Source organism: Micromonospora sp. NBRC 101691 (assembly GCF_030269285.1).
Classification (GTDB): domain Bacteria; phylum Actinomycetota; class Actinomycetes; order Mycobacteriales; family Micromonosporaceae; genus Micromonospora; species Micromonospora echinospora.
The window spans coordinates 112,778-167,151 of sequence record NZ_BSTB01000005.1 but is presented as its reverse complement, the minus strand read 5'-3'; the positions used below and the strand labels follow the sequence as shown (position 1 = coordinate 167,151).

The window sequence follows — 54,374 nt, the reverse complement described above, 5'->3', positions numbered from 1 at the left end:
TGCTCGCCCATCCCGACCCGGGGCTGCGTGCCGGGGCGGCGTACGCCCTCGCCTGGTTCCCGGAGGAGGCGGCCGGCAGCCTGCCGGCGTTGGGTGCGGCCGTCTCCACGGCGCTGGCGGCCGACGACAGGACCCCCGCGCAGGCGACGGGCGGCCCGACAACGGACGGCCCGGCGGCGGGCGGGCCGATGACGGGCGGCCCGATGACGGACGGCCCGGCGGTGGACGGCCCGGCAACGGACGGATCGGCGGGCGGGGCGACCGCCGGCCAGCCGACGGGTGTCCGGGAGGCGGAGGTGGCGGCGACCGCGCTGGTGGCCGCCGGGTTGCTCGGGTCCGCGCCGGACCGGGCGCTGCTGACCGACCCGCGTCCGGTGGTCCGTTGGGCCGCCGCCGTGGCACGGGCCCGGGTGCTCGGGCCGGACGCCGACGACGCGACCGTCGAGGAACTGCTGGGCTGGACGACCGCCGCCCCGCGCGGTCGACGGCGGTCGGCCGACGACGTCCCGGTGCCGTTCCTGAACGGCGACCTGGCCGGGTACGCCGCACTGGCGCTCCGGCAGGTCGGGCCCCGACACGCCGACCGGGCGTTCGACGCGCTGCTCGACCGGCTGCCCGCCGTCGAGGGCGTCGAGGCGCTGCCGGTGGCGACCGAAGCGCTCCGCCTGGCCTTCCCCGACGGCCCGCTGGCGGCGGGGACGTCGCCGGAGGCGCTGACCGGCCGGCAGCGACGGCTGGTCGAGGTGCTGGCCACCTCGCCGTTGCCGTGGTCGGTCGACGGCCACCGGTTCGCGAACTTCTCGCTGCTGCTGGACGAGTACGGGCTACCCCGCAGCCACGACGAGATGGTCGCCTACCTCCGCTGACCGCCGCCACCCCGCCCCGAAGGCCGGGGCCGGCGAGGCCGGCCGCTTGTCCTCGGCGGTGGGGCCGTGCGAGGTGAGCACCACCGGAGCGGCCAACGCCTCCTCGACCGCCGTCACCCAGTCGGCCGGCGGGGCGTCGTAGACCGGGCGGGCGGCCAGCAGGCGTTCGGTGAGCGCGGCCTGCCGGTCCAGATCGCCGGGGGGACCGACCGGCAGCCGGTCCACGGTGTCGTAGCGGCGGCAGATCCGCAGCGGCCGGTCGGTGAGGTCCAGGTGGGTGAGCGCCAGCCCGTCCACCCCACCGGCCACCTCCAGGGCGTACCGGTGGGCGACCGCGTCGAAGTGGCCGAACCGGAAGCGGCCCTGCCACGGGTTGGTCGGGTTGCGCGGGTCGGTCAGCGGCAGCGCCCGGTCCTCGGTGACCAGCGGACCCGGCCCGTGCCGGGTGGTCACGGTGCGCAGCACGCCCAGCCGCCGGGCGGTGCCGGCCAGCCCCGCCTCGGCGAGCAGCTCCTCCGCGTTGGCGAAGGTGGTGGTGCTCCACGTCGTGTACGGGTGGAAGCCGTGCCACTCGTCCAGCAGCACCCCCTGCGCGCCCTCGAAGACGCAGGTGCCCGCCCGCAGCACCCCGGCCAGGTACGACCCGTCCACGATCGCCACCCGGGCGGCGAACCCGGTGAACGCGGGCAGGCAGTCCTCGACCGGCGGCGCGTCCAGCGGACCCAGTTCGGTGGTCAGCCGGTCCCGCAGCCGGGTCAGCCGGTCCCGCAGCAACCCCGGGTGGCGGCAGTCAGCCACCCGGGGCGCCTCGTCGGGGTGGGCGAGACCGTACGCGACGGTCTCACCCACCCCCAGCCCGCAGGAGCCGTGCCGGTCGGCTCCCCGGGCCAGTTCCCGGGCCCGGTTGGCGGCCCGGTGGTACGGCGTGGCGAGCAGCGCCCCGCCGTCGACGGTGAGCCGGTCGAGGGCGTCGGGCACCCCGACCGAGGTGAGGTGGTCGGCCTCGGCGGCCAGGGCCAACGGGTCCACCACCACGTGCCGGGACAGGTGGGTCCGCACGCCGGGGCGGAACGTACCCGCCCCGAACTGCGCGAACGTGTGCTGCCGGCCGTCGGCGAGCACGACGTTGTGCGCCGCCTGCGCACCCCCGTTGAACCGGACCACCGTGTGCACCGGGCGGGTCGCGCAGAGCCAGTCCACCACGGTGCCCTTGCCGGCGTCGCCGTAGCCGAGGTCGACCACCATCACGTGGTTCACAGTCGGGTGACCCCTCCGGTCGCGCCGCTGCCCGGGGCCGGCAGGGTCGAGCCACCACGCTGGGCGGGCAGGGTCGAGCCGCCGCGCGGGGCGGGCAGCGTCGAGGTGGCCGGGGGCAGCGACGACACCACCGTGCGCCGGCCGCCGCCGATCCGGGCCAGCGCCTTCGACACCGTGCCGGTGGCCGTCGACCCGTGCCGGTTCAGGTCCCGCAGGCCCTCGTCGAGGTCGATGGCCTCCTCGCCGAGTCCGACCGTGAGCGCGATGGTCTCGCAGACCGCGTCCAGGTCGTCCAGCTCGATGGCGTTCTGCCCGAGCAGGTCGCGCCAGAAGTCGAGCACCTTCCGGTTGCCCGAGTAGTGGCTGCCGGCCGGGAGGAGGTAGTACGTGTCCCAGCGGCGGGTCACCTCGTCGACGACCTGCCGCACCGGCACGTCCTCGCCCAGGCCGTCGCCGATCAGGCGGGCCACCTCACGCTGCTTGACCTTCCCGTAGGCCAGCTCGTCGCCGATGATGAAGAGGTAGCCGCGCCGGCCGCGCTTCTCCCAGGAGTCGGTGACCGTGTGCCGGGCCATGAAGTACATCGCCAGCTCGTACGACTCCATCATCTGGCCGCCACCGCCGCCCTCCAGCACGATCTTGCCGAGGTCGTCGTCCATCCGGTTGTCCGACTCGAACTGGCCGACCTGCAACGGCACCCGGTCGCAGGTGGCGTCGCCGATCGCACCGAACATGACCTGCGGGTCGCGGGCGTAGCCCTGGCGCAGCAGCAGCCCGAGCAGCTGCGGCAGTTTGGCCTGGAGGGTGCGCGGCACGTGCCCCATCGAGCCGGTCACGTCGAACAGCACCGCGATCGGGGTCGACTGCGGGTGCTCGGCGGAGTCGCGGCTCTCCCGGGTGGCTCCGCGCGGGTCGAGGTCGGGGTGCACGGTGCGGGCCCCGCTGTCGCTGTACGAGAAGGCGCTCTTCCCGGTGGCCTTGCGGTAGCGGTCGGCGGCGTCGTACACGTTGGTGGACCAGATTCCACTGCCCATGGCAGCCTCCCTAGGGGTTGAGGGTGAAGGGTCGGAAGGTGCGCGGCCCGTAGAGCCGCTCCAGCACCTCGTCGAGTTCGCCGAGCAGTCGCCAGGCGTCGTCGGGTCGGGCGTGCAGCGTCGGCAGACGGCACCCGTCGGCGAAGGCCCGCAGCTCACGCGGGGCACGGTCGCCCATCAGCCAGGTCATGCAGCGGGCGGCCATCGCGAGATCCGTGCCCGGCCCGCAGGGCCGCTTCGCGGTGACCTCGGCCGGATACCAGTCCTCGTGGCCGGGCACCGTCGCCGGGACGGTGCCGTCGCCGACCACCGCGAAGCACCAGTCGACCAGCACCACGCCGTGCGCGTCCGGCTCGATCAGCACGTGCCGGGGCAGCACCGCGCCGTGCACCACACCGGCCCGGTGGGCCAGGCCGAGGGCGACCAGCAGCCGCCGCCACATCCAGGCCGCGTCCCGGGCGTCCAATCCGTCCGGGTACGCCCGGCGCACCTCGTCCAGGCTGTGCAGGTTCGGTACGGCGGCCAGCACGTTGACCCGCCGCTCCGCGCCGGTGGCCGCGTCCCGGTGCCGGAACGAGTCGACCAGCCGGGGCACGTACGGCAGGTGACGCGGGTCGCCCCGCTCCTCGATGGTGCGCAGGGCGTGCGCCTCGCGGGCCATCAGGTCGTTGTCGCCGGGCTGACGGGGCAGCTTGAGCAGCCGGTCCGCCCCGACGTCGTACAGGTCGGCCAGGTCGCCTGCGTACGACAGCCGGCCGAGCCGGTAGTCGCCGAGCAGGATTCCCGGGCCGTGGGTCTTCGCCCGCCAGCGGGTGGTGACCTCGACGAACGCCTCGGTGGCGGCGGCGCGGACCCGGTCGTCGGCCCGGCCGAGCCGGTCCGGGTGCAGGGCCGCGACCAGTTGCCGGTACCGCTGGGCCGGCGCGTCGACGCCGAACAGGTCGTCGTCGGTGCGGGCCGCCGCGACCAGGCGGATCGCCTCCTCCGTCCTCACCGGATCTCCTCCTCCCGGGCGGGGCGCAGCAGCGCCGGGTGGAGCAGCCGGGCGTCGCCGGCCCGGTAGAGCTTCGCGCGCGGGCCGCCCCGGGCCCCGCCGCGTTCGGTGGTCGCGCCGGTGCTCTCCACGAAGCCCGGTACGGAGAGCACCTTGCGGTGGAAGTTGCCCGCGTGCAGCGGGTGCCCCCAGACCGTCTCGTAGACGCCGCGCAGCTCGCTGATGGTGAACTCGGCGTCGAGGAAGCGGGTGGCCAGCGGGGTGTACTCCAGCTTGGCGCGGGCCCGCTCCAGCCCCTCGTCGACGATCCGGGCGTGGTCGAAGGCGAGTTGCCGGTTGCCGAGCGCGTCCACCGGCAGCCAGGCCGCCTCGGCGGCGTCGCTGGCGGCGACCGGGTCGGGCAGGTCGGGGGCGAAGGCCAGGTGGGCGATGGAGACGATCCGCATCCGCGGGTCGCGGCCCGGGTCGCCGTAGCTGCCGAGTTGTTCGAGGTGGACGCGGCGCATGCGCTCGTCGCCGAGGCCGGTCTCCTCGGCCAGCTCCCGGCGTGCGCCGGTGGCGAGGTCCTCGTCGGGTTGGACGAACCCGCCGGGCAGCGCCCAGTGCCCCGCGTACGGCGGTTGGCCGCGCCGGACCAGCAGCAGGTGCAACGCACCCTCGCGGATGGTCAACGCGACCACGTCGGTGGTGACCGCGACCGCCGGGTACGCCGAGGGGTCGTACCCCGCCAGGAATTCCTGCTCGTCCAGCACGTTCATCTCTCTCACCTTGAGAACAACTCAATCTGAGAACAACTTAGCGCAGGCGGTGACGTCCGTCCACCCCCGATGTGGCAGAACCTCAGGTGACGTGGCCCACCAGGTGGGGGCGGCCGGAACGGGCGTCGTTCAGGGCGAGGCCCCCGTCGGGTGTGGTGCTGAAGACGACCGTCGAGGGCAGCGGAACCGGCAGCTTGAACGCCACCTCCACCGTGTACGCCGCCGGCAGGCGGGGTGCCAGGGCGGCCAGGCAGCGGGCCTTGCTCCACATGCCGTGGGCGATCGGACGCGGGTAGCCGAGCAGTCGCGCCCCCAGCCGCGAGGTGTGGATCGGATTGTGGTCACCGGAGACCCGGGCGTAGTCCCGGCCCACCCGCGGGCCAACCCGCCACCGCGTCGGCCCGGTCGGCGCGGGCGACCACTCGCCCTGCTTCCGCTGGCCGCCGGCTGCCGACCGCTCCCGTCCGAGGTACGTCGACACGCCCCGCCAGACCTCCTCGCCGTCGACCGAGGCGACCAGCACCACGTCGAGTTGCCGGCCACGTGCATGTGGACGCAGGTTCTCCGCGTACGTGGTGAAGTCCAGGGACTCGCCCGCGTCGACCGGCCGGTGCACGGTGATCCGGTTGCCCACGTGCACGACGCCGGCCAGCGGGATCGGGAAGTCCGGGGCGCTGATCAGCCGCAATGCCAGCGGGAACCCCAGGACGTGCGGGTAGGTCCCGGGCAGCGCGTCGGTCAGTCGGAACCCGCAGACCCGGTCGTAGTCCGCCAGGTGCGTCCGGTCCACGGTGACGCCCCGGACGGTCAGGGCGGTGTCCGGCAGTTGCCCGGAGCGCCGGCCGCCGCCCACCCCGGGCAGCGAGCCGAGCACCGCCCGCCGGTAGAGCGGCCCGGAGGCCGGCATCCGGGGCAGCTCGATCTCCTGCCGGCCCATCACGCCCCCAGCAGGCTCTGGCCGCAGACCCGGACCACGTTGCCGCTGACCGCGCCGGAGGCGGGCCAGGCCAGCCAGCCGATGGTCTCCGCGACGTCCACCGGCAGGCCGCCCTGGGACATGCTGTTCATCCGGCGGCCCGCCTCACGCAGCGCCAGCGGGATCCGGGCGGTCAGCCGGGTCTCGATGAACCCGGGAGCCACCGCGTTGACGCTGATCCCCTGGTCGGCCAGCGCCGGGGCGAGCGAGTCGACCAGCCCGATCACGCCGGCCTTGCTGGTGGCGTAGTTGGTCTGGCCCCGGTTGCCGGCGATCCCGGCGATCGACGACACCGAGACGATCCGCCCGCCGCGCGGGATCAGCTCCCGTTCCAGCAGCACGTCGTTGATCCGCTCCTGGCTGGAGAGGTTCACGTCGATCACCTGGTCCCACCGGTCGGCGTTCATCCGGGCGATGGTCCTGTCCCGGGTGATGCCGGCGTTGTGCACGACCACGTCCACCCGGCCGTGCCGGGCGACCAGGTGGTCGGCGAGGCGGGTGGCGGCGTTCGGCGCGGTCAGGTCGAGCTGCACGGCACTACCGCCGATCCCGTTGGCCACGGCGGCCAGTTCGTCCCCGGCCTCGGGGATGTCCAGCACGACCACCTGCGCGCCGTCGCGGGCCAGCACCCGGGCCAGGGCCGCGCCGATGCCCCGGGCCGCCCCGGTGACCAGGACGACCTGTCCGTCCAGCGGGCGGTCCCAGTCGGCCGGCGCGGCGGCCGGGCCGGTGCCGACCCGGATCACCTGCCCCGAGACGTACGCGGACCGCCCGGAGAGCAGGAACCGCAGGGTGGACTCCAGACTGGTTCCCGTGCCGGCGTCCCCCTCGGCGGTGACGTACACGAGCTGGGCGGTGACGCCCCGGCCGAACTCCTTGCCGATGCTGCGGGTCAGCCCTTCCAGGGCCCGCTGGGCGGTCGCCTCACGTGGGGTGGCGCACTGCTCGGGCGGGGTGCCGAGCACCACCACCCGCCCGCTGGCGTGCAGCGACCGGGCGTACGGGTGGAAGAAGTCGTAGAGCTGCCGCAGGCCGGTCGAGTCGGTGATCCCGGTGGCGTCGTACAGCAGGGCCCCGAAGCGGGTGTCGGCGGACGCGGCGGCCACGTCGCCCCCGGCGGCCGGGCCGTCGGTGGTCAGCTCGACCCCGGCGGCGCGGAGGATCCGGCGGGCCGGCTCGGCGAGTCGGCCCCCGGTCGCGGCGCCCACCAGGGCGGGGCCGGGCAGCAGCGGGTCACCGGGGCGGTGCCGGCGCAGGCGTGGCGGGTCGGGCAGCCCGAGGCGCTTGACCAGCGCGCGACCGGCCCCCGATTGGACGAAGCTCGCGTACCTGTCGGTCATAGGCGTAGCCTACTGGCGAGTAGGGTGGGGGCAAGAGTTTCGAGGAGGCGGGATCGTGCAGAGCATCCGACGGGTCGCGGTGATCGGCGGGAACCGGATCCCCTTCGCCCGGTCCAACTCGCGGTACGCGAACGCGTCCAACGCCGACATGCTCGGCGCGGCGCTCGACGGGCTGGTCGCCCGGTTCGGCCTGGCCGGGCAGCGGCTCGGCGAGGTGGTCGCCGGGGCGGTGCTCAAGCACTCCCGGGACTTCAACCTGACCCGCGAGGTGGTCCTCGGCTCGAAGCTCGACCCGCACACCCCCGCTTACGACATCCAGCAGGCCTGCGGCACCGGGTTGGAGGCCGCGATCCTGGTCGCCAACAAGATCGCCCTCGGGCAGATCGACGCCGGTGTGGCCGGGGGTGTGGACACCACCTCGGACGCCCCGCTCGCCGTCAACGAGGACATGCGGCGCACCCTGCTCCAGCTCAACTCCGCCCGCACCCTCGGCCAGCGACTGAGGATCGCCGCGAAGCTCCGCCCGCACCAGCCCTTCAAGCCGGAGATCCCGCGTAACGCGGAGCCGCGTACCGGGCTGTCGATGGGAGAGCACGCCGCCCGCACGGCGTTGAGCTGGAGCGTGGGCCGGCAGGCCCAGGACGAGTTGGCGCTCCGCTCGCACCAGCGGCTCGCCGCCGCGTACGACCGGGGGTTCTTCGACGACCTGGTCACGCCGTACCTGGGGCTGACCCGCGACCAGAACCTCCGCCCGGACACCACCCTGGAGAAGCTCGGTGGCCTGAAGCCGGTCTTCGGCACCAGGGGCCCGGACGCCGGGCTGGCCACCATGACCGCCGGGAACTCCTCCCCGCTCACCGACGGCGCGTCCACCGTGCTGCTGGCCAGCGAGGAGTGGGCGCGCGAGCGGAGCCTGCCGGTGCTCGCCTGGTTCACCTGGTCCGAGACGGCGGCGGTGGACTTCGTGCACGGTGACGAGGGGTTGCTGATGGCCCCTGCGTACGCGGTGCCCCGGATGCTCGCCCGCGCCGGGCTGACCTTGCAGGACTTCGACTACTACGAGATCCACGAGGCGTTCGCCTCGCAGGTGCTGGCCACGCTCGCCGCCTGGGAGTCGCCGGAGTTCTGCAAGGAGCGCCTCGGCCTGGACGCGCCGCTCGGCACGGTCGACCGGGAGAGGCTCAACGTCAACGGCTCGTCGCTGGCGGCCGGGCACCCGTTCGCCGCGACCGGCGGCCGGATCGTCGCCACCCTGGCGAAACTGCTCGCCGAGCGGGGCGGTGGCCGGGGGCTGATCTCGATCTGTGCGGCCGGCGGCCAGGGCGTCACGGCGATCCTGGAGCGCTGATCCGGACCGAGCAGACTCGGACAAAAGTCATTATGCGAGCATCTTCCTCCTTTCAGGTGTGAAAGGTACAGTTGCTCACATTCACGTACAAACCTCTTGATGATGAGGGTCTCTGACCCATCGTCTTCAGGAGGTTTCCATGGCGATCGACCGTCGTCGACTACTGGCGCTACTGGCCGGCGTCGCCTTCGTCCTGCTTCCGCTGCCCGCACAGCCGGTGGGCGCGGTCACCGGGCAACCGCTCACCGCACCCGTCACACCCACACCCACACCCACACCCAGCGTCGGGCAGAGTCCAACGCCCTCGCCCTCGCCCTCGGGCACCCAGGCCGGCGGACAGCAGCCCGACTCACGCGGCGGCCAGCAGCAGGACGACCGGGCAGCCGCCTCACCGTGCCGTCCGGGTACGCCCCCGAACGCGCCGCCGACCACCGCGTACGACAACAACCAGCTCCTCGGCCCGGCCCAGGCGCTGACCGCCGACCCGGTCGGGCCGCTGCTCGGCGACTACAAGCGTTTCGGCGCGCTCACCCAGCAGGAGTTCCTCGACCAGTACACGAACGCGGCGCAGAAGGCGTACGTGTACCCGCCGGCAGGCGGGTTCGTCGTCGGTTCGGACGGCAGCCCGGTCAAGACGGCGCAGACCCTGCTCCCCGGCTACCGGCTCGACCGGTTCGGCTTCCCCGGCGGCGCCTACCTCGCACCGCTCGGCACGCCGTTCGGCTCCCGGTCGCTGCCGCCCGCCAACCTGAGCACCCCGGCGACCGCGCCCCTGGCCAACTACCACGTCTACTGCGTGCTCAAGCCGTTCACCGTCGACTCCGGGCCGGTCGCGCCCTGGTTCGCCCAGCCCGGCATGGGCACCCAGTTCAAACTGGAGCAGCGGTACCTGCCCGAGGCCGGCGGGCAGCTCAGCATCACCTGGTTGATCGAGAACGGGTACCTGGTCGAGGAGGATCTCACCGCCACGCCACGGGGACAGTGCGGGACCACGGCCGGTGTCACCATCTGTTGAGCGGTGGTGGATCGAGGACAGGAGTCGGCGGGTGGACCGGCACGAGTTGCGTAACGTCCTGCTGCACACCGGGCTCTCCCCGGAGGCCTTCGAACTGGAGGGCGTCCACGAACACGTGCCGCTCCCGCCGGACTTCTGGTTCCTGCGCCGGGCGTCCGACGGCCGGTGGGAGATCGGCCTCTACGAGCGCGGCGTCCACGACGTACGGGAGACCCACGACACCGAGGACGCCGCCTGCCGGGCCCTCCACCAGGCCCTGACCGGACGACCTGCCCCGTCCTGACCTGCGGTTCACTGGATCGTGGTGGCGAAGGGCCCCACCTGGGGTCCGGTTGCCACCACGATCCAGGCAACCCACCTCGGGCGGGACTCCGTCACCTGGGTATGACGGTAGTTACGGGTTCCGCGCGGTGAGGCGCGCGGACGAGGAGGAGTACCGGCAGTTCGTGGCCGCCCGGCTGGAGCCGCTGCGCCGGACGGCGTACCTGCTCTGCCGGGACTGGCACACCGCCGACGACCTGGTCTCGATCACCATCGGCAAGCTCTACCGGCACTGGCGACGGGTACGCGAGGCGGAGAACCTCGACGCGTACGTGCGCGGCATGCTGACCAACGCCTGGCTGGACGAGCGCCGACGGCCGTGGCGACGCGAACGCAGCGTCGACGAACTTCCCGAAGAGGTGGACCTGCACCGGGTCGAACCCGTGCTGGCCGACCGGGAGATGCTGCTCGACCTGCTCGGTCAGCTCCCCGCCCGGCGTAGGGCGGTGGTGGTCCTGCGCTTCTACTGCGACATGTCGGTGGAGGAGACCGCCGGGATCCTCGGCATCAGCAACGGCACGGTCAAGAGCCAGGCCGCACGTGGCCTCGACGCGCTGCGTGCCCTCGCCACCAATCCGTCGGGACGATCCAGTGAGGAGTGGGCATGAGCTACCGGCAGGCACTGGACGAGGCGATCGGACACTCGCCGGTCTCGACGGTCGACGTCGACCGGGTCATCTTCAGGCAGCGGCGGGCCAGGAGGCTGCGGATGTGGGGAGCCGGCGGAGCCGGAGCGGCGGCTGTCCTGGCGGTGACCCTCACGGCGGGCCTGCTGTGGGGGCCACAGCCGTCGCCCGCCCCACCGGCCATTCCGCCGTCCCCGTCGGTCCCGCCGATTCCGTCACACCCCCCGGCTCCGAGGATCACCACCGTGGCCGGCAGCGAGGCGGACTGGCAGCGCCTGGAGGCCGCCGTCGAGGCGTCCCTCAAGCGGACCGCGCCGAGCATAAAATGGCCGAACTCGACCGCCCCCGGTCTGGACCGGCCGGGTTGGCAGTCGGACGGCCGGAGTGGCTGGACCACCAAGGACCAGTTCTCGGTCAAGGGCGAGATTGCCGCCGACGGCAAGCGCGGTTACCTGCTTCTCGTGGTCAGGCGGCAGGGACTGGTGGGCTTCCACTCGTCCCGCTGCGAGCGGCAGTCGAAGATGACGATCGACTGCGTGGAGGCGGCCGGCCCGGACGGCTCGCGGATCAGGACCAGCACCATGGACATGGGAAGCCGGTCCACCCCGCCACTCACTGTGCAGATGCTGCGGGCCGACAACTCCGCGGTGACCCTGACGTTGAGTGGCCACACGTCGCCGGGACCACTCCCGCTCACCGTCGAACAACTGATCACCATCGCCACCGATCCGACACTGAACCTCGGCCCGCTGCCGCCCGGCGTCGAGGTGCCGGTGCAGACGTTGCCGCCGAGCGCCCCGGCCGACCCGGCACAGCAGGAACGGCTCGACAAGGCGGTCATCGCCGCGCTGCGCGCCCAGCTCCCCGGCGTGACGTCGAGCGCCGCCCTGGAGGAGGCGTGGACGGGCTCCGGCGGCGACAACGACCGCGACAACTACTGGGGACAGGCCCCGATCACGAACGGGAAGACCCGCCCGGCGCTCTTCTCTGTCCAGATCTGGCGCAAGTCCCCGAGCTTCGGCAGCCTCACCTGCGGCAGGCCGTCCGGGTCCTACAGTTGCCGGAAAGGCGAGGGGCCGAATGGCGAGCAGTACCGGATCGCCACCACCCTCAGTGGAAAGGGCGACACCCGTACCGGCGAGCGGTCGATCGACGTGCGCCGTAAGGACGGCTCCTGGCTCAACGTCAACCACGCCAGCGGCGGTACCGGGCCGACCTTCGCGCTGACCGAACAGCAGCAACTGGCCATCGCACTCTCCTCGACCCTCACCCTCGCACCCCGGTAGCGACGAACTCCGGTGGCGGCGGGCACCGGGTTTTCCACTCCGTCGATCATGAAGTTGTGGCGCCCGATCAGCGGCATCTACGGGTGTTTGGCAGGTGCCCTAACTCCATGATCGACGGGGGAAGGGGGGCGGGCGGTCAGGTGGGCTCTACGGGGAGCCACAGCTCGCAGGTCGCGGTGCTGAGGTCCTCGGCCCGTTCGAGCACCGCCACGATCGACGGCCCCGGCCGCAGCCGCCAACGGTTCGAGGGGAACCACTCGGTGGCGGTCGCGGCCCAGGTCTGCTGGAGCGTGCTGGGGTGCGGCCCGGAGCTACGGAAGACCGCCCACGTACCGGCCGGGACCCCGATGGCGTCCAGCCCGTCCGGTGCCGGAGTGTCGCCGGTGACCGCGACCCCGTGCAGGTAGGTCAACTCGGTTCCTTCGGCGGCGTCGGCGTCGAGGTCGTCGCTGACCTGGAGGATCCCGGCCGGCTCGGTGTTGCTCATCGCCTTCAGCCGCAGGTGCTCCTCCTGCGGGATCGAGGTGACATGGCGCTGGATGTGCGGGTTGACGCCCTCGTGGATCAGCGGGACCCGGGCGGCGTGTCCGACGAGCCGGAACGCGGGGCGGTCGACGATACGGGTGTCCATGGGAGTGCTCCCTTCGACGGTCAGGCGGAACCTGAGCTGTGGTTGTGTGCGGAGAGGGCCTCCGTCGCGGCGTACCTCGCTGGGACCGGCGCCGTGTACCGCCCGGAACGCCCGCCCGAACGCCTCGGTCGAGCCGTACCCGTGCCGGACCGCGATGGACAGCAGGTCGTCGCCGCCGCTGACCACGTCGGCCGCGGCGACCGTCATGCGGCGTCGGCGCACGTACTCGGAGAGCGGCATGCCGGCCAGCGACGAGAACATCCGGCGCAGGTGGTACTCGGTCGTGCCGAGCTTCCTGGCCAACCCGTCGAGGTCGAGCTCCTCGGTGAGGTGCTGCTCCACGTGGTCGACCAACCGGTTGAGTGCCGAGATCAAGAGGACCTCCCTTCCGGTGTCAACTCTGGGCCTCACCGTCTGCCCGGTGCCCGATCGTTGCGGTCCGATCCGATCATCCGCTGACCGTCCGGGCGACGTCGTGCGTCGACGCACGCTCGGTCGAGGGCCGGCACGAGCTGCATCACCGTCAGCGAGTGACCGGCTGAACCGGAGGCGTCCGCCGTACCGCTCCGGGTGGTGAGCCCACGACGCGCTTGAACGCCCGCGCGAACGCGGCCTCGGACCGGTAGCCGAAGCGGTTCGCCAGTTCGGCCACGGTGGCATCCTCGTCGCGGAGCGCCGTAGCGGCGAGGTGCATCCGCCAGCGGGTCACGTAGCTCATCGCCGGCTCGCCGACCAGTTCGGTGAAGCGGGCGGCGAAGGCTGAGCGCGACATCGGGACCTGGTCGGCGAGCGAGGCGACCGTCCACTCCCGGCCGGGCTCGCGGTGGACGAGGGAGATCGCGCGTCCGATCAGCGGATCCTGGAGCGCGCCGAGCCAGCCCGACCGCGCCGCCGGATCGCTCTCCAGCCAGGCCCGCAGCGCCTGTACGACGAGCACGTCGGAGAGCCGGGTGATCACGGTTTCGCCGCCGGGGCGGAGACCGTCGGCTTCCAGTTCCATCAGCCGTAGCGTGGAGCGCAGCCACTCGAGCCGGGTTGGGCTGGCCGCCGGGTCGACGGTGAGGATCTGCGGCAACAGGGCGAGCACCTTGCCGGCGGCTGGGTGGTCGAAGCGTACGGCGCCGCAGACCATGTCGACACGCTCGCCGCCGCCTCCGTGGCGGAGGATCTCGTACCGCTCGCCGAGCTGTTCCCGCTCCAGGGCGAAGATGCTCGGCGTGGCCGCGTCGGGCTCACTGCGCAGCCGGTGACCCTGGCCGTGCGGGACGAGCGCCAGCTCGCTCGCGGCGAGGCGCTGCGGTGCTGCCCCGGGCGCTTCGAGCCAGCAGCTTCCCCGCGTGATGACGTGGAACCACAGGTAGCCCTCGTACGGCGGCAGTTCGAGCCCGAACGGGGCCGTGAACTCCGACCGGCAGTAGAAGGCACCGCGCACGTCGAGGAGGTGCAGCGCCTCGCCGAGCGGGTCGGCCGCCGACGGCCAGGGGTCGGTGACCATGCCGGCCAGTATGGCAGGGAGCCAGATCCAGCGTCCCGGCTTGCTGGACGAACGAGCATGAAAGCCGGACAGGAAGTCATGGTAAGTCCCGGAAACGAACCTGATGCTGGATGAGCTGCAAGGACATTCAGAGTCAGGGAGATGCCATGATCACCGTGATGGGAGCCACCGGGAACACCGGTCGCAAGATCACCAAGCTGCTGCTCGACGCCGGCGAGGAGGTGCTCGCGCTCGGCCGCTCGCCGGAGAAGCTCGCCGAACTGGCCGCGCTGGGGGCCAGGACGGTCGCGGGCGACGTCCGCGACGCCCGTTACCTGGCGAGCACCTTCGTCGGGGCCGACGCGGTCTACACGCTCACCGCGTTCGACCCGACCCTGCCCGACTACCACGCCGACCAGGACCGGCGCGGCGAGGCGATCGTCGAGGCGCTCCGGGAGAGCGGGGTACGCCACGTGGTCGCGCTCAGCTCGATCGGCGCGGAGCTGTCGGGCGGGAACGGCTTCGTCGCCAGCCTGCACCGGCAGGAGCAGCGGCTGTCGGCGCTCGACGGCGTCGACGTCATGCTCCTGCGTCCCGGGGCCTTCTTCGAGGGTTTCCACGCGACGCTGGAGACGATCCGTCACGAGGGCGTGGTAGCCGACTCGGTCGTGCCGGACACGAAGGTGCCGATGGTCGCCACCGCCGACATCGCCAGAGCCGCCGCCGGGGCACTGCGCGAGCGGAACTGGAACGGCGTCGTCGTCCGCGAGCTGCTCGGCCCGCGAGACCTCACGTACGCCGAGGTGACGGCGGCCATCGGGGCGGCGATCGGCCGGCCGGACCTTGCGTACGTCCAGCTGCCCGACGAGGAACTGGTGGCGATCCTCACCGGGACGGCCGGGTTCTCGCCGGACTTCGTCGCGCTCTTCGTCGAGTTCAACCAGGCGCTGAGCGACGGCCGGCTGCACTCGCTGGAGGGTCGGAACGCGAGCAACACCACCCCGACCGGGTTCGAGGAGTTCGCCGTCGAACTGGCGCACGCCTACGCGGCAGAGGTGTGACGTGACGGGCCGGCGGGAGGTCGTCGACGGGGTGATAACCGCTGGTCCGTCCGCGCCGGGCGTGGTCTGCTCGACCATCGACGTAGACGGAAGGGGTGGCGGATGGAGCTGGTGCGGTTCGACGGGGCGTACGCCGGGACGGTGGCCGGGTGGGCCGCGTCGGTCGAGGAGACCCGGTGGTGGTGTTCCCGGGACGAGGTCACCCCGGAGACGGTGGCCGGCTGGGCGGCGCAGCCGGACACCGAGGCGTACGGGCTGGTGGAGGCCGGTGAGCTGGTCGCGTTCGGCGAGCTGTGGGTGGAGGAGGACGAGGCCGAGGCGGAACTGGCCCGGCTGATCGTCGCGCCGGGGCACCGGGGTCGGGGCCTGGGGCGTCGGTTCGTTTCGCTGCTGACCCGGAAGGCGCTGCGCCGGAAACCGGCGGTGTGCCTGCGGGTGCACCCCGCCAACACCCGCGCGCTGCGCTGCTATGCCGCCGTCGGGTTCCGGGCGGTGCCGCAGGAGCAGGCCGAGGAGTGGAACCGGGACCAGCCGGAGGCGTACGTCTGGCTCTGCCACGAGCCGGCAGCCTGACCACGGTCGTCACCCCGGCCGGCGATCCACACGAGGGCGGTCGGCTGCTGGCGGTAGCACGGACGGGGCAGCTCCAAAGCATCCCCGGCAGTACCCGGTCACGGTCCCGGACCCGGACGCATCGCCGCGCCCGTAGTTCAGGGAATCGGCTTGACCCTCACGGTGCGTGAGGCCGGAGGGTGGGTGCATGAGCGACTACTACGACGCTTTCGAGATGAGTCCCGTGCCCGATCCCGGCCCGGACGCGGTCGCGCCGGAACCGTTCCGGGGCATCTACGGCATGCCGGCCTTTGCGACGATCCCCACGAACGATCTGGCGGCGTCGGTGGACTTCTGGATCCGTGGACTCGGGTTCATCGAGCTGTTCCGCATTCCCGGCACGCTCGTGCACCTGCGCCGGTGGGCGTTCCAGGACGTACTCCTCGTCTCGGCGGCCAGCGCTCCGGCGCAGGCACCGGCGATGAGCGTCAGCTTCGCGTGCGTGCTCAACCAGGTCGACTCCCTCGTCGAAGCCTGTCGGGCGTTGCGCCCGAACTCGGTCGACGGCCCACGGGACACTCCCTGGAACACCCGCGACGTGGAGGTGATCACGCCCGAGAACGCGCGGATCGTCTTCACCGCGGCGAAGCCCTTCGACCCGGCGAGCCAGGAGGCGCAGAACCTTGAAGCCATCGGGATCACCCCACCGGGCGTCCGCCGTGACGACAACGAGGAGCATGCCGGACGCCACTGACGCCGACGGCCTGACCGTCGGGCAGGTCTCGGCGCGTCTGGGCGTGACGGTCCGCGCGTTGCACCACTGGGACGACATCGGTCTGGCGCGACCGTCGCTGCGTACGACCGGCGGATACCGGCTCTACACCGCTGGTGATCTGGAACGCCTGCACCGCATCGTCGTCTACCGGGAGATCGGTCTCGGCCTGGACCGGATCCAGGCCGTCCTGGACGACCCGACCGCGGACGTGACCGGCGCGTTGCGTGCGCAGCGCGCGCAGATCGCCCAACGGATCGACCGCCTCCAGCAGCTCAGCGCCGGCCTGGACCGGATGATCGCCGCCCACGAACACGGCCTGCTGCTCACCGTCGAGCAGCAGGCCGCGATCTTCGGCTCCGAGTGGAACCCGGACTGGCCCGCCCAGGCCCGCCAGCGCTACGGGGACACGACGCAGTGGCAGCAGTACGCCGAACGCTCAGCCTCCCGCAGTCCCCAGGAGTGGCAGGCCGTCGCCGAGGCCGTCACCGACCTCGACCGTGCCCTGGCGGACGCGGTGGACGCCGGTGTCACCCCGGGCAGCCCGGAGGCGGACCGACTCGTCGAGCGGCACCGTGCCGTTTTCGCGTCGTACTTCCCCCTCAGCCGGCAGATGCAGGTCTGTCTCGCCCGCATGTACGAGGCCGACCCGGCCTTCGCCGCCCACTACGACGGCATCCGCGCCGGCCTTGCCACCTGGTTCCGGCAGAGCGTCGAAGCCAGCGCACGTGCCCACGGCGTCGACCCCGACACCGCCACCTGGCAGTAGCGTCCGAGCTGAGGTGGTTGCAGGGGACCCCTGCTCATCAAAATGCGGTAGCAGGGGTCCCCTGCTACCACCCACCCCCACCCCCACCCCCACCCCTGGCCGCGTCCTCGGTGGTCTCCCGGACAGCGGCGCCGACCAGGGGCGAGGTGGCGAACGCGCGGGCGACCCGCGCGAGCTGCTCGACCTCGCGTACCTCGTCGAGGGCCGGATCGGGCGGGCCGGGCAGCTCCGGGCGGCGCGGGCGGACGTCGGCGCGCATCGCGGCCAGCGCGGCCCGCAGCTTCGCGGCCTCCACCACGGCGGCCAGGTCGTCGCCGCCAAGGCCGCCGGCCTCCGCGTGCCGGCGGGCCCGGTCCCCGACGGCTTCGCTGAGGTACGGCCGCAGCACCAGCCGGGCGTCGTAGATCTCGATGACCCGGCGGTGCAGCCGGTCGGCCGGCCGCCACCAGCGCCGGTCGTGGGCGAGGCGCACGGCCGGTACGGCGGCGCAGAGCGCGGCCCAGAGCGGGCGCAGCTGCCGGAGCAGCCGGATCCGGTGGGCGGTGCCGGGCAGGGCGGCGAGCCGGGGACCCCAGGCGGGCATGGTGAGTCCGCCGATGACCAGCAGCGCCCCGGTGCTGGCGGTGATCGGGACGAGCCGCTCCAACCTGGGCAGGTCGTCCCAGCAGATGGCGGCGACCACGTCGCGGACGCGGGCCAGGGTGTACACCAGCCCGACGGCGGCACCGACCGCCGTGGTGCGCAACCCCCGGCGCAGCCAGCCGGGGCCGACCAGCCGGGCGTACGGCCAGCAGATCCGGATGATGTCGACCAGTCCCGCCGAGAACGCGGCGAGATACATCAGCAGGTAGGCGGCGAGCTGGGGCCGGTGGGCGTAGGTGGCCACGAAGTCGGTGCTGTGGGTGTCGGTCGGGCCGACGCCACAGAACAGCACCACGAGCACCAGGACGACCACGGCGAGGGCGACCAGCCGATAGCGGCTGAGCCGGCCGGCCCGCTCGGGCGGGTTGGTCCACCAGAGCAGCAGGACCTGGATGCTGGTGGAGAAACCGACCACACAGAGGTGGGCGATGAGCGCGGCGATGTTGTCGACGCCGACAGCCCGGTCGGCGAACGCCCAGACGGCCGGCGTGGAGACGGTGAAGGTCAGTGCCAGCAGGGCGAACGTGCCGGTCACCGCGTGCCGGGCCGGGTTGCCGGTGCCGTCGCGCAGGGTGGTGGCCAGCCGTACGCCGGCCGCCGTCCAGGCGAGGACGGCCAGCCCGGGGTAGAGGAGGGCGTGCACGCCTCACGGCCCGCCGAGGGACTGCCGGATCCGGTCGACGACGGCCGCCGTCGACGGGTCCGCGTCGACCGTCGGCGTGGCCTTCCGGCGGGCGGTGTGCCGGCGGAGCAGGCCGGCGATGACCTCGGCCTCCCACTCGGCCCGTTCGTCGTAGCCGGGCACCCGGCCGAGCACCGAGGTGACCATGTCGGGGTCGAGGGTGGGCATGAGCAGACGGGTCAGGTCGCTGGCGTCGACCGGTCGGGCGGCGTGCCCGGCGAGCAGGTGGCCCAGCTCGTGGGCGACGATGTGTCGCTGGTGCAGGGGGCTGGTCTGGTTGTCGTACGCCACGTAGTGGCTCTGCGGTGTGGAGATCACGATGCCGCAGGGCGCGTCGGTGGGCAGGGGCAGGGGGAGGAGCTGGATCGGCCGGTCGAGGTGTTCGGCCACCGCGCCGCAGAGCGCCGCGCTGTCCGCCGTCGCCGGGACCCGGATACCGCTGGTGAGGCGCGTCAACCGTCGTTTGGCACGCCACCCGGTCATGACCGTCCGTCCTCCGTCGACCCGGTCTCCCGCCCGGCCAGCCCCTCCAGTTCCAGGCAGCGGTCCACCATCTGCTGGATGACCTGCTGGCTCGCCGGGGAGAGCCCCTTGTGCTGGAGGACGGTACGCAGGGAAACGTGCTGCACCTGGAGTTTGCGCAGCGCGTCCAGCGTGCGGAGGTCGGCGATGGTGTGCCGGGCCTGCTCGTCGTCGAAGAAGTAGGCCGGACTCACTCCGAAGAACTGCGCCAACGCTTCTATGTGCTCTTTGGTGGGGTTCGTCCGGCGGCCTGTGCGCAATTGCCAGATATATACGTCGGAAATGGACCCGCCGGCCGCCCGAATTGCGCCCGCCACGTCCTTGTTGCTGTGCGGGGCGTCCCGCCCGCCCGGCCGGATCGTCTCGAAGAGCAGGTTGAGCCGGTCCGCGAACGACGTGCCACCCTCGGCTGTGCTGCTCACGGCGTCACCTCCGCCATCGGGGGAAGCTGGGATTAATTGATGTTCACACGCCATTAACGTCAGTTGACGTCCTCGACGCATCCATCGTAGGCTCATCGATGTTGGCGCGTGGGCGGGACCTGGTCGCCATCTCATTCCGGTATCGCGTCCGGGGGGACAAGCGTCGATCCGGTAATGCAGAGGCCGGCATCCACGGGGGGAGATGCCGGCCTCTGCCACGCACCTTAGCGACGTGCCCCGGTCGGTGCAACGGGTGACGGGAGATCCGTGAGCGTCGTTGACCCGGCAGGCCCGCCCGGGCGTGTTCCGATCCCGTCCGGGGTGCGGCCGGACGGGGTCTGACCTGGGTGGGGCGTCGCGGTGCGCGTACCGGAGAATGGCCGGGTGACGACGATCCCGAACGTGCTCGCCAACCGTTACGCCTCACCCGAGCTGGTCGCCCTCTGGTCCCCGGAGGAGAAGATCCGCCTGGAACGGCGGCTCTGGCTCGCCGTGCTCCGGGCGCAGCGCGATCTCGGCGTGGCCGTGCCGGACGGGGTCGTCGAGGCGTACGAGCGGGTGCTGCCCGAGGTCGACCTGACCTCGATCGCGGCCCGCGAGCGGGTCACCCGGCACGACGTGAAGGCCCGGATCGAGGAGTTCAACGCGCTCGCCGGGCACGAGCACGTGCACAAGGGGATGACCTCGCGGGACCTCACCGAGAACGTCGAGCAGCTCCAGGTCCGCCGCTCGCTGGAGCTGGTCCGGGACCGGGTGGTGGCCGCACTGGCCCGGCTGGCCTGGCTCGCCCACGAGCACTCCGGCCTGGTGATGACCGGGCGGTCGCACAACGTCGCCGCGCAGGCCACCACGCTGGGCAAGCGCTTCGCGTCGGCCGCCGAGGAACTGATCATCGCGTACGAGCGGCTGGCGGACCTGATCGACTGGTACCCGCTGCGCGGGATCAAGGGTCCGGTCGGCACCGCCGCCGACCAGCTCGACCTCTTCGACGGTGACGCGGAGAAGGTCGCCGAGCTGGAGCGGCGGGTCGCCGAGCACCTCGGGTTCAGCCGGGTGCTGGACAGCGTCGGGCAGGTCTACCCGCGCTCGATCGACGTGGCGGTGCTCGCCGCGCTCTCCCAGGTGGCCGCCGCCCCGTCCTCGCTGGCCACCACGATCCGGCTGATGGTCGGCCAGGAGCTGGTCACCGAGGGCTTCAAGCCGGGTCAGGTCGGCTCCAGCGCGATGCCGCACAAGATGAACACCCGGTCCAGCGAGCGGGTCAACGGCTTCGCGGTGATCATCCGGGGTTACCTGTCGATGGTCGGCGAGCTGGCCGGCGACCAGTGGAACGAGGGGGACGTCTCCTGCTCCGTGGTGCGCCGGGTGGCCCTGCCGGACGCCTTCTTCGCCGCCGACGGGCTGTTCCAGACCTTCCTCACCGTGCTCGACGAGTTCGGGGCGTACCCGGCGGTCGTCGAGCGGGAGCTGGAGCGCTTCCTGCCGTTCCTGGCGACCACGAAGATCCTGGTGGCGGCGGTGCGCCGGGGCGTGGGCCGGGAGGTGGCGCACGAGGCGATCAAGGAGCACGCGGTCGCCGTGGCCCTGGCCATGCGGGAGCGGGGCGTCGCCGGCAACGACCTGTTCGACCGGCTCGCCGCCGATTCCCGGCTCGGTCTCACCCGGGCCGAGATCGACACCCTGGTCGCCGACCGGGGCGCCTTCGTCGGGGCTGCCGAGGCCCAGGTCGCCGCGGTCACCGCCCGGATCACGAAGATCGTCACCCAGCACCCCGAGGCCGCCGCCTACTCGCCGCCCCCCATCCTCTGATCCTCGGACGGTCAGGAGCGCGGGGTGGGGGTCTCGGCGGCGGTGGAGAGGTTCGGGGCGCTCGCCGGTTCGGCGATGCCGCCGGGAGCCTCGGCGATGCCCGCCTCCTGGGCGGTGTCCGCCGCGACGACCGGCTGGTCCGGGGGCATGGTCTCGGGCATCCGGGGTACGACGACCACCGCCGTCCCGTAGGCGCACACCTCCATCCACATCTCGCCGCAGTCCCGGCTGTCGAACCGCATCCCCAGGACGGCGTTGGCGCCGAGGCGGCGGGCCTCCTCGCCGAGCCGGGTCACCGAGTCGGTACGCCAGCGGGTGAGGTTGTCCGAGGCCATCGGGTCGTACGCGCCGCCGCGCAGGTTCTTCACGCCCTCGCGGTAGGGGTTCCGCGTCCTGGCCATCGATGACACCACTTCGCCGAGGACCTGGCGGATCTCGTAGCCGGGCAGCGTATCCGTCGTCACGACCAGCACGTCATCGATGCTGGCATCCGCCCCGGCGGGCGGTTCGCGAGCCGTGTTCACCTCGCCGCATGCTGCGAAACGGCGCGGCGCGGACGGCCGGCACGAGCCGGACCGTCCGCGCCGAGTCGGCACGTCGGGTGGAAAGGCGGTCAGCGGGGTCGCATCCCGCCGCACCCGGGGCAGGTCAGACGCCGGAGACCGAGGTGATCCAGGCCCGGTTGTACGCGACGCTGCCGTAGTTCTGGATGGTGCGGCCGTCGGCGGTCGAGGCGACGCCGACCTGGCGGCCGTTGTAGAACTGCGGGCCGCCCGAGTCGCCCCGCCACGCGTTGCCGTTGATCCGGCTGCTCCGGATCGCCTGGCCGCCGTACGCGTCGGTGGTCAGGCCGGTCACCTGCACGCTGGCGGTCTTCAACTGCGGCGAGGCGGAGCAGCCGCTGTAGCAGGTCATGCCCCAGCCGTAGATGGTGTTGGTGGAGCCGGTCGGCGGGTTGGCGGTGGCCAGCGAGACGTACGAGGTGCTCACCGGGCTCGACAGGCGCATCAGCGCGAGGTCGTAGCGGCTGTAGGTGGCGCTGACGGTGCGGGTGGTGCCGCCGGAGGCGTGGTAGACGCTGCCGATCCGGACCGACATCGTGCCGCTGACGCAGTGCCGGGCGGTCAGCACCCACTCGGCGGAGATCACGCTGCCGGAGCAGGTGAACGAGCCGTTGCTGAACACCGCGGCGGCCCACGGCGCGGAGGAGACGAGGCTTCCTCCGATGATGTACGGGGCGACCGGGGCCGGCTCGGAGGCCGCAGCGGGCGCGCTGAGGCCGATCATGCCGACGAAGGCGGCGCTGACGGCGGCGACGAGGGAGCGGATTCGCATGGCGGGGGGACTCCTTCACGGGGTTTACCGGGAACCGGGTCGGGAGAGCCGTCGACGGGGCCGGTGGATCCGCCGGACGGCCGGACTGCCATCGATATCTGTCGACGTACAGTAGGGGTTCGCCGCGCTCGCCGACAAGAGTTGCATCGATACCGCTCGCTACATATCAGGTTGCCCCGGTGCCCGCCGGAGGGCCGGCGCGACACGACCGGCGCGGCCCGCCGGGTGCTGGCCACCGCCGGTTGCGCTCGGTAATGTGGATCACTGCGCCGGCTGTCGCCGGCCGGTGCGTCCGGACCGCTATCTGCCAGGTAGGCTGGCTGCGCTCGCCCCTTTGTGGGTCGGCACCCAACTGCGTACACAGTCAGGAGTGCCCAGTGCCTCGCGTCGTCGTCGACGTCATGCTCAAGCCCGAGATTCTCGATCCGCAGGGCCAGGCCGTCGCAAACGCGCTGCCGCGGCTCGGCGTCAGTGACGTCGCCTCCGTCCGGATCGGCCGGCGTATCGAGATCGACTTTACCGGTGAACCGGACCTGGACCGCGCTCGGGAGATCGCCGACAAGCTGCTCGCGAACCCGGTCATCGAGGACTTCACCGTCCGCCTCGTCGAGGCCGACGACGCTGTGGAAGCGCGGCCGTGACCGCCCGCATCGGCGTGGTCACCTTCCCCGGTTCGCTCGACGACGGGGACGCCGCCCGGGCCGTCCGGATCGCCGGAGGTGAGCCGGTCCGTCTCTGGCACGGCGACGCCGACCTGCACGGCGTCGACGCCGTGGTGCTGCCCGGCGGCTTCTCCTACGGCGACTACCTGCGCTGCGGGGCGATCGCCCGGTTCGCCCCGGTGATGGAGACGATCGTCGACGCCGCCCGGGGCGGGCTCCCCGTCCTGGGCATCTGCAACGGCTTCCAGATCCTCTGCGAGGCGCACCTGCTGCCGGGTGCGCTCACCCGCAACCAGCACCTGCACTTCCGTAACCGGGACCAGCTCCTGCGGGTCGAGACGACCGGCACCGCCTGGACGAACACGTACCAGCCCGGCCAGGAGATCCTGATCCCGGTCAAGAACGGCGAGGGCTGCTACGTCGCCGACACCGCGACCCTGGACCGGCTGGAGGGTGAGGGCCAGGTCGTCGCCCGCTACCTCGGCGGCAACCCGAACGGGTCGCAGCGGGACATCGCCGCGATCACCAACTCCGCCGGCAACGTGGTCGGCATCATGCCGCACCCGGAGCACGCGGTGGAGGCGCTCACCGGCCCGTCCCTGGACGGGCTCGGCTTCTTCACCTCGGTCCTCAAGCACCTGGTGGGAGCGCCGGCGTGAGCCAGCCCCACCGGAACAACGGTCGGCTCAGCCACCCCCGACGCGGTGGCCACGAGCGCAACGAGGAGAGGTCATGACCACCCACCCGGACCCGGCGGCGCACCCCACCCCGGGCGCCCCGGCCGCGCCGCGTCCGGTGGCCGCCGCCCCGGCCGGCCCCGCCGGCCCGTTCGGCCGCCTCGACACCGTGCCCCGCGCCACGGACACCCCGGACGAGTTGCAGCCCTACGCCGAGCTGGGCCTGCGTGACGACGAGTACGAGCGGATCCGGCAGATCCTCGACCGTCGCCCCACCCAGTCCGAGCTGGCGATGTACTCGATCATGTGGAGCGAGCACTGCTCCTACAAGTCGAGCAAGGTGCACCTGCGCCAGTTCGGCGAGAAGGCCCCGCCGAGCGACCGGCTGCTCGCCGGCATCGGTGAGAACGCGGGCGTGGTCCAGATCTCCGACGAGCTGGCGGTGACCTTCAAGGTCGAGTCGCACAACCACCCGAGCTTCGTCGAGCCGTACCAGGGCGCGGCGACCGGCGTCGGCGGCATCGTCCGGGACATCCTCGCCATGGGCGCGCGTCCGGTCGCGGTGATGGACCCACTGCGCTTCGGCGCGGCCGACCACCCCGACACCGCCCGGGTGCTGCCCGGCGTGGTGGCCGGCGTCGGCGGGTACGGCAACTGCCTCGGCCTGCCCAACATCGGCGGCGAGGTGGTCTTCGACCCCTGCTACCAGGGCAACCCCCTGGTCAACGCGCTCTGCCTCGGCGTGCTGCCGGTCGACCGGCTCCAGAAGAAGGAGGCCGCCGGCCCCGGCAACGTCGTGGTGCTGATGGGCGCCAAGACCGGCCGGGACGGCATCGGCGGCGTGTCGGTGCTGGCCAGCGCCACCTTCGACGAGGGCAGCGAGCAGCGCCGCCCGTCGGTGCAGGTCGGTGACCCGTTCATCGAGAAGCTGCTGATCGAGGCCTGCCTGGAGCTGTACGACGCCGAACTGGTCGTCGGCATCCAGGACCTCGGCGGTGCCGGGCTCACCTGCGCGCTCACCGAGACCGCCGCGGCGGCCGGCACCGGCATGCGGGTCTGGCTGGAGCGGGTGCCGCTGCGCGAGCCCTCGATGGATCCGCACGAGATCCTCGCCAGCGAGTCCCAGGAGCGGATGCTCCTGGTGGTCGAGCCGGAGAAGCTGGAGGCGGTGCTCAAGGTCGCCGACAAGTGGGGCGTGCTCGCCACCGCCATCGGCGAGGTCACCGCGCCGACGCCGGACGGGCAGCCCGGCCGGCTCTACGTCACCTGGCGTGACCAACTCGTGGTGGACGTGCCGCCCGGTTCGCTGGTCGACGACGGGCCGGTCTACGCCCGCCCGATGCGGGAGCCGGCCGACCTGATCCTGCTCCAGGCCGACCGGGCCGAGACGCTGCCCCGCCCGGCCACGCCGGACGCGCTGCGGGACACCCTGCTCCGCATGATCGCGTCGCCGAACCTCTGCGACCGCACCTGGGTCACCGAGCAGTACGACCGGTACGTGCTGGGCAACACCGTGCTCGCCCAGCCCGAGGACTCCGGCGTGATCCGGATCGACGAGCGCACCGGGCTGGGCGTCGCCCTCTCGGTGGACGGCAACGGCCGCTACGCCCGCCTCGACCCGTACCAGGGCACCAAACTGGCGCTCGCCGAGGCGTACCGGAACGTCGCGGTCACCGGGGCCAAGCCGATCGCGGTCACCAACTGCCTGAACTTCGGCTCGCCCGAGGACCCGGGCGTGATGTGGCAGTTCGCCGAGGCGGTACGCGGCCTCGCGGACGGCTGCCTGGAGCTGGGCATCCCGGTCACCGGCGGCAACGTCAGCTTCTACAACCAGACCGGCGCGGCGGCCATCCACCCGACCCCGGTGGTCGGCGTGCTCGGCGTGCTGGACGACGTCGCCACCCGGGTGCCGATGGGCTTCGCGTCCCGGCCGGCGGGCGAGCACGACCTGATCTTCCTGCTCGGCGAGACCCGCAACGAGCTGTCCGGCTCCGAGTGGGCCTGGGTGACCCACGGTCACCTCGGCGGCGTGCCGCCCCGGGTCGACCTGGCCCGCGAGCAGGCGCTGGGCGACCTGCTGGCCGAGGCCGCCCGGGTCGGGCACCTCAGCTCGGCGCACGACCTCTCCGACGGTGGTCTCGCCCAGAGCCTGGTCGAGTCCTGCCTGCGTCGGGGCATCGGCGCGCGGATCGCCCTGCCGGAGCGCTTCGCCACCGGCTCGCTGCCGTTCGTCTACCTCTTCAGCGAGTCCGCGACGCGGGCCCTGGTCTCGGTGCCGCGCGGACACGAGAAGGCGTTCACCGCCCTCTGTGCCGAGCGCGGGGTGCCGGTGGAGGCGATCGGGGTCACCGACCCGACCGGCGGTGTGCTGGAGGTGCGCGGCCAGTTCCAGGTCGGCCTGGACGAGCTGCGGGACGCGTACACCGCGACCCTGCCGCAGCTCTTCGGTGCCGCCGAGGTGGTCGACGTGCCCGCTCCGGCGACCGGGGTGGCCGGAGCCGTCGAGGCGGTGCCGGTGGCCGGGGTGACGCCGGTCGGGGACGGGTCCGTCACCTCCGGTGCGGTCGACACGTCCGGTCCGGAAGCGGTCGCCGGCTCCGCGACGGCCGTCGAGGCCGCCTCGGCCGGTGGGACCACGCCGGCCACGGAGCGCGCCGCGACCGGAGCCGATCCGGTCGACGTCGACCCGGTGGCGACCGCCGACCAGCCGGTCGCGGACGTCGACGACCCGTCCACGGGCGAGACCCGGGACACGCCGACGGCCGACGTCGACGCAGCCGGGGAGAACACCGCGACCGACCGGCACTGAGGCCGTGTCCGCGGCGGTCCACACCCAGCCCGGTACGGGTGCCCGGTTCGACTGGGGGCTCGCCGGCGCGGCGGAACTCGGCCGGGTCTGTGCCGTCCTGGTGGTGGTGGACGTGCTCTCCTTCACCACCTCCGTGGAGGTCGCGGTCGCCCGAGGGGTGCGGGTCCACCCGTTCCCCTGGGGCGAGCAGGCCGCCGACTACGCGCTTCGGGTGGGCGCGGTGGCGGCGGTCGGACGGCGTCAGGTGACCCGGGACCACCCGTGGTCGCTCTCGCCGGCGGCGCTGCGGACCGCACCGGTCGTGCCCGACCTGGTGCTGCCGTCGCCGAACGGCTCGGCGATCTGCGCGGCGGCCAGCGCGACCGGCCTGCCGGTGGTGGCGGCCTGCCTGCGCAACGCCGACGCCGTCGGGCACTGGCTGCGCGAGCGGGGGTACGGCACCGTCGACGCGCCGATCGGGGTGGTCGCCTCGGGCGAGCGCTGGCCGGACGGCTCACTGCGTCCCTCGGTGGAGGACCAGTTGGGCGCGGCGTGTGTCCTCGACGCGCTCTCCGGGGTCCCGGGTGGGCTCTCGGTGGAGGCGGCGATGGCGCTCGCCGCGTTGGCGAGCACCCCCGACGTGCCGGCCGCCGTGCGGGGCTGTGTCTCCGGGCGGGAACTCGTCGAGCGGGGCTTCGCCGGTGACGTCGACATCGCGGTCCAGGTCGGGGTCTCGACGGTGGTGCCGGTGCTGCGCCACGGCGTCTTCTCCGCCGCCTGAGCCGCACGTACCCGGACTGCCGTGCGGCACCCGTCCCGGTGCCAAAGAGTCGGCGGCGATGTGGGAGATCCACATCGCCGCCGACGTCCGTCACGCGAACGGGGAACGAGCCCCGGGACGGGTCAGTCGTCCAGCCAGTCCAGGCGGCGGTTGCCCCGGTCCTGCTGCGGGGGCTGACCGTCCCGGCCCCGACCACCCTGGTGCTGGTCGTAGTCACCGTAGCCGCCGGCGGGTTGGCCGTAGCCGCCCTGCTGGCCGCCGTAGCCGCCCTGTTGCGGATCCTGGCCGTACCCGCCCTGCTGGTTGCCGTACCCGCCCTGCTGGTCGTAGCCGCCACGGCCGGAGCCGTAGCCACCGCCCTGCTGCGGATCCTGGCCGTAGCCGCCCTGCTGGTTGCCGTACCCGCCCTGCTGGTCGTAGCCGCCGTAGCCACCGGTCGGCTCCTGGCCCCGGCCGTAGCCGCCGCCCGGGTCCTGGCCGTAGCCCCCCTCCGGGGGTTGGTAGGTCGAGGTGGGGTACGGGTCCGCCGGCGGGGTGTACGCCTGGGTGCCCTCGGAGTAGCGGCCGGTCGGCTCGTTGTACTGGTCGCCGTAGCCACCGCCCTGCCCCGGCGGGGTGTAGCCGCCACCGGAGTTGCCGTAGTCCTGCTGGCCACCGTAGCCACCGCCCGAGGACGGCGCGCTGCCGTACGGGCTGCCGGAGGAGGGGGCGCTGCCGTAGCCGCCGCCCGACGCGGGCGCGCTGCCGTACGGGCTGCCCGACGAGGGAGCGGTCCCGTAGGGGCTGCCGGAAGCGGGCGCGTTGCTGCCGTAGCCGCCCGTGCCGTAGCCACCGGCCTGGGTCTGGCCCGGGTCGCCGTAGCCACCTCCGGCCCAGCCGCCCTGGCCGGCCGAGCCGTAGCCCTGTCCGGGCTGGGGCGGCGGCGCGCCGTACGGGTCCGGAGGGACGTCGTCGACGAGCGGCCGGTTGTGCATCATCGTGGGCGCGTCCGCGAGGGAGGCGCCACCGACCATGGTCGCGTCGGGGCCGACCCGGTTCACCACTCGGGTCGCGTCGTCCGCGCCGCCGCGGTACGACCCGCGCGCGGCCGGGACCGCCCCTGCCGCCGCGCCGCCGTCCTCGGCGTCCTCGTCGTCGGGGTTCTCCCGGCGCCTCATCCAGAGCAGCACGATGGTGCCGACGCCGATGGCCACGAAGAGGCCGCCGAGGATGATCAGCAGCCAGGAGCCGAACCCGCCGGAGTCCTCCTCGGCGGCGTTGTTCGTCGCCCCGGGAGTGGCGCCGGGCTCCTCGCTGGTCTCCTCGGTGGGTTCCTCGGTCGGTACCGGGTCCTCCGTGGCGCCCGGCGTGGGGGTGGCGGTCGCCTCGACCGGCAGGCTGAGGGAGATTCGCTGCCCGGTGACGCTCTGGCCGGCGCTGGCGTTGATCGTGACGGTCTTACGGACGTCGTTGAAGCTCGCGCCGAGGACGATCGCGCCGGGGGCGATCGGGTTCTCGGCGGAGCCGTCGAACCGCCAGTCGCCGTCCTCGTCCGTGGTCTTCGTGTACTGACGACGCTGGGCGTCCATCAGGGCCACGGTGGCGTTGGGCACCGGATCGCCGTTGGTGGCGTTGGTCACCCTGCCGGAGATCCGCCGCACGGTCTGCGCCTGCGTCGGGGACGGCTCGGCCTGCCGGGCCTGCACCGTCAGGTTGAAGTTGGCCGTGGCCGGGCCGGATTCGGCCTCCACCCGGACGGTCACCGCGCCGTTGGCGGCCCGCGCGCTGTCGCTCGCCCGGAGGGTGAGCAGGACGGACTTCTGCTGACCCGGCAGGTCGAACTCGACCTCGCTGTTGCATCCCGAGCAGCTCACGCCGGACGGCAGCCCGGTGACGCTGATCCGCGCCTCGTCGTCCTGCCCGCCGGGGTTGACCTGCACCGTGACGGTGGCGTCGCTGCCCGCCTGGAGGGTGACCGATCCGGGGGAGACGCTGACGTTGGCGGCCAGGGCGGGTGTGGCGGGGATGGCGAGCAGTGCGCCGGCAACCAGCGCTACGACCACACCGGCCCGTTGTTTCCAGGCTCGTCGGTGTGTTGACACGTCCACCGCCTTCCGGTCTGACTTCCCCGGCCCGGTGGGGGCCGGGCCCCGGGGATCATCACGGTTTGAATAACGCCGTCGGCAACTATGCCTTGTCGGGCCGGACGAGCGCGACCCAGGGCCAGCGTCGGTAACCCTACTGGCGGGTCGTATCGTCCCGTCGTGTCCTCTCCGCACATAAAGTCCGCCACGGTCACGGCGGCCCTCGTGGCGCTTGACGAAGGGCGTACGCCAGAACGGCCGGTCCTGCGGGACGCGGTCCGGACGCTGCTGGCGATCCTCGCGGAATGCGCCCCCGGCCGATCGGTGGAGGTGCGGATTCCACCTTACGGCGCGGTCCAGTGCATTCCCGGCCCGCGACACACCCGCGGCACGCCACCCAACGTGGTGGAGATGTCACCGGAGGTGTGGCTCGCGCTCGCCTCGGGGCGACTGGAATGGGGCGTGGCGATCACGGAGGGTCGCGTCCGGGTGAGTGGAACTCGGGCGGATCTTTCCGCCCATCTCCCGCTGGAGCTGGGATGATCACCATCTGTCGATGACCGATAGGAGTGGGTTCGTGACTGTCGGTATCACTATGGGCTCGCGTACACTAAGAGTCGACGTCCCGGCAGAGCGCGCGGATGCGCGTGCACGACACCCACCCCAGACAGAACAGCAACGAGGGAGCGGCAGGTGCCCCGAGGCGACGGCCGGCTGAGCCACGACCTGGACCCCCAGCGGCCCGGCCCCCAGGACGCCTGTGGCGTCTTCGGGGTCTGGGCGCCGGAGGAAGAGGTCGCCAATCTCACCTACTTCGGGTTGTACGCGTTGCAGCACCGTGGCCAGGAGGCGGCCGGCATCGCGGTGAGCGACGGGTCCAGCGTCGTGGTCTACAAGGACCTCGGCCTGGTGGCCCAGGTCTTCGACGAGCCCACCCTGGCGAGCCTGCGCGGCCACCTGGCGATCGGGCACACCCGCTACTCGACCACCGGCGGCTCGACCTGGGAGAACGCCCAGCCGACCATCCGCTCCACCAGCGCCGGCACGACGGTCGCCCTGGCCCACAACGGCAACCTGGTCAACACCGCCGACCTCAAGCGCGAGGTCGCCGAGCAGGGACTCGGATCGGACGGCTCGACCAACGACACGTCCCTGGTGACGATGCTGCTGGCCAGCTACCCCGACCTGTCCGTCGAGGCGGCGGCGTTGAAGGTGCTGCCCAAGCTGCGGGGGGCGTTCAGCTTCGTCTTCATGGACGAGACCACCCTCTACGCCGCCCGGGACCCGCACGGCGTCCGTCCGCTGGTGCTCGGCCGACTGGAGCGGGGCTGGGTGGTCGCGAGCGAGACCGCCGCCCTGGACATCGTCGGCGCGAGCGTGGTGCGCGAGGTCGAGCCGGGTGAGCTGATCGCCATCGACGCCGAGGGGCTCCGTTCCACCCGGTTCGCCGCCCCGGAGCCCAAGGGCTGCCTCTTCGAGTACGTCTACATCGCCCGCCCGGACGCCACCCTCGCCGGGCGCAACGTGCACGCCACCCGGGTGCAGATCGGCCGGCAACTGGCCAAGGAGCACCCGGTCGAGGCGGATCTGGTCATCCCGGTGCCGGAGTCCGGCACCCCGGCCGCGATCGGGTACGCGGAGGAGTCCGGCATCACGTACGGCGCGGGTCTGATGAAGAACCCGTACGTCGGGCGGACCTTCATCCAGCCCTCGCAGACGCTGCGTCAGCTCGGCATCCGACTCAAGCTGAACCCGCTGCGGGAGAACGTCCGGGGCAAGCGGCTGGTGGTGGTGGACGACTCGATCGTGCGGGGCAACACCCAGCGGGCCATCGTGCGGATGCTGCGTGAGGCGGGCGCCCTGGAGGTGCACGTGCGGATCTCCTCGCCGCCGGTGAGCTGGCCCTGCTTCTACGGCATCGACTTCGCCACCCGGGCCGAGCTGCTGGCCAACGGGCTGGACAACGAGGGCATCCGTCGTTCGATCGGCGCCGACACCCTGGGATACGTCTCACTGTCCGGGTTGATCGCGGCGACCGAGCAGCCGAAGACCCGACTCTGCCGGGCCTGCTTCGACGGGGAGTACCCGATCGAGCTGCCGGCCGGAAACCTGATCGGCAAGCACGTGCTCGAGGGTGTGGGTCGCCGGGTCACCGGTGCCACGCCGGAGGCCGCCCGGCCCGCGCCCCAGGGTGCGGAGCGCGGGGACACTCCACCACTCGTCGCCACTCCGGGCGGCGCGACCGTACACCGCCCATAGCACCATCCGGCGCGGGTCGCCGGCGGCAGTGATCGACGGGTCGACGGGACCCGCCGCGGTGTCGGCACCGCGAGGACCACAAAGGGGAGAACCGTGACGCACGTGTCCGAGCGCAACGGCGCAGCAAGCAGCAGCCCGTCCGGCACCGGTGGCGAGCGCCAGCCCTGGACGGCCGGGACGGGTCGTACCGCCCGCAAGCGGTCGGCGTCGTACGCGGAGGCGGGGGTCTCGATCGAGGCGGGTGACCGCGCGGTGGAGCTGCTCAAGTCGAAGGTGCGGCAGACCCGGCGGCCCGAGGTGCTGGGTGACCTGGGTGGTTTCGCCGGCCTGTTCCGGTTGGACACGAAGAAGTACACGAACCCGATCCTGGCGTCGTCGACGGACGGGGTGGGCACGAAGCTGGTCATCGCCCAGCAGCTCGACATCCACGACACGATCGGCATCGACCTGGTCGCGATGGTGGTCGACGACCTGGTGGCGTGCGGGGCCGAGCCGCTGTTCCTGCTCGACTACATCGCCTGCGGCGAGGTCGTGCCGGACCGGGTCGCCGAGATCGGCGCGGGCATCGCCGACGGCTGCCGGTACGCCGGTTGCGCGCTGCTCGGCGGCGAGACCGCCGAGCACCCGGGGGTGCTCCGCCCCGACGAGTACGACGTCTCCGCCACCGGGGTCGGTGTGGTCGAGGAGAGCGACATCCTCGGTCCGGAGCGGGTCGAGGCGGGCGACGTCGTGATCGCGATGCGCTCGTCCGGTCTGCACTCCAACGGTTACTCCCTGGTGCGTCACGTGCTGCTCGGTGCGGGCCGGATGCGGCTCGACGTGGTGATCGACGACTTCGGCCGGCAGCGCACCCTCGGTGAGGAGCTGCTCACCCCCACGAAGATCTACGCGCAGGACTGCCTGAAGCTGATCGCCGAGGCCGAGGTGCGGTCCATCGCCCACGTCACCGGCGGCGGCATCCCCGGCAACCTGGTGCGGATCCTGCCGGAGACCGTCGACGCGGTGGTCGACCGGGCCACCTGGAAGCCGCAGCCGATCTTCGACCTGATCCAGGCCAAGGGCCGGATCGAGGACGCGGAGATGGAGGCCACCTTCAACATGGGGGTCGGCATGTTCGCCATCGTCTCGGCCGAGGACGCCGACCGGGCGCTGGCCACCCTGGCCGGCCGGGGCGTCGACGCCTGGCAGGCCGGCGAGGTCATCGAGGGCACCGGCAACGTGCGGATGGTGGGCCAGCACACCCGAGGGTGACGGTCACCATGTGATGATCAGTCGTACACCCGATGAGGGGTTCACCCGGACAGCCATCGCCGCCTAGCCTGAAGGTTCCTCAGGTGAGCGGCGAAGGAGGGCGATGCCGGCCCGGCAGCGGACGTTCAGCGGGATGCGCGGCGTCGCCGCCGTCCCGACGTACGTCGTCATGCAGCCGACCACGCTCTGCAACCTGGACTGCCGGTACTGCTACCTCCCACTGCGGGCGGCGGACCGGCGGATGCCGGTCGCCGTCGCCGAGGCGGTGGCGGCGGCGGTCGACCCCTGGGCCGAACAGGGCCGGTTCTCGGTGGTGTGGCACGGCGGGGAGCCTCTCGCGGCCGGGCGGGAGCACCTCGCCGCGCTGATCGCGCCCTTCGGGCCGTCGGTCGAGCACCACGTCCAGACCAACGCCACGCTGATCGACGACGACTGGTGCGCGTTCTTCGCCGAACACCGGGTGCGGGTCAGCGTCAGCGTGGACGGCGGGCGGGCCCGCAACGCCGAACGGGTCACCCGGGCCGGCCGGCCGGCGTACGACCGGATCGTGCGCGGGGTGGCCACGCTGCGCCGGCACGGGCTGCCGTTCTCCGCGCTCGCGGTGGTCAGCCGGCCGGAGCCCGGGCTCGCCACCGAGCTGTACGACTACTTCCTCGAACTGGGGTGTGACGTGCTCGGGGTGAACATCGAGGAGACCGAGGGGGTGAACCTCCGGGGCAACGCGCACGACGCCGCCACGGTGACGGCCTTCTGGGCCGAGCTGGTCGCCGCCTGGCGACGCGATCCCCGGATCCACCTCCGAGAGGTGGAGTGGTCCCTGCGGTACGCCTCGGCGGTGCTGGACGGGACGGCCGACGACGTGCTGCCCCGGCGGCTGGACCCGATTCCCACGGTCGGGCACGACGGCTCCGTGACGCTGCTCTCTCCGGAGCTGGCCGGCTTCTCCGACTCCCGTTACGGAGACTTCAGCAGCGGCAACGTGCTGGACACCCCGTTGGCCGAGATCCTGTCCGACGCGGAGCGGACGTCCTGGGTGGGTGAGTTCCTCAGCGGTGTCGAGGCGTGCCGCGCCTCGTGCCCGTACTTCGGCTTCTGCGGCGGCGGGCACGCCGCCAACCGCTACTTCGAGCAGGGGCGCTTCGACGGTACGGAGACCGAGCACTGCCGCAACAGCAAGATCCGCCTACTGGAGGGAGTGTTGGAACATGCCCGAGACCACCGGTCACCGGCTGCCTGAGCCGGTCGGAGGAACGCCCAGCGACCTCGTCGCGGAGCGGGTACGCCAAGCCGAGGCGGGCCTTACCGCACTGCTGCACGAGGCCGAGACGGCACGCCGGCTCCGGGCGGAGGTCCCGGGTGGGGACGGCACCAGCGCGGTCTGCGCGTGGAACCACTTCGAGAACATCCCGACGTTCTACAACTGGAACAACCGGCCCAGGTGAGGGCACGGAAGGTCGATCGAGGGCCTGTCGGGGCACGCCGGACAGCGGGCACCGCAGGCCCTCGATCATCAGTTGGTACGCCGGACCCCGCAGGGCACATGCGTGAGCACGCGGGCCTTACCGCGTGCTCAGATGTGACCGTGGGTCAGCGGGCAGGACGGACCCAGGGATCCGAGTCGTCGTCCGGATGGTCCTCGTCATCGTCGTCGACGTACTCTTTGTAGTCGTCGTCGAAGTCGTGGTCCGACTTACGGCTGCCGCCGAGTTCTCGCTGCAAGGCGGCGAGGTCGGTGTTCGGGGAGTGGTACTTCAACTCCCGGGCCACCTTTGTCTGCTTGGCCTTAGCACGGCCGCGCCCCATGGCTCGACCCCCTCGCACAGAATTCGGGGCAGCCCGAAGGCGGGCCCCGATGACGTCAGGCATCTCTCGTGGCTCTTACGGTACATGGGGATGCCCACGTTCGGCACCTCGGGTTACCGTCGACCGGCCCTGCGCGTCGCAGTCAACCAGCCGTTACGAAGTGTACCCGGTAAGGAGTGCCCTCGGACGTGGGCGTGACGCTCGCCGGAGCGGTCCGCGCCGACCCGGAGTGTCGGGACCGATGAATGCGTCATTCCCGACATGAGTGTCGTATGCGTCTCGGAAGGGGCTTCCCGGGGGCGGACCGGGTCGTACCACCCGCCCCCGGGTCCGGACGGGATCAGGGCAGCAGGATGGTCCGGAGCCGGCCGACGTCCGCCATCCGGCGCTCGGCGAGGCGGTCCGCGGCCTCGGCCGGCGGCACCCCGTCGGCGTCGGCGAGCCGGAGGATCTCCCGGGTGGTGTCGTAGATCCGGGTGGCCCGCAGCTTGGCCCGCTCGAAGTTGAAGCCGTCGATCTCGTCGGCGACCTGGATCACCCCGCCGGCGTTCACCACGTAGTCCGGGGCGTAGAGGACGCCCCGCTCGGCGAGGAGCTTCTCGACGCCCGGGTGGGCGAGCTGGTTGTTGGCCGCGCCGGCGACGACCTTCGCCCGCAGCGCCGGCACCGTGTCGTCGTTCAGGGCGCCGCCCAGGGCGCACGGGGCGTACACGTCGATGTCGGCCGTGATCAGCGCGGTGGCGTCCGAGACCAGCTCGACCTGCGGGTAGGTCTGCCGGGCCCACTCGCACGCCCGGGGGCTGACGTCGGTGGCCACCACCCGCGCGCCGTCGTCGATCAGGTGGCCGGTGAGGTGCCGGCCGACCTTCCCCAGCCCGGCCACGCCGACGGTGCGCCCGGCGAGCGTCGGGGTGCCCCAGACGTGCTCGGCGGCGGCCCGCATGCCCTGGAAGACGCCCCAGGCGGTGAGGACGGACGAGTCGCCCGCTCCGCCGTGCTCCACGCTGCGACCGGTGACGAAGCGGGTCTCCCGGGCGATCACGTCCATGTCCGCGACGTAGGTGCCCACGTCACAGGCGGTGTAGTAGCGGCCGCGCAGCGACTCCACGAAGCGGCCGTAGGCCCGCAGCAGCGCCTCGCTCTTGAGCTTCTCCGGATCGCCCCAGATGACCGCCTTGCCCCCGCCGAGGTCGAGCCCGGCCAGTGCGTTCTTGTAGGCCATGCCGCGCGACAGGTCGAGCACGTCGGCGAGGGCCTCGGCCTCACTGGCGTACGGATAGAAGCGCGTCCCGCCGAGTGCGGGGCCCAGCGCGGTGGAGTGGATCGCGATGATCGCCCTGAGCCCGGTCTGCTTGTCCTGGCAGAAGACGACCTGTTCGTGTCCGGACGACCCCGGGTCGTCGCTGCTCGCGAATACGCCCATGACTGCTCCTGGTCTCGGTGTGTGTCCTTGTGGGACATGAACCTGGCGGTGCCCGGCGGGATGGTGCCGGCGCTGCCGAGCCTAGTACTGGATCGTCTCCGTAGCGCCTCCCGTGGTCGTCGCGGATCAGGGACGTCAGCGCGGTCGGACCAGGCTTTCGTGGGAGGATCGCGCCGTGCCGTCGCTCTTCGCTTCATATCTGCGTGTGTACGAGCCGCTGACCGCCTTCGACCGGGACCGCCAGGAGTACTGGCGGTCGTACGTGCGCCAGGGCCGGGCGGTGGCCCCGCAGGAGGGGCCGGTCCGGCAGCGGACGGCCGTGATCGAGGCGCTCGGCGCGGGCTGGACCCGTCTGCCCGACCTGCCGGACGAGGCGTACGTGCTGGAGACCGGCGAGGCGATGCTGGTCTGCCCGTGGAACCTGCGGGTCCGGGTGGCCGAGGCGGCGCTGAGCGCACGCGAGGGCGTGCCGGCGGTGCTCGCCGACGCGTTCGTCCCGCCGGTGCTGGCCGGTCAGGCGAAGGCCGTGGTGGAGGACTGGCGCAGCGGCGCCCGGGTGCTGGAGCACGGGGTGCCCCGGTTGCACGAGCAGATCTCGACCTGGGGCGTGCCGTTGCGCTGGTTCGTCCTCGTCGACCCCGAGGAGCGGGAGCTGGACGTCGCGGCGGGGCGTGGGGTGCTGCGCTACCGGACGGAGATCTCCAAGGCCCGCCGACGGTCCTCACGGGCCCTGTCGGTGCTGCGCAAGTCGGTGGGGGAGGTGCCGATCACCCAGGCGGTCGAGGAGGCGGCCCGCTGGCTGGAGGAGTTCCACCCCCGGTCGGTGGTGGAACTGGACTACGGCGGCCTGGTGGACCTGCTTCCCGAGGAGACCCTCCGGGCGGACGACTCGCCGGCCCTGGTCGCGGCGGGGCTCGCCGGGCTGGCTCGGGGCGAGGCCGAGGAGGCTTCGGCGGCGTACGACAAGCTGGTCGCCCGGTGGCGGGCGGTGCAGCTGCTGGAAAGGTGCAACTAGCCACAAAGCACTCAATGAATGCCACCAACGAGAGCTGGCTTCGTAATTGGCGCATCACGAACCGTGATCATGAGTCCGAATAAGGTAGTTTCTGGGGCATAAAAGTCGTATAAATCGGGCATGGTTCATCCGTCCGTCTAGGGACCTTCGGCCGTTCGGCCCATGTCGGACATCGGGGACTAGCCGGACCATGGGAGACGCGTCGGCCGGCGGGACCCCGGCCGATGTCTATACATGTGGAGGAGTGACCGATGGCATCGCGAACGCACGAACCAGAGCCGCTGCTCACACCGGCCGAGGTGGCGTCGATGTTCCGTGTCGACCCGAAGACCGTGACCCGGTGGGCGAAGGCGGGCAAGCTCAGTGCGATCCGCACCTTGGGCGGGCACCGTCGTTACCGCGAGTCGGAGGTACGCGCCCTGCTCCAGGGACAGATCCCCCAGCAACGCCAGGGGGACTGACCCGGCAGGCACAGAGACGTTCCGGATCAGGGGCGGCGGACGAGGGTCCGCCGCCCCTGACCATGTCCGGACCCGTTCGCCTCGGCCCGGCCCGTCGGGCGCTCAGCCCAGGGTCACCCGTACGCCCACCGTGCCCTGCTCGCCCCGGCGCAACCGGCTGCCGAGCAGGGTCAGCCGCCCCAGCAGTCGGTACTTCTGCTTCAGCAGGCCCCGGATCCGCCGGGTCTCGGCCGGTGGGCAGAGAGTCGCGTACCCCTTGACCGCCGGTCCGTGCGGACGCCCCCGGACGTCGCACGGCGCCACGGTCACCGTCGGGTCCCGCCGGATCCGCTTGACCTTGCCGGAGTCGGCGACCGTCCAGATTGCCAGGGCGTCCCCGTCGCGCACCGCCCAGACCGGGGTGGGCACCGCCCGACCGTCCCGCCGGAACGTGGTGAGCAGGACGTACTTCTCCGCCGCCAGGTCGTCGAGATCAGTCACGCCGCCACGATACGGCCGACCGGCCCGGCCGGTACGGCGGATAGCGTGCAGCCTATGAGTGGCGGACCACGACCCGGTGACGTCTTCGGCGCGATGATCAAGGACGCGTACGCGGTGGCGACCGGCACCGGGACCCGGCCGTTGGCCGGTGGACGGCTGCCGCGCCCGGTCATCGAGATCATCGAGCGGGACGACGGGTTGATCAACGGCGCACCCGCCGCGCACTACTTCGCCGGCCCGCCGTACTGGGAGCCGTACGACCGGCGCGCGGTGAGCCGGGTCCGGGGCGCCACGCTGGACGTCGGCGTCGGCGCGGGCCGGATCGCCCTGCTCCTCCAGGAGCAGGGGACCCCGGTCACCGGCCTGGACACCTCGCCCGGGGCGTTGGCGGTGTGCCGCCGACGCGGCGTCCGGGACCTGGTGCACGGCACGGTGGACGCGCACGTCGCCGACGGGCGGCGGTACGACACCTTCCTCCTGCTCGGCAACAACGTCGGGCTGCTGGAGGGGGTGGAACGGGGTCGCGTCTTCCTGGCCGCGCTGGCGGCGATGGCCCGACCGGGGGCCCAGGTGATCGCGCAGGGCACCGACCCGTACGGCACCCGGGACCCGGTGCACACCGGCTACCACGAGCGGAACCGGCGGCAGGGGCGGCTCGGCGGCCAGTTGCGGCTGCGGCTGCGGTACCGGGAACTCGGCACCGACTGGTTCGACTACCTGGTCTGCTCCGTCGAGGAACTGGCCGCCCTGGTCGACGGCACGCCCTGGCGGCTGGTCGACGTCGACGACCGCGACGCGCCGTACTACCTGGCGTTCCTCCGCCTCGCCGCCTGAGGTGGTAGCAGGGGCCCCCTGTTACTCAAAAAGCGGTAACAGGGGACCCCTGCATGTATGTCAGACCTGGACGGTCGGGGGGAGCTGGCGGGGTGGCAGGCCGCCGTCGCCGTCGACGACCTCGTCCGGAGTGCCGTCCTCGTCGATGTCGACCATGGTGATGTCGACCTTGCCGTCGTGGTCGGTGTCGAACTGGAACAGGTCGGCCCTGCCGTCGCCGTCGGTGTCGACCACCCAGACGTCGGTGCGGCCGTCGTTGTTGGTGTCCGCGCGGAGCAGTTCCACCCGCTGGTCACCCCGGGTCTCGACGGTCTCCGACGGTTGTCCGGTCGCCTCGTTCATCGATCGTCCTTCCCTTGGTTGCCGGCGGCAGTACCCGGTTTCCGCCGCCCCCACGCATGCCATCCGGATCGCGGCTGCATAGGGTCGCCACATGAACGATCGTTTCGTCGTCGTCGGAGCCGGCACCATGGGGCTCGGCATCGCGTACGTGGCGGCCGGGGCGGGGCACGCCGTCGAGCTGGTGGAGGTGGATCCGGGCCGGGCCGCCGACGCCCCGGCGCGGCTGGCGTCGCTCTGGGAACGGGCGGTCCAGCGTGGAAAACTCGGTGCCGACGAGGCGGCGGCGAACCGGGAGCGCCTGGTGGTGCGTACCTCGCTCACCGAGGTGGCTCCCGGGCCGGGGGTGCTCGTGGAGGCCGTACCGGAGCGACTGGAGCTGAAGCGGGCGGTGCTGGCCGAGGCGGCGGCGCTGCGGCCGGAGCTGCTGGGCAGCAACACCTCCAGCATCTCGATCGGCGAGCTGGCCGCCGGCCTGGCGCAGCCGGAGCGCTTCGTGGGGTTGCACTTCTTCAACCCGGTCTGGGCGATGGCGCTGCTTGAGGTCGTGGTCGGCCCGGCCACCGCGCCGGAGACCACCGACGCCGCCGTCGCGCTCGCCCGTCGGCTGGGCAAGGACCCCGTCGTGGTACGTGACATGCCCGGCTTCGCCACCTCCCGGCTCGGGGTGGCCCTCGGGCTGGAGGCGATCCGGATGGTCGCCGACGGCGTGGCCAGCCCCGCCGACATCGACAAGGCGATGGTGCTCGGCTACCGGCACCCGGTGGGGCCGCTGGAGCTGACCGACATCGTCGGACTCGACGTGCGGCTGGACATCGCCCGCACCCTCCAGGCCGCGTACGGGGACCGCTTCGCGCCGCCGCCGCTGTTGGCGGAGATGGTCGCCCAGGGGCGGCTCGGCAAGAAGTCCGGCCAGGGCTTCTACCGCTGGGTGGAGGGTAGGCGCTCATGAGCCTGCGGATCGAGGAGCGGCCGGACCGGCTGGTGGTGACCCTGGACCGGCCGGAGAAGCGCAACGCCATCGACGCGGACCTGATCGGCCAGCTGCACGAGATCTGCGCCGAACTGGAGGCCCGGCCCCGGTTGCTGCTGCTCACCGGCGGCACCGACGGCATCTTCGCCGGTGGCGCGGACATCGGCCAGCTCCGTGAGCGGGGACGGCTGGACGCGCTCGCCGCGATCAACTCGGCGGCCTTCGCCCGGATCCGGGCCCTGCCGCTGCCGACCGTGGCGGCCGTGGACGGGCCGGCGCTCGGCGGCGGCGCGGAGCTGGCGTACGCCTGTGACCTACGGGTGTGCACGGCGCGGGCGGTGTTCGGCCAGCCGGAGGTACGGCTGGGGATCCTGGCCGGCGCGGGCGCGACGCACCGGTTGCCGGCGCTGGTCGGCGAGGCGCGGGCCAAGGAGCTGCTCTTCACCGGCCGGCGGGTGGACGCCGAGGAGGCGCTGCGGATCGGGCTGGTCAACCGGGTCGTGCCGGAACCGGACGAGCTGCTGGCCTGCGCGCACGAGCTGCTCGACGAGATGGCGAAGGGCTCGGCGCTGGCGCTGCGACTGACCAAGCTGGCGGTCGACGCGCCGGCTGCGGCCCACCCGCACCTGGACCTGGTCAGTCAGGCGGTGCTCTTCGAGGACGACGAGAAGTACCGCCGGATGACCGACTTCCTGGAGCGGCGCCGACCGCGCTAGGCACGGGATGGGGGGCGTACCCGCCCCCACCCCGTCACTGCTGGATCTGGACGCCCGCCTCGTCGAGGGCGACGATCACCGCGGCCGACTCGGCGTAGCCGATGAGGAGTACGGCGTCCGCGCCGAACTCCTTGATCTCCCGGGCACCCGCGCTGAAGTCCACCGGCGGGGCGTCGGCGTCCGCCGGGGGCTCGTAGGTGAGCAGCTTGACCTTGTCGCCGCCGAGGCCGGCCCGCTCCAGCTCGGTGCGGACGTAGCCCTGGAGGCCCTCACCGTAGGAGTCCTTCCGGGCGACCAGGGCGACCTTGCGCGGTCCGTCCCGCAGGATCACGTCGGCGAGCGCCCGGCCCTGGAGGCTGTCCGGCGGAGCGGTGCGGAAGTAGAGGCCGTTGTCCTCGATCGTGGTCAGGCTGGCGTCGGTGTTCGCCGGGGAGAACATCACCAGCCCGGCGGCCACCACGTCCGGCAGGATCGCCTTCGAGACACCGGAGGCGCCCGCGCCGATGATGACCTGCACGTTCCTCTCGACGTGGGAGGCCAGGGTGGCCTTGGCGACGGCGGGGTTCGTGCCGTCGTCGCCGTCGATCCAGACCACCGGCTCGTCGAGTACGCCGCCGGCGGCGTTGATCTCCCGCACCGCCAGGGCGGCTGCGGCGGCCTGCGGCGGGTAGGCCAGCGCGAGCGCCCCGGTACGCGGCAGCAGGCCACCCAGGGTCAGCGGAGCGCCGCTGTCGGCGCGCGGCTTACGCCCCTTCGGCGGGGCCTTGGTGCTCGCCTTGGAGTCGTCACCGGCCCCGACGAACTCGGTCTTGGCGTCGTTGAGCTTCTGGTCGTCGAAGTGCAGGGTGGCGTAGCTGGCCGTGGCCGGCTCGCCGGCCTCGGTGAACCCGGCCCGGTTCAGCGAGACACCGCGGTACTCGATGTCCTGCCCGGCCCGGGCGAGCTTCAGGCAGCCGGCCGCGTCCTCGCAGCGCTGACCCTCGTTCGTCACGCCGACGATCTGCTTGGCGATGGAGGCGGGGTCGGTGGTGCCGGCGAGCTGGGCGGCGAGCGCGCTGATCATCACCGCGTCGTACGCCTCGGCGGCGTAGAGGTAGTCCCGCAGGCCCGGGTCGACCGCGCGGAGCCGGGTCTTGAAGTCCTCCGGCAGCGGGGTCATCGGGGTGGTGCCCTTCATCCCGTCGACGAGGTGGGCACGATCCTTCAGCTCCAGGGGGAACGTGTTCAGCATGTTGCCGTCGTTGCCGTAGAGCCGGACCTGCTGGCCCTCGTTCTCGGGCTCCTCGGGCTGCTCCGTCCCGCACGCGCCGGTGGTGAACAGAAGCGCCACGCAGGCCGCCAGTGTGGCGACTCGCGAGCCGCGTGATACGCGCATGATTCGTTCCCCTCAGGCGAAGGTTCGTTGCGCACATTAGCGTGCGTTCCCGATCGGCGGGACCGTGAGGCCGGATCGATGTACAGGTCGACGGGTGTGACTGCGTAAAGTCACCGCGTTGTCGACTCTGGGTGGTGATCACTTGACGCAGTCCCGTACTGTTCGCCGCGTGACCGACTCGCCCCAACAGACGCGTGACGACGCGGCGGCCGTCCTGCACTCCGCCCTCGCCGGAGACGGCGCCGCCGTGGTGGGAACCTTCGACGCCGTGGTGGACCGGGCCGGCGTGGCCGGGGCGTACGGGGTGGCCTGGTGTCTCGCCGCCACGATGGTCGGGGACGACGTGCCCGCCGGGATGGCCGCCCTCGACTTTCCCGGCATAGACCAGGCCAACTACGACACCCGCTGGGTGGCCCGCTTCCTCAGCGCGTACGCCAACCGCGACCCGGAGACCGGCGAGGCGCTCTTCGGCGCCGCCATCGCCGACGGGCTGCTCCCGGACTGTCTGCTCACCCTCGCCGGCTCGGCGGTGGCCACCCTCTATGGTCCGAAGCGCCCGTCCGCCGGTCAGTAGGCGTGGTAGGCCACCAGCGGCTCGTACTGGTAGTAGCTGTTCGAGAAGCGGACCCTGAAGTTGACCCCGTCCCGGACGTTGGTGGCGATCGTCGTCCAGTTGGAGTTGGCCGGTAGGTACGTCCAGTAGTTGCAGTTGCTGGTCTGGTCGATGAAGATCACGCAGGCCTGGGTGCTGAAGGCGCTGGCGTTGCGGACGTTGATGTCGACGCACCGGCTGCTGGTCCGGTACGGGCCGGCCTGCCCGCCCCAGCCACCGGTCTGGAAGTAGGACCGACTCGTGGTCCCGTAGCAGGTCGCCTGGCTGCCGAGGTTGGTGGCGGAGGCATCGTGCGGGCCGGCGGTGACGGCCTGGGCGGGGGTGGCGAGGGCCAGCAGCGCGACTGTCGTGGCGGTGGCCAACAGGGGAGCGACCGGAAGTTTCATGGGGTTCTCCAACCATGGACTGACCGCTGGCGGTCGATCCTTCGCGAACCGTGACGATGGTACTGATCAATGCGCTGGTCCGCTGTCCCCGCTGGCCACGCCAGGGTTCGCCGGTCGGTGTGGTACCTGTGGTGGCATGTCCGACGCCATGCTCAGCAAGGTGCGCAAGTTGCTCGCCAAGGCGGAGGATCCTGCCTGCACCGCCGCCGAGTCGGCCGCCCTGACCGCCAAGGCGACCGAACTGATCGCCCGCTACGGGGTCGACCGGGCGCTGCTCGCCGCCCGGGACCCGGCCACCGACCCGGTGGGCGACCGGGTGGTGGACGTCGTCGCCCCGTACGCCCGGGACAAGGCCGGCCTGCTCGCGGCGGTGGCGGACCCGCTGCGCTGTCGCTGCGTACGGCGGCGCGAGGGCAGCGGGTTCACCATGCACCTGTTCGGGTTCGCCAGCGACCTGGAGCGGGTGGACCTGCTCTTCACCTCCCTGCTGGTGCAGGCCGCGCACGGCCTGGCCGGCACGGCGGTGCCGTCCGGCGCGCACCCGGCCGCCTTCCGTCGTTCCTGGTTGGCCGGGTTCGCGCAGGTCGTCGGGGAACGGCTGCGGACGGCCGAGGCGTCGGCGGTGAAGGTCGCGGAGGCGGACGGCCCGTCAGTGGCACTGGTGCTCGTCGACCGGTCGGACCGGGTACGTCGGCGGCTCGACGAGGTGTATCCCCGGCTGCGTACCGCCGCACCCCGGCGGCTGGCCGGCACCGGCTACTCCGTCGGAGCGGACGCGGGTCGCCGGGCCGACCTCGGCGGACGCACGGTCGGCCGGCCGCCCCGCCAGGCGCTCGGGGACCGCTGAGTCGACGGCCGGTCAGGCCGGATGCGGGCGGCGTCGGACGGAGTGGAGGTAGCGGGTGAGCATGTCCTGCCACCCCTCGGTCATCGCCTGCCGGTAGCCCTCCGCGGCAGCGCCGTGCCGGTCGAACTTCCGGTGTTCGACGGTGACCCGGGTGCGTCCCGACCCGTCGGCCTCGACGATCACCTCGACCTCGCTGGCCCGGGACGGGTCCGGCACGGGCACCCGGTCCGGGCCGATCTGCCAGACGAAGACCAGCCGGTGGGGCGGCTCCCAGGTGAGGACCCGGCCCCAGTCGGACCGGAAGCCGTGCGGCCCGATCTCGTAGAGCATGCCGCCGGGCCGGGGCTCGATGCCGAGGTCGGTGAGGAAGTCCGGTCCCGACCAGGTGTACTCGGCGACCCACCAACTGGTCAGTTCGGTGAAGGCGGTGAACGCCTCCGCCGGGGAGGCGGGGACGAGAAGAGTGCTGCGAAGGGAGAAACGGTCGACGTCCTGATGGACGGCGTCCGGCTCAGCGATCTCCTGCCCCATAGGCCCGGACCCTACCGGCTGGCGCCGCGACGTGCAGCGACCTTCGGCAGCGGGACAGCGTGCGGTGACCTTGCGAAATCCGGATAAACAGCATCAAGAATCGTCGCGTCACGCTGTCCCGAAGGCGATCACCCCCGTCGATCACAAGTGCGTAAACCACCGCCCGGGCGGGCCTTCGCCCGTCTGTTGGGACGGGAACGCCATGGGTGTCTCCCGCCGGCGGCGTCCGGGCACGGCCCACCGCCCCGGACCATCGTCTAGTACGTTTGTACATGTATGTCAGTACCAGTTAGGGGCACCGATGGCATACCTCTTCCTCCTGGGCGCGATCTCAGCCGAGGTGATCGGCACGAGCCTGCTGAAGGCGACGCACGGTTTCACCCGGTTGTGGCCCACCCTCGGGCTGGTCACGGCCTACATCATGGCGTTCCTGCTCCTCGCCCAGGCGGTGAAGACCATCCCGGTCGGCGTCGCCTACGCGATGTGGTCCGGCCTCGGCACCGCCGCGATCGTCGCCATCGGCGCGGCCTTCCTCGGCGAGCCGCTCAGCCCCGTCAAGGTGCTCGGCGTCGGGCTGGTCGTCGCCGGTGTGGTGATCCTCAACCTCGGCGGTGCGCACTGAGCGCCGGTCAGCCCCGCCGGGCCGCCCGTGCCCGGGATCCGGAAGGCCGTCGTCGCGCGCTGACCACCGCGGTCGTCGAGGTGATCGCGGAGGTCGGGATCGGCCGCACCACCCACCGGGCGGTGGCCGCCCGTGCCGGGGTGCCCCTCGGCGCGACCACCTACTACTTCCCCACCCTGGCCGACCTGGTGGCCGCCGGGCTGGCCCGGGCCGGCGCGGAACTCGACGCCGAGCTGTGCCGGTGGGCCGACCACCTGGGCGACGGCAACGACCTGCCGGCCCGGCTCACCCACCTGGTCGGTGACTACCTCGCGGACCGGGGGCGGGCGCTCGCCGAGTTCGAGCTCTACCTCGCCGCCGCCCGGAGTCCGGAACTGCGTCCCCTCGCCCGCTCCTGGCGGGACCAGCTCCGCCGGCTTCTCGCCCCGACGGTCGGCGACCGGGCTGCCGGGGCCGTCGCCGCCTTCGTCGACGGAGTCGTGTTGCAGAGCCTCGCCACCGGTGAGCCGGTCGACCCGGTGGCCGTCGAGTCGGCGATCACCGCGCTGGTCTCGGGTCGCACCGTCAGGTGACGGCGGGGCTGCGGCGCTCGATGAGGGTGACGTCGCGCCAGATCCCGTGCTGGCGGCCGATGCGCTGGCGGGTGCCGACGGTGCGGAAACCGCAGGACGCGTGCAGGTGGAGGCTGACGGTGTTCTCCGGGAACACGCCGGACTGGATGGTCCAGATCCCGGCCCGCTCGGTGGAGGCGATCAGGGCCTGGAGCAGACCGCGTCCGACTCCGCGACCCCCGGCGTCGGGATGGACGTAGACGGAGTGCTCGACCACACCGGCGTAGACACACCGGTCGGACACCGCCGAGCAGGCGATCCAGCCCAGGACCGCGCCGGCCCGGTCGACGGCGACCCACCGGTGCTCCGGCATCCGGGTGGCGGTGAAGCTCTCCCAGGTGGGCGGCTCGGTCTCGAAGGTCGCGTTTCCGCTGGCGATGCCGAGCCGGTAGATGTCCAGGACCGCCGGACCGTGCTGGTCGTCCATCGCGGCGATGGTGATGCCCCCGGCGGTGCGCAGCGGTGGCACCGGGCTCGAACTCACGCGACGGTCCCGCTCAAGGCTGGCGAGTAGTTCGACGACCCGGGTCCTGATGTCGTCGCGGACCTGGCGGACGACGTCGAGGGGTTGGCCGGCGGGGTCGGTGAGCTTCCAGTCCTCGTAGCGTTTGCCGGGGAAGACGGGGCAGGCGTCGCCGCAGCCCATGGTGATGATGACGTCGCTGGCCTCGGCGGTGTCCCAGGTGAGCCGGGTCGGGCTCCGGTCGGTGATGTCGATGCCGACCTCCCGCATGGCCTCGACGGCGGCGGGGTTGATCCGGTCGGTGGGCGCGCTGCCGGCGGAGCGGACCTCGACGGTGTCTCCGGCGAGGTGGCGCAGCCAGGCGGCGGCCATCTGGGAGCGGCCGGCGTTGTGGACGCAGACGAACAGGACGCTGGGCTTGTCGGTCATCGGGTTGCGTCCTCTCGGGTGGGGTGGGGCACGACCACCGCTTCGGCGGCGTGCCCGGCGTGGGGGTACCAGGCGGCGAGGGCGGCTACGGCGACCAGGCCGCCGACGAGCTGGGCGGCGACGAAGCCGGGCACGGAGGTGGGGGCGATGCCGGCGAAGGTGTCGGTGAACGCGCGACCGACGGTGACGGCGGGGTTGGCGAACGAGGTCGAGGAGGTGAACCAGTACGCCGCGCCGATGTAGGCGCCGACGGCGGCCGGGGCGGCGGTGGTGCGGCCGGTGCGGGCGAGGGCGAAGACCAGCACGACCAGACCGGCGGTGGCGACAACCTCGGCCAGCCACAGGTTCCCGCCGGTCCGGTCGGTGCTCGACCAGGTGACGGCCGGTAGTCCGAACATGAGGTCCGCCAGGACCGCTCCGGCAATGGCCCCGGCGACCTGCGCGGGAACGTAGGCGGCGAGGTCCCGGGCGGTGAGGCCGGTGCCGGCGCGGCGGCCGAGCCACCAGTCGACGGCGGAGACGACCGGGTTGAAGTGGGCGCCCGACACCGGCCCGAAGGTCAGGATCAGCGCGCCCAGGGCGAGCGTGGTGGCGACCGCGTTCTCCATGAGCTGAAGTCCGGCGTCGGTCGGGGACAGCCGGGAGGCGGCGATCCCGGAGCCGACGACGGCGGCGACCAGCAGGGCGGTACCGGCGAACTCCGCGGACGCCCGCCGGGTGAGGGCGAGGTTCACGTGGCCGGTGCGGATGCGGTGGGGATGTCCAGCAGTGCGCCGAGTTGCCGGAAGGCTTCCGGGCGCACCCGGTACCAGACCCAGGTGCCGCGCCGCTCGGAGTCGACCAGGCCCGCGTCACGCAGCACCTTCAGATGGTGGGAGATGGTCGGCCCGGACAGGTCGAACGCAGGGGTCAGGTCACAGACGCAGATCTCCGGCCTGGAAGCGATCATCGACATCAACCGCAGCCGGACCGGATCGCCCAGGGCCTTGAACATCGGTGCGACGGCTGCTGCCTGGTCGGCGTCCATCGGGCGGACCGCGATCGGTGCGCAGCAGGCCACGGCGTTCAGGTCGACCACCGGCAGCACTTGTTTCGACATGCGCCTAGGTTGACAGAATTCGAAACAGCGTGCAAGGTGAGTCCTGATTCGAAAAACATCTAGGCAAGGGTGGTTGTGGTGATCGCAGCCACCCCGTCCGCCGGAAACCCCGTCAGGAGAAGAACCGTGTCCCGTGTCCAGCTCGCCCTGCGCGTGTCCGACCTCGAAGGCTCCGTCGCCTTCTACTCGAAGCTGTTCGGTGTCGAGCCGGCCAAGCGCCGCCCCGGCTACGCCAACTTCGCCGTCGAGAACCCCCCGCTGAAGCTCGTGCTCCTGGAAGGCGAGCCCGACCGGCCGACCGTGCTGGACCACCTGGGCGTCGAGGTGTTCAGCACCGACGAGGTCCACGCCGCCACCAACCGCCTCACCGAGTCCGGCCTGATCACCCTGGAGGAGAACAGCACCGAGTGCTGCTACGCCCTCCAGGACAAGGTCTGGGTGCGTGGACCCGGTGACGAACCGTGGGAGGTCTACACCGTCAAGGCCGACTCCGACCGCCTGGGGAAGGCCGTCGAGAGCGCCTGCTGCACCCCTGCCGCCGAGGAGGAGCCGGTCACTGCCGGAAACAGGGGAAACTGCTGCTGACCGCGGTGCCGCGCCCGTCCCGGGTCCGGACGGGCGGGCGCGGTGGCAGAAGCGCCAACAGCAAGATCCCCACCGACGTTTCCGCTGGTGGGGACCTCTGTAGCCCGGCGAAAGGCTATGTGGCCAGGGGCGGGGTCGAACCGCCGACCTTCCGATTTTCAGTCGGACGCTCGTACCAACTGAGCTACCTGGCCGTACCCGGGTGAGTTTACCCCCCGGACGCAGAACGCCGCGCGGTGAGACGCGGCGTCGGCGTTGGCGGTCCTGACGGGACTTGAACCCGCGACCTCCGCCTTGACAGGGCGGCGAGCACTCCAACTGCTCCACAGGACCTAGCTCTTACTGCCTCCGGCCAGGCCGGATCGTGCCCCCAACGGGATTCGAACCCGTGCTACCGCCTTGAAAGGGCGGCGTCCTGGGCCGCTAGACGATGAGGGCGGCCCCGCCATCATTGCACACTCGCAACTTCTGCGGACTTGCTCCCATCCGGCCCCGCCGGAGGCTTGCAAAGCATACGTGATGAGCCGCCGGGCAACAAAATCGGTATCGGCCCTCCCGGGATTCTGCCCAAAACCGCAGGTCAGCGTGGTTCAGCGGAGATTGGTGACGCCGTACCGCCGTTTGCTCTCGGCGATCACCCCGGCGCAGGCGGCCACCGTGGCGGCCCGATTTCCGCCTCCGTCGTGCAGCAGCACCACCGATCCGGGCCGGAGCCCGTCCCGGACCCGCGCCACGATCGTCGCGGCCGGCGGCTTCGCCCAGTCCCTCGGATCCACGTTCCAGTGCAGCGGGGTCATGCCCAGTTCCCGGGCCACCGCCACCACCTCGGGCGTCCACCGGCCGCCCGGCTGCCGGTAGAAGGGGACCTTCGCGCCGGGCACCGCCGCCCGGATCGCCCGGGTGGTGCGGTCCAGGTCGGCGTGGATCTCCGCCCGGGGCCGGTCACCCAGGTCCACGTCGTGCCGCCAACTGTGGTTGCAGAGCTGGTGCCCCTCGCGCACGATCCTGGCCACCAGCCCGGGGTGTTTACGGACGCGGGTGCCGACCACGCAGAACGTGGCGGTGACCTGGTGCCGGCGCAACTGCTCCAGCACCTTCGGCGTCCAGGCCGGGTCCGGGCCGTCGTCGAAGGTGAGCGCCACCCCCCGGGTGCCGGTGGTACGGCGCAACCCCGCCGGCAGCGGGGTACGCGTCGTCTTCGGGCCGGGCTTCGACGCGGACGGCGAAGGGCTCGGCACGCCGGACGGCGCCGGGGACTCCGGCGGCCCGGCGGTCGGCGTGGCCTCGGCGGGATGGGAGAAGACCGGGGCGGTCGGGCCGACGGAGCGGACCGCTGTGCCCTCGCCGCAACCGGTGAGAAGCAGCAGCAGGGCGGCGCCGGCCGCAGCCAGGACGCGTGGCGTCATCGTCGTCGCTCCCGAGAGGGGGTCGGGGTCACGGGCGCCCCGACGTTACGCCCCGTCCGGTGACGGTGACACCCCCCGGTCAGTCAGTGGGCGACCGGTCCAACGAGTCCCGTACCGCGAGGGCCAGCGAGACCGCCTCGGCCAGCGACACCGGCCGCACCACCCCGGCCGGCAGGGTGTCGTCCCACCAGCCGGGACCGGCGGCGAGGACCAGCAGGGGTCGGCGGGGGACCGCGAGGACCGCGGTGAGCTGGGCCGGGTCGGCGGTCGCGCGGATGTGCGACCAGAGCACCACGGCGGCCGGGGCGGTCCGGACGACAGCGGTCGTCAGCGCCGCCACGGGCACCCGCGCGCCGAGCATGCGGCAGCCGACACCGGCCTCGGCGAGCGCGGCGGCCAGCGCCTCCAGGGGCAGGGTGTGCTGTTCGTCGTCGGTGCAGGAGAGCAGGATGCGGGGCGGGCCGGCGGTCGGGTTGGCGCGGGCGACCACCGCGAACGCCTCGGTCACGCAGCGGGAGAAGAGGTGCTCGACCTCGATCATCGCGGCGGTTGCGGCGTGCCGCTCACCGATGCCGGTGAGCACCGGGCGCAGCAGCCCGTCCCAGGTGGCGACGACACCCTCGGCGACGAGCGACTCGTCGATCGTCCGGCCGACGGTGACCGGGTCCAGCCGCATGGCGGCGCGGGCCAGCCCACGGGCGGCCGGGCCGGCCCGACCGACCGGGATGGTCGTCCCGCCGCCGTCGCGGGTGGCGACGCCGTTGCGGCGCGCCGATGGTGGTGTGTCGACCGGGGACTGCCGGGCCCAGCGGGCGGCCTCGGCCGGGGTGACCCCCTCGGCGGTGAGCCGACGCATGACCTCCAGCCGGGCCAGGTCGGTCGGGGTGTAGCGGCGGTGGTGGCCGGGGACGTGCTCGCTGGGGCCGAGTCCGTAACGCTGGTGCCAGGTCCGCAGCGTGGTCACCGCGACCCCGAGCCGCCGCGCCACCGCTCCCGCGCTCAGCGCTTCATCGGTCACCCGACCGCTCCGACGCGTCGTCCGCCGGCCCGCCGGACGGAGTTCCGACCCGGGCGGGTCCGGGCCCGACCGGGCGCAGCAGGCGGTTCACCACTCCGCCGAGCCACGGCGCGTACGCGCGGGGGTCGGCGTCGAGTTCCGTCTCCAGGGCGAGCGGGTCGACCCAGCGCAGCTCGGCGACCTCGCTGGTGTCCGGCCGGAGCACGAGGTCGGCCGGGACGTCGGCGCGCAGCACGTGGTCGTACTCGAACTCGACCCGACCGGTGGCCGGGTCCTCGGCGTAGTAGACGTACACGCCGACCTCGGTCAGCTCGACCGGACCGGTGCCGAGTTCCTCACCCAGCCGCTTGTTGGCGGCCTCGGCCGGCGACTCGCCCGGCGCGGGATGGCCGCAGCAGGAGTTCGCCCAGCGCAGCGGGAAGCGGGTCTTGGCGGCGGCCCGCCGTTGCAGCAGCACCCGGCCGGACGGATCGACCAGCAGCACCGAGAAGGCCCGGTGCAGCCGACCCGGCGGCTCGTGCGCCTCGGCCACCGTGGTCCGGCCGGCGACGCTGCCGTCGTCGCGGACCAGTTCGACCAGGTGGGCCTCACGGGAGGTCACGGGAGGCGCCTTTCGGTGATGCGTGCGGCGGCGAGCTTGCCGGAGATCAGCACCATCGGCACTCCGACACCCGGCTGGGTGCCTGATCCTACAAAAACCACGTTCGCCAGTGTGCGGTGCAGGTTCGACGGACGGAACGGGCCGGTCTGGAAGAGGCTGTGCGCGGCGGCGAACGGGGTGCCGGCGGCCATGCCCTGCGCGGCCCACTCGGCGGGGGTGACGACCTCGCACAGCTCGACGCCGTCGGCGAAGCCGACGTAGCCCCGTTCCTCCAGCGTCGCCATCAGCTCGTCGGCGTACCGACCGGACAGGCCGCCGCGCCAGTCGAAGGGCGCCCGGTCGAGGTTCGGCACCGGGGCGAGCACGTAGTAGGTGTGCCGGCCGGCGGGGGCGACCGAGGGGTCGGTGCGACTCGGGTTGGTGACCAGCAGGGACGGGTCGGTCATCAGTTCGCCGCGCCGGATCACCTCGTCGAAGGTGCCCTTCCAGGACCGGCCGAAGTGGATGTTGTGGTGGGCGATCTTCGAGTACCCCTGCGTCGAGCCGACGTGCAGCACCACGCAGGACGGCGAGTAGGTCAGCCGGCGTTGGCGGGCTGCGGGGAGCAGGTCGCGGTACGCCACCGGAAGGTCCGGGTTGAGCACCACCACGTCGGCCGGGATCCGTTCGCCGTCGGTGGTGAGCACACCGGTGGCCCGGCTCCCGTTGGTCTCCACCCGCTCGACCGTGGTGCCGTACCGGATCTGGACGCCGTGCTTCTCGGCCGCTCCGGCCAGGCCCCGGGAGACGGCGTGGATGCCGCCGCGCGGGAAGTACACCCCGGCGACCGAGTCGAGGTACGCGATGACCGCGTAGATGGCCAGCGCGTCGTGCGGGGCGAGCCCGGCGTACATCGCCTGAAAGGAGAAGATCCGCTGGGTACGGGGGTCCCGGAAGAACTGGTTGATTTTGGTCTGGAGTCGGCGGAACGCCCCGCCGGCCAGCAGTTTCAGCAGGTTGCCGGTGAGCAGGTCGGTCGGCGCGTCGAGATTGCGCTCGATGAAGTCGGCCCGTTCCAGCCGCCACAGCTCGCGGGCGTAGTCGACGAAGCGGAGGTATCCGTCCGCCTCCCGGGGGCCGCAGACCTTCGAGATCTCCGCCGCCATCCGGGAGGTGTCGGTGATCACGTCGAGGGTCGAGCCGTCCGGGTAGTACGCCCGGTACGCCGGATCGAGCTGCGTCAGCTCCATCCAGTCGGTCAGCTCCTCGCCGACCGCGCCGAGCGCCTCGGCGATCAGCTCGGGCATGGTGAGCACGGTCGGGCCGGTGTCGAACTCGTACCCGTCGAGGCTGAGCCGGCCGGCCCGGCCGCCGGGCACCGGCTCGCGTTCGAGCACGGTCACCTGCCGGCCGCTGCCGGCCAGGTGCAACGCGCAGGCCAGTCCGCCCAGCCCTGCGCCGACCACCACGACCCGGTCGGTACGTCCGTCAACGGTCCGCACGCGGACCCCCTCCCTCGGAACGAAGAACCATCATGCCCACCGTCGGGTGCTGGCGTCGGCGAGCCCGGCGAGCGCGGACCGGGCCGTCCCGTCGAGGTCGGCGACATCGAGCGCGGCCAGCGCGTCGGCCACCCGCTCGGAGATCATCTGTTCCACCCGTCCGACCGCGCCGGTCGCCGCGACCACCTCGGCCAGCTCGGCGGCGGCGTCCTCGTCGAGGTCGGTGCCGATCCGGTCGAGCCGAGCGCGCTGGGCGGGGCCGGCGAGCTGCCGGGCGAGCATGAGCAGCACCGTGGGCTTGCCGCTGCGCAGGTCGTCCCCGGCCGGTTTGCCGGTGAGGTCGGGGTCGCCGTAGACGCCGAGCAGGTCGTCGCGGAGCTGGAACGCCTCGCCGATCGCGAGCCCGTACCGGGTGTACGCGGCGACCGTCGGCGCGTCCGTGCCGAGGCCGCCGAGGGTGGCCCCGTACAGCAGCGGACGCGCCACGGTGTAGCTGGCGGTCTTGTAGCGGGCGACCCGCAGCGCCCGGTCCAGTGACCAGTTCGCGGGGTCGTTCTCACCGAGCACGTCGAGATACTGCCCGGCGACCGTCTCCACCCGCATCTGGTCGTAGCAGCGCCGGGTCTCCAGCAGCCGGGCCGCCGGGAGCGCGGCGTGGGCGAGCAGGCGGTCCGCCCAGACCAGGCAGAGATCGCCGATGAGTACGGCCACCGCCTCGCCGAAGCGGTCGGGGTCGCCCCGGTGCCCGGCGGCCCGGTGGCGGGCGGCCAGTGCCCGGTGCGCGGTCGGCAGTCCCCGACGGGTGTCCGACGCGTCCATCACGTCGTCGTGGACCAGGGCGAACGTGTGCAGCAGCTCCAACGCGGAGAGTGCGGGGAGCACGGGTGGCAGCGCCGCCTCGGGCCCGGCCACGCCGCGCCAGCCCCAGTAGGCGAACGTCGGGCGGATCCGCTTGCCGCCGGCCAGCACGTGGTCACGGGCGGTCGCGGCGAAGTCGCCCATCGCCGCGTCGATTTCGGCAAGTGCGTCGATCTCGGTGGCCAGGAACGCGGAGAGGGTCTCCTCCACGGCCCGGACCAGGTCTCTCGTGCAGGCGGCGAGCACTGCGGTCACCGGATCGTCGCCTTCGGCCGGCCGGATCGTCGCACGGGTCGCGTTGTCGGCAACTGCGTCGTTGGCCATGTGGGCGAGCGTACCCTAGGGTTACGAGTTGCGTCGATTGGTGCGTCGATTTCGAGGGAGGGTCGGTGGACACGGATCTCACCGCTGCCTACGACCGGTGCCGTGAGC

At 72.5% G+C, this 54,374-nt stretch carries 58 protein-coding genes, 3 tRNA genes and 2 pseudogenes (2 of these 63 running past the window's edge); 31 read left to right on the top strand and 32 right to left on the bottom strand.

The features are described 5' to 3' along the window. A protein-coding gene (locus tag QSK20_RS11365; protein WP_285788551.1) for a HEAT repeat domain-containing protein crosses the window boundary here: on the top strand, nt 1-866 show its 3' portion. Its footprint begins 502 nt before the window's first position; the window shows 866 of its 1,368 coding nt (coding positions 503-1,368); its start codon lies off the left edge, out of view; the stop codon is at nt 864-866. On the opposite strand, the gene QSK20_RS11360 is transcribed toward QSK20_RS11365, so the two are convergent. From QSK20_RS11360 to QSK20_RS11335, 6 genes are all read right to left on the bottom strand, one after another. Further along, entirely contained in the window at nt 825-2,123 is a 1,299-nt protein-coding gene (locus tag QSK20_RS11360; protein ID WP_285788550.1) for an adenylosuccinate synthetase, read from the bottom strand. The two genes, QSK20_RS11365 and QSK20_RS11360, sit on opposite strands and share 42 nt — an antisense overlap. Beyond that, nucleotides 2,120-3,157: a hypothetical protein gene (locus QSK20_RS11355; RefSeq protein WP_285788549.1), complete on the bottom strand. Its 1,038-nt coding sequence runs from the start codon at nt 3,155-3,157 to the stop codon at nt 2,120-2,122. The genes QSK20_RS11360 and QSK20_RS11355 overlap by 4 nt, the downstream gene beginning before the upstream one ends. Before the next feature lie 10 nt (nt 3,158-3,167). After that, the gene (locus QSK20_RS11350; RefSeq protein ID WP_285788548.1) at nt 3,168-4,151 is read right to left on the bottom strand and encodes a BUD32 family EKC/KEOPS complex subunit; all 984 of its coding nucleotides are present in this window, start codon (nt 4,149-4,151) and stop codon (nt 3,168-3,170) included. Next, nucleotides 4,148-4,909 (bottom strand): NUDIX hydrolase, encoded by a 762-nt coding sequence (locus tag QSK20_RS11345; protein ID WP_285788547.1) that lies wholly within the window; start codon nt 4,907-4,909, stop codon nt 4,148-4,150. The genes QSK20_RS11350 and QSK20_RS11345 overlap by 4 nt, the downstream gene beginning before the upstream one ends. A gap of 82 nt (nt 4,910-4,991) precedes the next feature. Beyond that, nucleotides 4,992-5,846 (bottom strand): MaoC/PaaZ C-terminal domain-containing protein, encoded by an 855-nt coding sequence (locus QSK20_RS11340; protein WP_285788689.1) that lies wholly within the window; start codon nt 5,844-5,846, stop codon nt 4,992-4,994. Next, nucleotides 5,846-7,225 carry a 3-oxoacyl-ACP reductase gene (locus QSK20_RS11335; protein ID WP_285788546.1) on the bottom strand — a complete coding sequence of 460 codons (1,380 nt, stop codon included), beginning with the start codon at nt 7,223-7,225 and terminating at the stop codon, nt 5,846-5,848. Before QSK20_RS11335 ends, QSK20_RS11340 begins: the two co-directional genes overlap by 1 nt. Nucleotides 7,226-7,280: 55 nt before the next feature. Here QSK20_RS11335 and QSK20_RS11330 point away from each other — a divergent pair, with 55 nt between their 5' ends. The 5 genes from QSK20_RS11330 (at nt 7,281) to QSK20_RS11310 (ending at nt 11,821) form a co-directional block, all read left to right on the top strand. Further along, on the top strand, nt 7,281-8,573 hold the full coding sequence (locus QSK20_RS11330) for an acetyl-CoA C-acetyltransferase (RefSeq protein ID WP_285788545.1): 1,293 nt from the start codon (nt 7,281-7,283) through the stop codon (nt 8,571-8,573). A gap of 139 nt (nt 8,574-8,712) precedes the next feature. Continuing rightward, on the top strand, nt 8,713-9,588 hold the full coding sequence (locus QSK20_RS11325; RefSeq protein ID WP_285788544.1) for a TNT domain-containing protein: 876 nt from the start codon (nt 8,713-8,715) through the stop codon (nt 9,586-9,588). Between the two features lie 31 nt (nt 9,589-9,619). Then, nucleotides 9,620-9,871, top strand: a complete 252-nt coding sequence (locus QSK20_RS11320) for a hypothetical protein (RefSeq protein ID WP_285788543.1) — start codon at nt 9,620-9,622, stop codon at nt 9,869-9,871. 127 nt (nt 9,872-9,998) lie between these two features. Next, entirely contained in the window at nt 9,999-10,517 is a 519-nt protein-coding gene (locus QSK20_RS11315) for a SigE family RNA polymerase sigma factor (protein WP_285788542.1), read from the top strand. Further along, a complete protein-coding gene (locus QSK20_RS11310) occupies nt 10,514-11,821 on the top strand; it encodes a hypothetical protein (protein WP_285788541.1) in 1,308 nt (435 codons plus the stop codon). The genes QSK20_RS11315 and QSK20_RS11310 overlap by 4 nt, the downstream gene beginning before the upstream one ends. A gap of 136 nt (nt 11,822-11,957) precedes the next feature. On the opposite strand, the gene QSK20_RS11305 is transcribed toward QSK20_RS11310, so the two are convergent. Beyond that, complete coding sequence (locus QSK20_RS11305; RefSeq protein WP_285788540.1) at nt 11,958-12,827, bottom strand: AraC family transcriptional regulator; 870 nt, start codon at nt 12,825-12,827, stop codon at nt 11,958-11,960. 148 nt (nt 12,828-12,975) lie between these two features. Continuing rightward, nucleotides 12,976-13,947 (bottom strand): AraC family transcriptional regulator, encoded by a 972-nt coding sequence (locus QSK20_RS11300; protein ID WP_285788539.1) that lies wholly within the window; start codon nt 13,945-13,947, stop codon nt 12,976-12,978. A 146-nt stretch (nt 13,948-14,093) separates the two neighbouring features. On the opposite strand from QSK20_RS11300, the gene QSK20_RS11295 reads away from it, so the two are divergent. The 4 genes from QSK20_RS11295 (at nt 14,094) to QSK20_RS11280 (ending at nt 17,080) form a co-directional block, all read left to right on the top strand. Next, nucleotides 14,094-14,987, top strand: coding sequence for an NAD(P)H-binding protein (locus QSK20_RS11295; RefSeq protein ID WP_285788538.1), 894 nt, complete (start codon nt 14,094-14,096; stop codon nt 14,985-14,987). 102 nt (nt 14,988-15,089) lie between these two features. Then, complete coding sequence (locus tag QSK20_RS11290) at nt 15,090-15,560, top strand: GNAT family N-acetyltransferase (RefSeq protein ID WP_285788537.1); 471 nt, start codon at nt 15,090-15,092, stop codon at nt 15,558-15,560. A 187-nt stretch (nt 15,561-15,747) separates the two neighbouring features. After that, complete coding sequence (locus QSK20_RS11285; protein WP_285788536.1) at nt 15,748-16,293, top strand: VOC family protein; 546 nt, start codon at nt 15,748-15,750, stop codon at nt 16,291-16,293. After that, nucleotides 16,277-17,080 (top strand): MerR family transcriptional regulator, encoded by an 804-nt coding sequence (locus QSK20_RS11280; RefSeq protein ID WP_285788535.1) that lies wholly within the window; start codon nt 16,277-16,279, stop codon nt 17,078-17,080. The genes QSK20_RS11285 and QSK20_RS11280 overlap by 17 nt, the downstream gene beginning before the upstream one ends. A 64-nt stretch (nt 17,081-17,144) precedes the next feature. Here the strand turns inward: QSK20_RS11280 and QSK20_RS11275 are convergent, their stop codons facing one another. The 3 genes from QSK20_RS11275 to QSK20_RS11265 are packed head-to-tail and all read right to left on the bottom strand — an operon-like array spanning nt 17,145 to nt 19,348. Continuing rightward, the gene (locus tag QSK20_RS11275; RefSeq protein WP_285788534.1) at nt 17,145-18,365 is read right to left on the bottom strand and encodes an MAB_1171c family putative transporter; all 1,221 of its coding nucleotides are present in this window, start codon (nt 18,363-18,365) and stop codon (nt 17,145-17,147) included. Between the two features lie 3 nt (nt 18,366-18,368). Beyond that, a complete protein-coding gene (locus tag QSK20_RS11270; RefSeq protein WP_285788533.1) occupies nt 18,369-18,887 on the bottom strand; it encodes a M78 family metallopeptidase domain-containing protein in 519 nt (172 codons plus the stop codon). Next, nucleotides 18,884-19,348: a helix-turn-helix domain-containing protein gene (locus QSK20_RS11265; RefSeq protein ID WP_285788532.1), complete on the bottom strand. Its 465-nt coding sequence runs from the start codon at nt 19,346-19,348 to the stop codon at nt 18,884-18,886. Before QSK20_RS11265 ends, QSK20_RS11270 begins: the two co-directional genes overlap by 4 nt. A 384-nt stretch (nt 19,349-19,732) precedes the next feature. On the opposite strand from QSK20_RS11265, the gene purB reads away from it, so the two are divergent. Beyond that, nucleotides 19,733-21,157 carry an adenylosuccinate lyase gene (gene purB, locus QSK20_RS11260; protein ID WP_285788531.1) on the top strand — a complete coding sequence of 475 codons (1,425 nt, stop codon included), beginning with the start codon at nt 19,733-19,735 and terminating at the stop codon, nt 21,155-21,157. A gap of 11 nt (nt 21,158-21,168) precedes the next feature. Here the strand turns inward: purB and QSK20_RS11255 are convergent. Together QSK20_RS11255 and QSK20_RS11250 are read right to left on the bottom strand one after the other, a co-directional pair. Further along, nucleotides 21,169-21,691: pseudogene (locus QSK20_RS11255) on the bottom strand (YbjQ family protein). 114 nt (nt 21,692-21,805) lie between these two features. Next, nucleotides 21,806-22,492 carry a S1 family peptidase gene (locus QSK20_RS11250; RefSeq protein WP_285788529.1) on the bottom strand — a complete coding sequence of 229 codons (687 nt, stop codon included), beginning with the start codon at nt 22,490-22,492 and terminating at the stop codon, nt 21,806-21,808. Nucleotides 22,493-22,869: 377 nt separating this feature from the next. Between QSK20_RS11250 and purS the strand changes: the two genes are divergently transcribed. The 4 genes from purS (at nt 22,870) to QSK20_RS11230 (ending at nt 27,400) form a co-directional block, all read left to right on the top strand. Next, complete coding sequence (purS, locus tag QSK20_RS11245) at nt 22,870-23,133, top strand: phosphoribosylformylglycinamidine synthase subunit PurS (RefSeq protein WP_285788528.1); 264 nt, start codon at nt 22,870-22,872, stop codon at nt 23,131-23,133. Further along, entirely contained in the window at nt 23,130-23,813 is a 684-nt protein-coding gene (gene purQ, locus QSK20_RS11240) for a phosphoribosylformylglycinamidine synthase subunit PurQ (RefSeq protein ID WP_285788527.1), read from the top strand. The genes purS and purQ overlap by 4 nt, the downstream gene beginning before the upstream one ends. Before the next feature lie 73 nt (nt 23,814-23,886). Further along, nucleotides 23,887-26,640: a phosphoribosylformylglycinamidine synthase subunit PurL gene (gene purL, locus QSK20_RS11235; protein ID WP_352232288.1), complete on the top strand. Its 2,754-nt coding sequence runs from the start codon at nt 23,887-23,889 to the stop codon at nt 26,638-26,640. Nucleotides 26,641-26,644: 4 nt separating this feature from the next. Then, nucleotides 26,645-27,400, top strand: a complete 756-nt coding sequence (locus QSK20_RS11230; RefSeq protein WP_285788526.1) for a 2-phosphosulfolactate phosphatase — start codon at nt 26,645-26,647, stop codon at nt 27,398-27,400. A gap of 122 nt (nt 27,401-27,522) precedes the next feature. Here the strand turns inward: QSK20_RS11230 and QSK20_RS11225 are convergent, their stop codons facing one another. Further along, the gene (locus QSK20_RS11225) at nt 27,523-29,442 is read right to left on the bottom strand and encodes a carboxypeptidase-like regulatory domain-containing protein (RefSeq protein WP_285788525.1); all 1,920 of its coding nucleotides are present in this window, start codon (nt 29,440-29,442) and stop codon (nt 27,523-27,525) included. Between the two features lie 201 nt (nt 29,443-29,643). Here QSK20_RS11225 and QSK20_RS11220 point away from each other — a divergent pair, with 201 nt between their 5' ends. From QSK20_RS11220 to amcA, 5 genes are all read left to right on the top strand, one after another. Continuing rightward, entirely contained in the window at nt 29,644-30,006 is a 363-nt protein-coding gene (locus QSK20_RS11220; protein ID WP_285788524.1) for a sterol carrier family protein, read from the top strand. A gap of 150 nt (nt 30,007-30,156) precedes the next feature. Further along, a complete protein-coding gene (purF, locus tag QSK20_RS11215) occupies nt 30,157-31,722 on the top strand; it encodes an amidophosphoribosyltransferase (protein ID WP_285788523.1) in 1,566 nt (521 codons plus the stop codon). Nucleotides 31,723-31,815: 93 nt separating this feature from the next. Next, nucleotides 31,816-32,973, top strand: coding sequence for a phosphoribosylformylglycinamidine cyclo-ligase (gene purM, locus QSK20_RS11210; protein ID WP_285788522.1), 1,158 nt, complete (start codon nt 31,816-31,818; stop codon nt 32,971-32,973). 133 nt (nt 32,974-33,106) lie between these two features. After that, on the top strand, nt 33,107-34,210 hold the full coding sequence (gene amcB / locus QSK20_RS11205) for a cyclophane-forming radical SAM peptide maturase AmcB (protein ID WP_285788688.1): 1,104 nt from the start codon (nt 33,107-33,109) through the stop codon (nt 34,208-34,210). Continuing rightward, nucleotides 34,179-34,415 (top strand): multiple cyclophane-containing RiPP AmcA, encoded by a 237-nt coding sequence (gene amcA, locus QSK20_RS11200; protein WP_285788521.1) that lies wholly within the window; start codon nt 34,179-34,181, stop codon nt 34,413-34,415. The genes amcB and amcA overlap by 32 nt, the downstream gene beginning before the upstream one ends. Nucleotides 34,416-34,560: 145 nt before the next feature. Here amcA and QSK20_RS11195 read toward each other — a convergent pair whose 3' ends face one another. Next, nucleotides 34,561-34,776, bottom strand: a complete 216-nt coding sequence (locus QSK20_RS11195) for a DUF3073 domain-containing protein (protein WP_088981219.1) — start codon at nt 34,774-34,776, stop codon at nt 34,561-34,563. Nucleotides 34,777-35,116: 340 nt separating this feature from the next. After that, complete coding sequence (locus QSK20_RS11190) at nt 35,117-36,199, bottom strand: Glu/Leu/Phe/Val family dehydrogenase (RefSeq protein WP_285788520.1); 1,083 nt, start codon at nt 36,197-36,199, stop codon at nt 35,117-35,119. A 175-nt stretch (nt 36,200-36,374) separates the two neighbouring features. On the opposite strand from QSK20_RS11190, the gene QSK20_RS11185 reads away from it, so the two are divergent. Together QSK20_RS11185 and QSK20_RS11180 are read left to right on the top strand one after the other, a co-directional pair. Then, nucleotides 36,375-37,214, top strand: a complete 840-nt coding sequence (locus tag QSK20_RS11185; protein ID WP_285788519.1) for a DUF8083 family protein — start codon at nt 36,375-36,377, stop codon at nt 37,212-37,214. A gap of 251 nt (nt 37,215-37,465) precedes the next feature. After that, complete coding sequence (locus QSK20_RS11180; RefSeq protein ID WP_007073996.1) at nt 37,466-37,675, top strand: BldC family transcriptional regulator; 210 nt, start codon at nt 37,466-37,468, stop codon at nt 37,673-37,675. 102 nt (nt 37,676-37,777) lie between these two features. On the opposite strand, the gene QSK20_RS11175 is transcribed toward QSK20_RS11180, so the two are convergent. After that, nucleotides 37,778-38,155: a PPOX class F420-dependent oxidoreductase gene (locus QSK20_RS11175; RefSeq protein ID WP_285788518.1), complete on the bottom strand. Its 378-nt coding sequence runs from the start codon at nt 38,153-38,155 to the stop codon at nt 37,778-37,780. 54 nt (nt 38,156-38,209) lie between these two features. On the opposite strand from QSK20_RS11175, the gene QSK20_RS11170 reads away from it, so the two are divergent. Next, a complete protein-coding gene (locus tag QSK20_RS11170; protein ID WP_285788517.1) occupies nt 38,210-38,989 on the top strand; it encodes a class I SAM-dependent methyltransferase in 780 nt (259 codons plus the stop codon). A 60-nt stretch (nt 38,990-39,049) separates the two neighbouring features. On the opposite strand, the gene QSK20_RS11165 is transcribed toward QSK20_RS11170, so the two are convergent. Continuing rightward, the gene (locus tag QSK20_RS11165; protein ID WP_088981214.1) at nt 39,050-39,331 is read right to left on the bottom strand and encodes a hypothetical protein; all 282 of its coding nucleotides are present in this window, start codon (nt 39,329-39,331) and stop codon (nt 39,050-39,052) included. Nucleotides 39,332-39,422: 91 nt separating this feature from the next. Between QSK20_RS11165 and QSK20_RS11160 the strand changes: the two genes are divergently transcribed. Together QSK20_RS11160 and QSK20_RS11155 are read left to right on the top strand one after the other, a co-directional pair. Beyond that, nucleotides 39,423-40,280: a 3-hydroxyacyl-CoA dehydrogenase family protein gene (locus tag QSK20_RS11160; RefSeq protein ID WP_285788516.1), complete on the top strand. Its 858-nt coding sequence runs from the start codon at nt 39,423-39,425 to the stop codon at nt 40,278-40,280. Next, entirely contained in the window at nt 40,277-41,017 is a 741-nt protein-coding gene (locus tag QSK20_RS11155) for an enoyl-CoA hydratase/isomerase family protein (protein ID WP_285788515.1), read from the top strand. The genes QSK20_RS11160 and QSK20_RS11155 overlap by 4 nt, the downstream gene beginning before the upstream one ends. 34 nt (nt 41,018-41,051) lie before the next feature. On the opposite strand, the gene QSK20_RS11150 is transcribed toward QSK20_RS11155, so the two are convergent. Beyond that, nucleotides 41,052-42,392, bottom strand: a complete 1,341-nt coding sequence (locus QSK20_RS11150; RefSeq protein WP_285788514.1) for an ABC transporter substrate-binding protein — start codon at nt 42,390-42,392, stop codon at nt 41,052-41,054. A gap of 169 nt (nt 42,393-42,561) precedes the next feature. Between QSK20_RS11150 and QSK20_RS11145 the strand changes: the two genes are divergently transcribed. After that, nucleotides 42,562-42,966, top strand: coding sequence for a hypothetical protein (locus QSK20_RS11145; RefSeq protein ID WP_285788513.1), 405 nt, complete (start codon nt 42,562-42,564; stop codon nt 42,964-42,966). Here QSK20_RS11145 and QSK20_RS11140 read toward each other — a convergent pair. Further along, the gene (locus QSK20_RS11140; RefSeq protein ID WP_285788512.1) at nt 42,960-43,391 is read right to left on the bottom strand and encodes a hypothetical protein; all 432 of its coding nucleotides are present in this window, start codon (nt 43,389-43,391) and stop codon (nt 42,960-42,962) included. The genes QSK20_RS11145 and QSK20_RS11140 overlap by 7 nt on opposite strands. A gap of 136 nt (nt 43,392-43,527) precedes the next feature. Here QSK20_RS11140 and QSK20_RS11135 point away from each other — a divergent pair, with 136 nt between their 5' ends. Beyond that, nucleotides 43,528-44,238 (top strand): DUF2786 domain-containing protein, encoded by a 711-nt coding sequence (locus QSK20_RS11135; protein ID WP_285788511.1) that lies wholly within the window; start codon nt 43,528-43,530, stop codon nt 44,236-44,238. Between the two features lie 12 nt (nt 44,239-44,250). Here QSK20_RS11135 and QSK20_RS11130 read toward each other — a convergent pair whose 3' ends face one another. Continuing rightward, entirely contained in the window at nt 44,251-44,769 is a 519-nt protein-coding gene (locus QSK20_RS11130; RefSeq protein ID WP_285788510.1) for an SRPBCC family protein, read from the bottom strand. A 301-nt stretch (nt 44,770-45,070) separates the two neighbouring features. Between QSK20_RS11130 and QSK20_RS11125 the strand changes: the two genes are divergently transcribed. Next, nucleotides 45,071-45,391, top strand: coding sequence for a DMT family transporter (locus QSK20_RS11125; RefSeq protein WP_285788509.1), 321 nt, complete (start codon nt 45,071-45,073; stop codon nt 45,389-45,391). 80 nt (nt 45,392-45,471) lie between these two features. Beyond that, nucleotides 45,472-45,963, top strand: coding sequence for a TetR/AcrR family transcriptional regulator (locus QSK20_RS11120; protein ID WP_285788508.1), 492 nt, complete (start codon nt 45,472-45,474; stop codon nt 45,961-45,963). On the opposite strand, the gene QSK20_RS11115 is transcribed toward QSK20_RS11120, so the two are convergent. From QSK20_RS11115 to QSK20_RS11105, 3 genes and pseudogenes are all read right to left on the bottom strand, one after another. Next, nucleotides 45,956-46,429 (bottom strand): GNAT family N-acetyltransferase, encoded by a 474-nt coding sequence (locus tag QSK20_RS11115; protein ID WP_285788687.1) that lies wholly within the window; start codon nt 46,427-46,429, stop codon nt 45,956-45,958. The genes QSK20_RS11120 and QSK20_RS11115 overlap by 8 nt on opposite strands. Before the next feature lie 66 nt (nt 46,430-46,495). Next, nucleotides 46,496-47,628, bottom strand: a pseudogene (locus QSK20_RS11110) (aquaporin); the annotation flags it as partial. Beyond that, nucleotides 47,625-47,993, bottom strand: a complete 369-nt coding sequence (locus tag QSK20_RS11105; RefSeq protein WP_285788507.1) for an ArsR/SmtB family transcription factor — start codon at nt 47,991-47,993, stop codon at nt 47,625-47,627. The pseudogene QSK20_RS11110 and the gene QSK20_RS11105, both read right to left, overlap by 4 nt. A 126-nt stretch (nt 47,994-48,119) precedes the next feature. Here QSK20_RS11105 and QSK20_RS11100 point away from each other — a divergent pair, with 126 nt between their 5' ends. Then, complete coding sequence (locus tag QSK20_RS11100) at nt 48,120-48,578, top strand: ArsI/CadI family heavy metal resistance metalloenzyme (protein ID WP_285788506.1); 459 nt, start codon at nt 48,120-48,122, stop codon at nt 48,576-48,578. A gap of 120 nt (nt 48,579-48,698) precedes the next feature. On the opposite strand, the gene QSK20_RS11095 is transcribed toward QSK20_RS11100, so the two are convergent. The 8 genes from QSK20_RS11095 to QSK20_RS11060 form a co-directional block, all read right to left on the bottom strand. Beyond that, nucleotides 48,699-48,772, bottom strand: a tRNA-Phe gene (locus tag QSK20_RS11095). Between the two features lie 62 nt (nt 48,773-48,834). Continuing rightward, nucleotides 48,835-48,911, bottom strand: a tRNA-Asp gene (locus tag QSK20_RS11090). Nucleotides 48,912-48,943: 32 nt separating this feature from the next. Continuing rightward, nucleotides 48,944-49,016 (bottom strand) — tRNA-Glu (locus QSK20_RS11085). A 152-nt stretch (nt 49,017-49,168) separates the two neighbouring features. Beyond that, nucleotides 49,169-49,984 (bottom strand): polysaccharide deacetylase family protein, encoded by an 816-nt coding sequence (locus QSK20_RS11080; RefSeq protein WP_285788505.1) that lies wholly within the window; start codon nt 49,982-49,984, stop codon nt 49,169-49,171. A 79-nt stretch (nt 49,985-50,063) separates the two neighbouring features. Next, nucleotides 50,064-51,002, bottom strand: a complete 939-nt coding sequence (locus QSK20_RS11075; protein WP_285788504.1) for a MerR family transcriptional regulator — start codon at nt 51,000-51,002, stop codon at nt 50,064-50,066. Then, on the bottom strand, nt 50,992-51,603 hold the full coding sequence (idi, locus tag QSK20_RS11070; protein ID WP_285788503.1) for an isopentenyl-diphosphate Delta-isomerase: 612 nt from the start codon (nt 51,601-51,603) through the stop codon (nt 50,992-50,994). Before idi ends, QSK20_RS11075 begins: the two co-directional genes overlap by 11 nt. Then, complete coding sequence (gene crtI, locus QSK20_RS11065) at nt 51,600-53,084, bottom strand: phytoene desaturase family protein (protein WP_285788502.1); 1,485 nt, start codon at nt 53,082-53,084, stop codon at nt 51,600-51,602. Before crtI ends, idi begins: the two co-directional genes overlap by 4 nt. Before the next feature lie 30 nt (nt 53,085-53,114). Next, nucleotides 53,115-54,266, bottom strand: a complete 1,152-nt coding sequence (locus tag QSK20_RS11060; protein WP_285788501.1) for a polyprenyl synthetase family protein — start codon at nt 54,264-54,266, stop codon at nt 53,115-53,117. 65 nt (nt 54,267-54,331) lie between these two features. On the opposite strand from QSK20_RS11060, the gene QSK20_RS11055 reads away from it, so the two are divergent. Continuing rightward, nucleotides 54,332-54,374: the beginning of a phytoene/squalene synthase family protein gene (locus QSK20_RS11055; RefSeq protein WP_285788500.1), read on the top strand. It continues 878 nt past the right edge of the window; only the first 43 of its 921 coding nucleotides appear in the window; it begins with the start codon at nt 54,332-54,334; its stop codon lies off the right edge, out of view.

What these genes read in the sequence shown, in the direction of transcription:
- QSK20_RS11355 (WP_285788549.1), bottom strand. Translation starts at nt 3,157, where the DNA reads ATGGGCAGTGGAATCTGGTCCACCAACGTGTACGACGCCGCCGACCGC.
- QSK20_RS11345 (WP_285788547.1), bottom strand. Translation starts at nt 4,909, where the DNA reads ATGAACGTGCTGGACGAGCAGGAATTCCTGGCGGGGTACGACCCCTCG.
- QSK20_RS11340 (WP_285788689.1), bottom strand. Translation starts at nt 5,846, where the DNA reads ATGGGCCGGCAGGAGATCGAGCTGCCCCGGATGCCGGCCTCCGGGCCG.
- QSK20_RS11335 (WP_285788546.1), bottom strand. Translation starts at nt 7,225, where the DNA reads ATGACCGACAGGTACGCGAGCTTCGTCCAATCGGGGGCCGGTCGCGCG.
- QSK20_RS11325 (WP_285788544.1), top strand. Translation starts at nt 8,713, where the DNA reads ATGGCGATCGACCGTCGTCGACTACTGGCGCTACTGGCCGGCGTCGCC.
- QSK20_RS11310 (WP_285788541.1), top strand. Translation starts at nt 10,514, where the DNA reads ATGAGCTACCGGCAGGCACTGGACGAGGCGATCGGACACTCGCCGGTC.
- QSK20_RS11300 (WP_285788539.1), bottom strand. Translation starts at nt 13,947, where the DNA reads ATGGTCACCGACCCCTGGCCGTCGGCGGCCGACCCGCTCGGCGAGGCG.
- QSK20_RS11295 (WP_285788538.1), top strand. Translation starts at nt 14,094, where the DNA reads ATGATCACCGTGATGGGAGCCACCGGGAACACCGGTCGCAAGATCACC.
- QSK20_RS11290 (WP_285788537.1), top strand. Translation starts at nt 15,090, where the DNA reads ATGGAGCTGGTGCGGTTCGACGGGGCGTACGCCGGGACGGTGGCCGGG.
- QSK20_RS11285 (WP_285788536.1), top strand. Translation starts at nt 15,748, where the DNA reads ATGAGCGACTACTACGACGCTTTCGAGATGAGTCCCGTGCCCGATCCC.
- QSK20_RS11280 (WP_285788535.1), top strand. Translation starts at nt 16,277, where the DNA reads ATGCCGGACGCCACTGACGCCGACGGCCTGACCGTCGGGCAGGTCTCG.
- QSK20_RS11270 (WP_285788533.1), bottom strand. Translation starts at nt 18,887, where the DNA reads ATGACCGGGTGGCGTGCCAAACGACGGTTGACGCGCCTCACCAGCGGT.
- QSK20_RS11250 (WP_285788529.1), bottom strand. Translation starts at nt 22,492, where the DNA reads ATGCGAATCCGCTCCCTCGTCGCCGCCGTCAGCGCCGCCTTCGTCGGC.
- purL (WP_352232288.1), top strand. Translation starts at nt 23,887, where the DNA reads ATGACCACCCACCCGGACCCGGCGGCGCACCCCACCCCGGGCGCCCCG.
- amcB (WP_285788688.1), top strand. Translation starts at nt 33,107, where the DNA reads ATGCGCGGCGTCGCCGCCGTCCCGACGTACGTCGTCATGCAGCCGACC.
- amcA (WP_285788521.1), top strand. Translation starts at nt 34,179, where the DNA reads ATGCCCGAGACCACCGGTCACCGGCTGCCTGAGCCGGTCGGAGGAACG.
- QSK20_RS11195 (WP_088981219.1), bottom strand. Translation starts at nt 34,776, where the DNA reads ATGGGGCGCGGCCGTGCTAAGGCCAAGCAGACAAAGGTGGCCCGGGAG.
- QSK20_RS11190 (WP_285788520.1), bottom strand. Translation starts at nt 36,199, where the DNA reads ATGGGCGTATTCGCGAGCAGCGACGACCCGGGGTCGTCCGGACACGAA.
- QSK20_RS11180 (WP_007073996.1), top strand. Translation starts at nt 37,466, where the DNA reads ATGGCATCGCGAACGCACGAACCAGAGCCGCTGCTCACACCGGCCGAG.
- QSK20_RS11170 (WP_285788517.1), top strand. Translation starts at nt 38,210, where the DNA reads ATGAGTGGCGGACCACGACCCGGTGACGTCTTCGGCGCGATGATCAAG.
- QSK20_RS11165 (WP_088981214.1), bottom strand. Translation starts at nt 39,331, where the DNA reads ATGAACGAGGCGACCGGACAACCGTCGGAGACCGTCGAGACCCGGGGT.
- QSK20_RS11160 (WP_285788516.1), top strand. Translation starts at nt 39,423, where the DNA reads ATGAACGATCGTTTCGTCGTCGTCGGAGCCGGCACCATGGGGCTCGGC.
- QSK20_RS11155 (WP_285788515.1), top strand. Translation starts at nt 40,277, where the DNA reads ATGAGCCTGCGGATCGAGGAGCGGCCGGACCGGCTGGTGGTGACCCTG.
- QSK20_RS11150 (WP_285788514.1), bottom strand. Translation starts at nt 42,392, where the DNA reads ATGCGCGTATCACGCGGCTCGCGAGTCGCCACACTGGCGGCCTGCGTG.
- QSK20_RS11140 (WP_285788512.1), bottom strand. Translation starts at nt 43,391, where the DNA reads ATGAAACTTCCGGTCGCTCCCCTGTTGGCCACCGCCACGACAGTCGCG.
- QSK20_RS11135 (WP_285788511.1), top strand. Translation starts at nt 43,528, where the DNA reads ATGTCCGACGCCATGCTCAGCAAGGTGCGCAAGTTGCTCGCCAAGGCG.
- QSK20_RS11130 (WP_285788510.1), bottom strand. Translation starts at nt 44,769, where the DNA reads ATGGGGCAGGAGATCGCTGAGCCGGACGCCGTCCATCAGGACGTCGAC.
- QSK20_RS11125 (WP_285788509.1), top strand. Translation starts at nt 45,071, where the DNA reads ATGGCATACCTCTTCCTCCTGGGCGCGATCTCAGCCGAGGTGATCGGC.
- QSK20_RS11115 (WP_285788687.1), bottom strand. Translation starts at nt 46,429, where the DNA reads ATGGACGACCAGCACGGTCCGGCGGTCCTGGACATCTACCGGCTCGGC.
- QSK20_RS11105 (WP_285788507.1), bottom strand. Translation starts at nt 47,993, where the DNA reads ATGTCGAAACAAGTGCTGCCGGTGGTCGACCTGAACGCCGTGGCCTGC.
- QSK20_RS11080 (WP_285788505.1), bottom strand. Translation starts at nt 49,984, where the DNA reads ATGACGCCACGCGTCCTGGCTGCGGCCGGCGCCGCCCTGCTGCTGCTT.
- QSK20_RS11060 (WP_285788501.1), bottom strand. Translation starts at nt 54,266, where the DNA reads ATGGCCAACGACGCAGTTGCCGACAACGCGACCCGTGCGACGATCCGG.